General features: G+C 67.8%; 23 protein-coding genes and 2 pseudogenes. 13 read left to right on the forward strand and 12 right to left on the reverse strand.

Annotated elements, in window-relative coordinates; genetic code table 11:
• Positions 1 to 387 precede the first annotated feature (387 nt).
• A complete protein-coding gene (locus ACWGIF_RS26515) occupies positions 388 to 2820 on the reverse strand; it encodes a Helicase associated domain protein (protein WP_453501125.1) in 2433 nt (810 codons plus the stop codon).
• 367 nt (positions 2821 to 3187) lie between these two features.
• On the opposite strand from ACWGIF_RS26515, the gene ACWGIF_RS26520 reads away from it, so the two are divergent.
• The 5 genes and pseudogenes from ACWGIF_RS26520 to ACWGIF_RS26540 all read left to right on the forward strand — a co-directional run.
• Positions 3188 to 4969, forward strand: coding sequence for a hypothetical protein (locus tag ACWGIF_RS26520; RefSeq protein ID WP_453501127.1), 1782 nt, complete (start codon positions 3188 to 3190; stop codon positions 4967 to 4969).
• Between the two features lie 5 nt (positions 4970 to 4974).
• The gene (locus ACWGIF_RS26525; RefSeq protein WP_453501129.1) at positions 4975 to 5931 is read left to right on the forward strand and encodes a hypothetical protein; all 957 of its coding nucleotides are present in this window, start codon (positions 4975 to 4977) and stop codon (positions 5929 to 5931) included.
• Between the two features lie 692 nt (positions 5932 to 6623).
• Entirely contained in the window at positions 6624 to 7232 is a 609-nt protein-coding gene (locus tag ACWGIF_RS26530) for a hypothetical protein (RefSeq protein ID WP_453501131.1), read from the forward strand.
• A 66-nt stretch (positions 7233 to 7298) separates the two neighbouring features.
• Positions 7299 to 8387, forward strand: a complete 1089-nt coding sequence (locus tag ACWGIF_RS26535) for a helix-turn-helix domain-containing protein (protein WP_453501133.1) — start codon at positions 7299 to 7301, stop codon at positions 8385 to 8387.
• A 1080-nt stretch (positions 8388 to 9467) separates the two neighbouring features.
• A pseudogene (locus tag ACWGIF_RS26540) lies at positions 9468 to 9681 on the forward strand (SAM-dependent methyltransferase); the annotation flags it as partial.
• A 91-nt stretch (positions 9682 to 9772) separates the two neighbouring features.
• On the opposite strand, the gene ACWGIF_RS26545 reads toward ACWGIF_RS26540, so the two are convergent.
• From ACWGIF_RS26545 to ACWGIF_RS26565, 5 genes are all read right to left on the reverse strand, one after another.
• Positions 9773 to 10852 (reverse strand): NlpC/P60 family protein, encoded by a 1080-nt coding sequence (locus tag ACWGIF_RS26545; protein ID WP_453501135.1) that lies wholly within the window; start codon positions 10850 to 10852, stop codon positions 9773 to 9775.
• Positions 10853 to 10905: 53 nt separating this feature from the next.
• Complete coding sequence (locus ACWGIF_RS26550) at positions 10906 to 11388, reverse strand: poly-gamma-glutamate biosynthesis protein PgsC/CapC (RefSeq protein WP_453501137.1); 483 nt, start codon at positions 11386 to 11388, stop codon at positions 10906 to 10908.
• Complete coding sequence (pgsB, locus tag ACWGIF_RS26555; protein ID WP_453501139.1) at positions 11385 to 12986, reverse strand: poly-gamma-glutamate synthase PgsB; 1602 nt, start codon at positions 12984 to 12986, stop codon at positions 11385 to 11387. The genes ACWGIF_RS26550 and pgsB overlap by 4 nt, the downstream gene beginning before the upstream one ends.
• 6 nt (positions 12987 to 12992) lie before the next feature.
• On the reverse strand, positions 12993 to 15236 hold the full coding sequence (locus tag ACWGIF_RS26560; RefSeq protein ID WP_453501164.1) for a HAMP domain-containing protein: 2244 nt from the start codon (positions 15234 to 15236) through the stop codon (positions 12993 to 12995).
• A 119-nt stretch (positions 15237 to 15355) separates the two neighbouring features.
• Entirely contained in the window at positions 15356 to 16609 is a 1254-nt protein-coding gene (locus tag ACWGIF_RS26565) for a CapA family protein (RefSeq protein WP_453501166.1), read from the reverse strand.
• Positions 16610 to 16767: 158 nt separating this feature from the next.
• Here ACWGIF_RS26565 and ACWGIF_RS26570 point away from each other — a divergent pair, with 158 nt between their 5' ends.
• The 3 genes and pseudogenes from ACWGIF_RS26570 (at position 16768) to ACWGIF_RS26580 (ending at position 19569) form a co-directional block, all read left to right on the forward strand.
• Positions 16768 to 17658, forward strand: a complete 891-nt coding sequence (locus ACWGIF_RS26570) for a hypothetical protein (protein ID WP_453501141.1) — start codon at positions 16768 to 16770, stop codon at positions 17656 to 17658.
• Positions 17659 to 18243: 585 nt separating this feature from the next.
• Entirely contained in the window at positions 18244 to 18441 is a 198-nt protein-coding gene (locus tag ACWGIF_RS26575) for a hypothetical protein (RefSeq protein ID WP_453501143.1), read from the forward strand.
• Positions 18442 to 18499: 58 nt separating this feature from the next.
• Positions 18500 to 19569, forward strand: a pseudogene (locus ACWGIF_RS26580) (IS630 family transposase).
• Between the two features lie 683 nt (positions 19570 to 20252).
• On the opposite strand, the gene ACWGIF_RS26585 reads toward ACWGIF_RS26580, so the two are convergent.
• Both ACWGIF_RS26585 and ACWGIF_RS26590 read right to left on the reverse strand, forming a co-directional pair.
• A complete protein-coding gene (locus ACWGIF_RS26585) occupies positions 20253 to 20708 on the reverse strand; it encodes a HEAT repeat domain-containing protein (RefSeq protein ID WP_453501145.1) in 456 nt (151 codons plus the stop codon).
• A gap of 1614 nt (positions 20709 to 22322) precedes the next feature.
• Positions 22323 to 25406 carry a DNRLRE domain-containing protein gene (locus ACWGIF_RS26590; RefSeq protein WP_453501147.1) on the reverse strand — a complete coding sequence of 1028 codons (3084 nt, stop codon included), beginning with the start codon at positions 25404 to 25406 and terminating at the stop codon, positions 22323 to 22325.
• 502 nt (positions 25407 to 25908) lie between these two features.
• Here ACWGIF_RS26590 and ACWGIF_RS26595 point away from each other — a divergent pair.
• From ACWGIF_RS26595 to ACWGIF_RS26615, 5 genes are all read left to right on the forward strand, one after another.
• The gene (locus tag ACWGIF_RS26595; protein ID WP_453501149.1) at positions 25909 to 33390 is read left to right on the forward strand and encodes a polymorphic toxin-type HINT domain-containing protein; all 7482 of its coding nucleotides are present in this window, start codon (positions 25909 to 25911) and stop codon (positions 33388 to 33390) included.
• Positions 33387 to 34238 (forward strand): hypothetical protein, encoded by an 852-nt coding sequence (locus tag ACWGIF_RS26600; RefSeq protein WP_453501151.1) that lies wholly within the window; start codon positions 33387 to 33389, stop codon positions 34236 to 34238. The genes ACWGIF_RS26595 and ACWGIF_RS26600 overlap by 4 nt, the downstream gene beginning before the upstream one ends.
• Positions 34239 to 34551: 313 nt before the next feature.
• Positions 34552 to 35639 (forward strand): IS630 family transposase gene (locus tag ACWGIF_RS26605; protein WP_453501153.1). Its coding sequence is split into 2 segments (ribosomal slippage): positions 34552 to 34998 and positions 35001 to 35639, totalling 1086 coding nucleotides; the frame shifts between segments, so codons are not numbered across the junction.
• Positions 35640 to 36792: 1153 nt separating this feature from the next.
• On the forward strand, positions 36793 to 37269 hold the full coding sequence (locus ACWGIF_RS26610) for a hypothetical protein (RefSeq protein ID WP_453501155.1): 477 nt from the start codon (positions 36793 to 36795) through the stop codon (positions 37267 to 37269).
• A 322-nt stretch (positions 37270 to 37591) separates the two neighbouring features.
• Positions 37592 to 38188: a hypothetical protein gene (locus tag ACWGIF_RS26615; protein ID WP_453501157.1), complete on the forward strand. Its 597-nt coding sequence runs from the start codon at positions 37592 to 37594 to the stop codon at positions 38186 to 38188.
• Positions 38189 to 38698: 510 nt separating this feature from the next.
• Here the strand turns inward: ACWGIF_RS26615 and ACWGIF_RS26620 are convergent.
• The 4 genes from ACWGIF_RS26620 to ACWGIF_RS26635 all read right to left on the reverse strand — a co-directional run bounded on the left by ACWGIF_RS26620 (position 38699) and on the right by ACWGIF_RS26635 (position 41439).
• Positions 38699 to 39067: a hypothetical protein gene (locus ACWGIF_RS26620; protein ID WP_257559891.1), complete on the reverse strand. Its 369-nt coding sequence runs from the start codon at positions 39065 to 39067 to the stop codon at positions 38699 to 38701.
• An 85-nt stretch (positions 39068 to 39152) separates the two neighbouring features.
• The gene (locus tag ACWGIF_RS26625) at positions 39153 to 40739 is read right to left on the reverse strand and encodes a hypothetical protein (RefSeq protein WP_453501160.1); all 1587 of its coding nucleotides are present in this window, start codon (positions 40737 to 40739) and stop codon (positions 39153 to 39155) included.
• Complete coding sequence (locus tag ACWGIF_RS26630; RefSeq protein WP_331761948.1) at positions 40736 to 41071, reverse strand: helix-turn-helix domain-containing protein; 336 nt, start codon at positions 41069 to 41071, stop codon at positions 40736 to 40738. Before ACWGIF_RS26630 ends, ACWGIF_RS26625 begins: the two co-directional genes overlap by 4 nt.
• Positions 41068 to 41439, reverse strand: coding sequence for a tyrosine-type recombinase/integrase (locus tag ACWGIF_RS26635; RefSeq protein ID WP_453501162.1), 372 nt, complete (start codon positions 41437 to 41439; stop codon positions 41068 to 41070). The genes ACWGIF_RS26630 and ACWGIF_RS26635 overlap by 4 nt, the downstream gene beginning before the upstream one ends.
• Between the last annotated feature and the right edge of the window lie 269 nt (positions 41440 to 41708).

Below are 41708 nucleotides of genomic sequence, written 5' to 3' on the forward strand. Positions count from 1 at the left end.
CCGGACCTCTTCAACCGCCTCGACCGAGACAGTCACGTCGCTCATCAGGTGCTACTTCCTTGATCGGGAGTTACACCGTTGACCGTACAGACCCGATAGCGGGGGCCGATTACGGCCGCTGACGCATCGTCCGGTGCCACGAAGAACTCGACGGTGATAGCCATGACGGGATCATGGCAGGCGTGAGCGTGAAGGCGTCGGGAGTGGCGATCGGCCTAACAGCGCGCCGCTTCGGACCGCTGCTTCCTTCCCTCAAAACTTTCTGGGAATCTGGATGTGGGGGTCGTGCCTCTTTGGGTGGCCGGTAAGGAGTGAAGCCTGGGGGTTTTGGGAGGGGCTTCCTGTTCATCATGGGGCCGCGTAGTCCGGACATTGCTATCGGCAGGGTCAGGTGAAGGCCGGGGCAGGGTCTTCGTCGGTCCAGTCGCTGTCGAAGAGCGCTGCGATGAGTTGGGCGTGTTTGGGGTCGAGTTGGCCGGCGCGCATCTTGGTGCGTGTCTTGGCGAACCATGGGCCGATCTTGACGGTGTCACCGTCGACGGTGATGGTTTCGCGGGCTGTGGGGGCGCGGTGTTCGCGGTGGAGGAACAGTTCGAGGAGCTGGACGGTCTGGGCGAAGGTGCGGCGGGCTGTCGGGCGGGGGGCCAGGCTGGCGGTGGCCGGGGTGAGGCCGAGGGCTTCCAGGAGCACGTGCTGGCCGGTCTCCAGGGTGGTCCAGTGGGTGAGCTGGCGGACGGCCCAGCCTCCGAGGCTGACGCTGCCGGCGGTGGTGTCGGCGGTGAGGGGGCGGCCGGTTTCGAGGTGGTGGCGCAGCAGGTGGTATTTGCGGTGCCAGTCGGGACCGTGCGGGAGTTGCCAGTGGGGGTCGAGTGCGGCCAGGTCGGCAGCCCGCTGCGGGGCGAGCTGGTCCTTGGCGGCGTGGGAGCGCTGCTCTGCGAGCCAGGCGCCGATCGGGGTGGTGGCGGGGGCGGCGAGGTGGCCGTGTGTCGCGTGGTAGTCGGCGGCTACCGTGAGGCGGGCGCGCCATGCGGCCTGGTGTTTGTCCCAGATCATGCCGAGCGCGTCGAGTTCGGCGATCCACTCCGGGTCGAGGCGGCCGGCTGCCCGGGCGTCGCGCATCGTGTTGATGAAGCGGCCCAGCTCGAAGCCGATCGGGTCGGCGGGGACGTCGAGGTGGCCGTAGTCGTCGTGGAAGGCCTGTGCGGCGGCGAGGCCCGCGCGGCGGGAGCGGCTCAGCGGGCCGCGGGGGTTGAACGCGATCAGGTCCATGGCGCGGGCGATGCGTTCGGGGTGGAGGGTGAAGTCGAAGTGCCAGCGCTTGGAGACCAGCGCGCTGGTCTCCTTGGGGAGCCGGTTCGCCTTGTCCGGGAGCCGTTCCACGATGCGGTGGTCGTGGCTCGCCAGTGCAGTGGTGATCGCCCACACGGGCTCGTAGGCGGTGCCGAGGATGTCTTCTGGGTCGGCGTCCGGCGGGAGGTAGGCGGGGACGATCAGGGAGGCGGTCTTGCCGGAGACGTCGAGTCTCAGGGCGCGGCCGAGGGCTTGGACGCAGCGGATGACGCTGCGGGTGGGGTCGGCGAAGACGATGGCGTCGACGCTGGGGATGTCGACGCCCTCCGAGATGAGTTTCGCGTTCGTCATGATCGCGCGGGGGGCGGCGGCGAAGGCGGTGAAGATGCCGGCTCGTTCGTCGGGGGTGTGGTCCCCGTGGACGAAGAACAGGGCCGGGTCGAGGTCGGGGCACAGGTGGGGGGCGTTGCGCCTGAGCAGGCGCAGGGAGTGGCCGAGCTCGTGGGTGAACCGTGTGGCGTCCTCGACGAGGTGGAAGTACACCAGCACCCTGCGCAGGCTGTGCTGGGTCATGGCCTTGAGGACGGCCAGGTGCAGCGCGGTGGTCCGCGCCGCGGCCTCCCCAGCCCCGCCATGGGCAGTCCCTCCGCCCGCGGCCGCGGTATCGGCGGTGCCGGGTGGGGGGACGTTGAGGAGGGCGCGGAGGTCTGCGTCGGTGATCGTGGGAACTACGATCCGGTAATCCGCGGCTCTGCCGTCCGCGATGGCAGTCGCGAGAGGGTATTCGAAGATCTTCCGGCCGTAGACGGCCTCGTTGTCCATCGAGTTGGCGGACGCGTCGGCCGGCTCGGCGGCGGGGCGGTGGCGGCGCGGGCGGATCAGGCTGGCGGAGTCCGACACCTCGGGGGCGGCGAAGCTGCGCGGGGTCGCGGTCATGTAGAGGCGGCGGTCCGCCCGGATGGCCGCGCCGTCGTTGATGACCGTCCACTTCTTGTCCGGACGGCCCGCGATCCGGTGCGCCTCGTCCATGATCGCCAAATCGAACGGCGGCACCGGACGGCCGCTGTGCTGGGCGTCGCGGATCTTGTCCAGGGAGTCGTAGGTGCACACCACGGTCAGGAACGGGATCTGGTCCGGCCCTGGGCCGACCACCGACAGCAGGGCGGCCAGCGCCGCCGGATCGCCGGTCGAGCCGACCTGCGCTGCCGCGAGCGCGCCGTGGCCGGCGGCGTCCATCGAGGACACGATGATCAGGTGGTGCGCGTAGCCGTCCGCCCGCCACGCCAACGCGGTCTGCGTGGCAAGGTCCAGCGTGGGTACCACCACGAGGATTAGGCGGGCGCGCAGCGCGAGCGCCGTCCGGATCCCGACGACCGTCTTGCCTGTTCCCGTCGCCGACACGTACAGCCCGCGGGTGCCCGGACGGTGCAGGTGTCTGACCACCGTGTCGAGCCCCCGGAGCTGATCGGGGAAGAGCGCACGCCCAGGTTCGTGGGAAACGCGCGAGTCGACGACGGTGGTGGTACTCACCGGCTCATCATCACCTACACCCGACCACACACGCAGCCGGATCCGCCTGGCAGTCGGCGTGAGAATGACCTGGCCAGTCGTCACTCGCGTCAGCGACAGGTGCGCGCTGACTGTCAGTGCCAACTACCAGGTCACTAGGGATGCGCCACTGACATTCAGATGGCGATGTTCCACTGACGCTCCCCCGCAGACCATCACCCCCAGCTGGGCGTCGATCCAGCGGGCGGCGGGGGTGCTCACCTCGCTTCCTTCGAGTCGCCCGAGCTACGCGTTCCTGGTGCGCTTCCGGAGTCGGCCAGGCAGCCGCTCACCCGAACGTGGGGAGTGGGCGGCCCGGCGAGGCGCGCCACGGGCAGGGGTGTCCCCGGTGCCGGGATGGTGGGTGGAGGCCCGTACGCGAACCGTGTTCCGAAGGGAGGTCATCCTGGACGGCCCTGGGCCGGACGCTCCGGACGAGAACCCCGCTGACCGTACACCGCAGGCGTCGGAGAGCGGTTCCGGCAACCCTCCGTGGGTACTGGGTCTGCTCGCGCTCGCCACCACGCTGCTCTCGGCGGCCCTGGGTCCGCTGCTGCAGTTGTTCGGCATCAAGTCCAGCCCCGTAGCCGCCGTTCTCCTCGTGTTCGCGGTCCTGGTCGGTGGGATCGTCGCCGTCAGGAAGGAGTTCAAGGACCGCCCCACGCTGTCCCGTCGTGCGCGCTGGTTCTTCGTCGCCGGCCTGGCGGGCTTCATGCTCACCTGCGCCGCCTTGGTGGTCGTCTTCCAGCCCCGTCCGCCCCCACCCGAGCTGGTCCGGCTGCCCGGTACGCAGGACGTGGCCGTGGTCGGCTTCGAGGGCGTCGGCGCGGGCCAGGACCAGCAGGTCCTGGACGACGTGTCGGAGGCCTTCACCGCGGCCCTGTCGAAGGATCAACTGCCGGAGGGAAGCACGGCACGCGACTACGCCCGGGTGACCTCGCCTCCGCTGAGCGTGCTCGGCAAGGCGGGGCAGGACCATCGGAAGCTGGACGACTGGACGGCTGGCTTCGTCGACCAGACCAACGCCGGGATCGTCATCGGCGGCCTCGTCACCACCGACGCCTCCGGGCAGATCGGCCTCCGGCCCGCCGTCTACGTACGGGCCGCGCAGGTGGTCCACGCACCCGAACTCGCTGGCTGGTACCTCGGCGGCCAGATCTGGCTCGACCAGGACTGGAACTCCGCCACGGGCCGCGGACACGTGATCACCGAACTGGCCCGCCGGACGCACGGACTGGCCGGATTCACCCACGCCCTCGACCTCTGGCGGAGCGGCAGGGTCGCTGACGCGCGCAGTGCGCTGGACCGGCTGCTGCCGTCGGGCGTGGGCGGAACCCGGGACGACGGCGCCGAATTCGTGACGGCCGACCTGGTCCGCCTCTTCCGCGGACACTCCCTCGAGCAGGTTGCCGTCGGCCTCCCGGCCGCCGGGCGCAAGCCCTACTTCGAAGCGGCCCGCGCCGACTACCAGGCCATCGACCCGAACGGCCCGATCGCGCTGCGCGCCCGCCTCAGCCTCGCGGGTTCGCGGTACCAGCTGGCGCTCGGCCCGTCGCCGAGCTGCCACCCAGGCACGGTGGACGCCGAGGCTCTGGCCGCCTCCTCGGCAGAGCTCCGGCGGCTCGCGGCCGACAACGCCTTCTCCGAAGTCGGCCGGCTGCGGGCTTCCGTGAACCTGGCCCAGGTGGAGCAGTGCAGGGTGACGGCGCGGCTCGTCCCCGATGACGGGACAATCGGCCGGGCCCTCCAGCGCGTCCGCTCCGCCGAGGGCGGCGACGCGGTCAAGGAGCTGCGGGTGCTGGCCATCTCCGTCGCGGCGGTGCACGCCTTTGGACGCGGAGACCTGGCCGGAGCCATCTCCACCATCAAGGAGGCGATCGCGAAGGAGCGCGGGTTCGCCCGGCGCGGGCTCTGGCAGGCGCTCGCGGCCTCCTGGGAGTTCCAGCGCGGAGAACTGGACGCGGGCTGCGCGGACCTTCGGGACGCGCTCGATCAGCTCCACAAGGCCGAGACCAATAGAGAGATCACCGCGCAGCGCCACGAGGAAGTCGCGAACGCCCTCCGGCAACAGGCCACGGCCGTCGGGGCCCGGTGCGCCGGGCCGAGCGGCCGACCGTCGAAAGGACCGTGATACACGTGAGGAAGAGAACGCTGCTCCCAGGCATCGTCGTTCTGGGATGGCTCGTCACCGGGTGCGGCTCCGGCTCCCCGTCGCCGTCCGGCCCCACGGGCCCTGCCACCGGCCCGCCGACCGCCACGGTCACCACGAGCCGCCCCACCAGCGCGCCGCCCACCTCCGGCGCCCCGCGCACCTCCTCCGGCACGACCACCGACCCGGCCACGGACCTCCTACTGGCACAGCAGATCACCGTCCTCGCGGCGGGCGACGGGGCCGCCCCGGACTGCGCCGCGGACCCGGGCAGGATCCCGGGCCTCGGTGACCCGCCCTCGGTCTGGATCGGGAACATCACGGGACGGGACCCGGTCCTCACCCCCAACGAGGTGGCGCTCTGTTTGAGCGGTTTCTCGCCCGACGAGCCGGTCCGGGTGACCGTCGACGCCGGCGGCCGCCAGTACACGACCACGGCCCGGCCCACCTCCTCCGCCCTCACCCACGCGAAGCTGGAACCGGCCGATTCGCTCTTCACCGGGCGGGAGCTCACGGTGCACGGGCAGGGCGACGGCGTACTGCAGAGCGAGAAATGGTGGTTCGTGCCGCCCGACACGGCGCGCGAAGCCCTCGCCGCCGCCGGCGAACTCACGATCGAGGCGACCCAGGGAGAACTCACGGCCCGGCACAGCCATCCTGTGGAACTCCCGGACAGGACCGACCGCATGGCCCTGGACCACGGCAGCCACCGCATCCTCGTCTACGGATTCCAGCCCGGAACGCGGCTGCCCGTGGGGCTCTACGCGATCGACCCCTCCTCGGACAAGGCCTCACTCGTCCGCCAGATCGGCACGGTCCTGATGCCCCCCTCGAAGACCGCCGTCTTCACCGTTCCCGATGCCGTCGTTGAAGAGACCCGCGGCCGGGGCCGGTACTGCGTCACCGTTCCCCTGCCCGAGCAGTACAACTGCCCTGAACCCTAGGAGGGGCGCCTTTCCGATCATCGGATCGTTGGTCCGGTCGTGAGGGAAGCCGAGTTGTCTGATGCCGCGTGGGCGGTGATCGCACCGTTGTTGCCGCCAGCGGGCCGGGCTCGTGGGCGGTGGCGTGATCACCGTCAGGTGCTGGAAGGCAGCACGACCGGATCACGAGGGACACCCAGGCGCGGAGCCTGGCCCGCCCAATCACGCCTTGCGCGGCGCCAGGCGGAAGAGACCGCTGTGTGGGGGCTGCGACGGAGCGAGGTGGCCACGGCAGTGCGCACCGGTGCGGTGCGCAGTGCACGATGCACCGCACTCCCCCACCGGATGGTGCGCACCCACGCTCATCTGTCTGCGGCATCGCAGGTCAGAGAAAGGCGCAGCGGTGGGCATTTTTCGCGCCTCTCAGACGGCTCGCGACGACCTGGGCCTGGACCCGGCTCTGACGGGACGTGAGCACTCCCAGGCCACGGCAGGCGTTGCAGTGCCCTCGCTCTGTTGAGACAACTCTCTTGCAGGTAGGTGAGTGTGCTGACATGCCAGCTTGCTCGTTCTTATAAATATGGGACCGCATCTGCGGTAGGGTTCTTATACGTTTCTGTCGACTCCCGGAGGCCTCATTGACCCTGCCCCTCGTAACGCCGCCCTCAGAACCCGATGATGTACGGGTGCAGCTGGGGGGCCTGGGGACCAGGTTGGAGTTCCTGCACCGCGTCTTGCGTGCAGGCGAGGCGGCGAGGCGAACCGCTGTCCCCAACGATCCGACGGGAACGGCAGGCCGGCGGGCCTACGAGGCGCAGGTCCGCACCCTACGCGAGTTGCATATCGAGCACGAGGGGTGGGCTCGGCTCGTACATGGCCGCCTTGAGCTGGTCTGCCGCGCCGACCGGTCGGTCGCGATCGGCGTGATGGCCGGTGATGCGGCCACGGGGCAGGCGAGCCTGGACCCGAAGAACGCGCGTCGACGCGGCCTGGCCACCGAGCAGGTCACCCGGGCCAATGCAGGCGAGGGTGCCCCACATATCCAGACAGCCCTGTTCGCGGCTGACGCCGGACCCAAGGGCGTGGCACTGAGCGAGGAGGAGGCCTTCGCGCTCAAGACGTGGTTCCTGGTTGCATTCCGCACGCAGGTTGGGGACGAAGTGCGGATCGACTGTGAGTTGTCGCAGCCTAAGCGGTTCGCGGATGGTTTCGTGATCGAATGGCGACGGCGGATTCCGCTCCCTCCGCTCCGGATGGACGGAATCGAACATTTGAACGATGATGGGCCTGAAGAGATCGACATCACCGTCGACTTCCGCTGAGCCCGTCGGTAGGGCGGCTGACCCCGTCGCCCTACCGTGCACCACCGATAGCTGAGGCAGCCTCCCATGGTGACCCCGTCCCGTATCGCACTGGCCCGCAGGCGCAGGGGCCTGACCCTCGCCGAACTGTCTGAACAAGCCGGGGTGTCGCTGCAGAGCCTTTCCAACTACGAGACCGGCCGCACCTCTCCGCGTCCTGACACTCTGGCCAAGATCACCTCAGCATTGGATTTTCCCGCCGTCTTCTTCGAAGGGCCGGGGCTGGACGAATTTCCTTCCGAAGGGATCTCCTGGAGGGCTCGCAGCAAGACCTCGGCACGGGTACTGGATGCCGCGCGGGCGTCCGGAACGCTAGCTGCGATGCTGTACGACTGGATCGACGGAAGGTTCCAGCTCCCAGCCGTAGACGTGCCCTCACTGGGCAAACCTGACCCGGAAACAGCCGCCGGCATGGTCCGCACCCGATGGGGTCTGGGCGATGCGCCGGCACCCAACATGGTCCACCTCTTGGAGGCCCATGGGGTGCGCGTGTTCTCCCTGGACCCCGACCACGCCGAGGTCGATGCCTTCGCGGTGTGGCGTGACGGCGTACCCTTCGTGTTCCTCAACACACTCAAGTCGGCCGAGCGAGGCCGCTTCGACGCTGCCCACGAACTCGGGCACCTCGTCATGCACGGTAGCGAGCACGCGTGCTCCGGCCCCGAAGCTGAACGACAGGCCAATGAGTTCGCCTCTGCGTTTCTGATGCCCAGGGCCAGCGTCCTCGGGCACATGCCCTCAGGCGCGCATGTCGACCAGATCATCCGGGGCAAGCGGATCTGGAACGTGTCCGCCATGGCCTTGACCTATCGCATGCACGACCTGAGCCTCCTCACGGACTGGCAGTACCGCTCGACGTGTGCGGAGCTGAGTCGATTGGGGTACCGGTCCGACGAGCCCGAGGGCATGGGGCAGCGAGAAACGTCGCAGGTGCTGACCAAGGTCTTCACTGCGCTTCGCACAAAACACATCAAGCCTGCCGATGTTGCAGCAGAACTGGGGCTGACCGGCGAGGAACTGAACAGACTTCTGTTCGGTCTCACCCTGACCCCCCTCTCCGGTGGCCGCCAGATGGACAACTTTGCCGCACAGCGAAATCTGTCACTGGTCCCCTGACCCCATCCGTATGTGGGGCCCTCCGTCACACGCAGGCATAGCAGGTCTCAGGCGGCACGAACGCGCTGCGTAAAACCATTGCTGGTCCGCCACAGACAACGAAGGCCGACAACGCTGCCGCTCGCAATGGAGGAGTGGGGCGGCATCAGGCCGGTCGTCGAGGAACTAAAGCCTTATAGGATCAACGGTTCGGTGGGCTGCGTACTAACAGGGCTCACAGCTCGTCGGCTCGCCTACGGCTGGCGGAAGGAGGCCTTGGATGAGTGCCGGACAGGACAATCGGGGTAGCGAGCGGGACTGGTCATTCAGACACAAAGACCCATACGGCGGGTTCAATCCCTACGGGTGGAACAACACCGATCAGACACGATTCACCACGGTGTGGACGGGTGACGGTGACGACTTGGTGGATACCCTGATTGAGGCATACGGGGCTATGTGGCCCTGGGTATGCCCGCGCCGACTCCTCACGCGCCTACCAGCACTTGCCGAAGGCGTGCACGATCTTGCTCGTCGAAGATTGATCGGGCTGGGACACACCTACCGGGACCAGCCTGACATCGTCTACGAGCACGCCGCCATGTACGGGCCGTTCCACTCAGCGCGCGCCCGCCGCTCCTGGCCGGACGCACAGCCGCTGACCTGCCCCCTGTGCAAGGTTCGCTGGGGCGCGGTCCAGAGCCCATCCGTCCGGCCCCGTGGCCGTAAGGACGTACTCCTCTTTCGGGCGACCGGGAATCGCCTCCTCCGCATCTGTCCTGGCAGAGCACCACGGCCGGACCACCCCGGCCCCTGCCTCCCCGGGCCGCGACCCGCCCTCCCCCGCCCCCGGCGAACTCCCACCCGTCCCGGCTCAGCTCCGCGGGTAGCCGTGGCCCGAGCGTGAGTAGGCCGACAGCGGCTCCGACACGGTTTTCACCGTCGCGGAGCGCTGGGGCAGGCGAGGTGCAGACCAGGCCCGGTTCCAGCGCCAGGAGGCCTACCGGTCAGCCTCCGCGAACGGCTCCCCGGCCCCGTCGGACGGGCCAACCGGGCGAGGGGCCTGGCGGTGGCGGTGGACTGGCCACACCCACGCCGGCGGTGCCGGACGGCAGCTGCGATGTCACCGCCCACGTGGCACTGGATTCCTGCGCGGGGCCGGGGTCGGCGCTGCTGAGCCAGCGCGACGCCCTGACTGCTCTCGGGGTCTCCGGCGCCCGGCCGCCAGTGGCGTTGGCCTCTGCCCATCCGGCTGCGTAGGTCGGCGCTGGCCTCGGCCGGCGAGGCGGCCGAGCTCACGTCCCGCTCCGGCCTGGTGGCTGGTCCAGCCGGTCGGTCGGCATCCCGCCGTGGCCGCGGGGTGGGGACGGCGGGAGCTGGCCCCCGCCGGATACCGCACCCACCATCTAGAGCCGCTTCGCGCTGCGCAGGGTCGTCGCGTAGTAGCCGTTGCCGTCGAGGCGCGAGGTACCGCCCTTGTCACCGATGGTCGGGCCGTTGGCCTCTTCCCGGCTGGAGATGAAGATCTTGTGGCCGTCGGTGTCGGTGCCCAGGTAGATGCCCGTGTGGTCGAGACGGTCCTTGGTGCGCGCGTCGAGCTTGAAGAACAGCAGGTCGCCCGGCTGGATCACGTCGATGTTGACGGGCCGGTCCTGCGGGCCGACGCCCTTGAGGGGGAGGACGTCTGTGCCCAGGGCGGCGCGGGCCATGCCGTTCGCGGTCCGCAGCAGGCCGGAGCCGGGCTTGTCATCGGGCAGGAGCGGGTAGCGGGCCCGGTAGCCGAAGACGGTGCGGATGAAGCCGGAGCAGTCCATGGATCGGTACCGGGCCGTCTGGGCCTGCTTCTTGGTTCCGTTGCGGAAGGTGTACGGGGTGCCCAGGTAGTCGTAGAAGTCGGACTGCTCCAGGCGCAGGTCGTTGCCGGCCGAGCCGGTGGGGTTGAGCGGGCCGAAGGAGGCGTCACCCGCGTACGAGGTGCCCTGCGCGTCCTTCTTCACCGGAGCTTGGTCGCCGTATTGGAAGGCCATCGCGAAGATGTCGTCCTCCTGGCTCCCGAAGTACTTTTTGAACCACTCCCCGAACCACTGCTGGTTCTCCGCGCCCGGCTTCCACGGCTCCGGCATGAGGCGGACCCAGTTTTCGGTCACGACCCTGGTCGTGGTGTTGGCTGGCTCGGTGAACGTGCGGCTTGGCCCGGTGAGGGTGGCCGTGCGGGCGCCGTCGGTGAAGGTGGCCAGCACCTGCCCGGTGCCGTCGCGCATCACCGACCGGTCGGGGCTCTGGAGCCGTTCCCACTTCTGGGCGCCCGCCTCGCCCGCGTCGGCGCCGGCCGCGATGTTCTTGTCGTCGACGACCTGGACGGCGGGCGCCTTGGCCTGCTCCTCAGCGCGCAGTTCGTACGTGAGGTAGGCGCTGCCGGCCAGCAGCGCGAGCACGAGGGCCGCGTGCAGTGCGGAACGTGTGCGGCTCTTCGACTTGGCGGTCATGCGGGGGGCTCCGGAGCGATTGAGGACGGGCGCGGGCGCGGGTTTTTCGGGGGCTACGCGGCCGGCATGACGCCGAGCAGGATGCCGGCGGTCAGCACGACGTACGTCATGAGCGTGGTGCTGCCGGTGGCGAGCAGGGTGGCCCCCTTCGGCTGGCGGACCAGCTGGTAGCCGATCAGGCCCGGCACGATGAAGCCGAGCGTCTGGTTCGTGTAGAGGAGCGGGAATTCCATCTGGAGCACGATCACCACGGTGGCCTGGATGAGGACGCCGAGCAGCACGACGGCCGCGAACAGCCGCTTGCCGTAGAGGATCACGAAGCGCTGCACGACCAGCGTCAGCACGTAGGTCGTGACGGTCACGCCGACCACGAGGGCGGCTCGCTGGAGGTCCTCCAGGAGGGTCAGCGCCAGCCAACCGGGGGTGATCATTCCGCCGGGAGAGAGGTTGGTCGTGAGGTAGCAGACGAGCGAGAACAGCAGACCCAGGGCAATGCCGATCGCGGCGATCTCCGGGGTGAGGACGGCGGGGATCAACGAGTTTCTCCTGGCTTCTGCCACTGCCCCGGCGGGGGGCTCGGGTGGATCTGCTGCGGCTGCGACTGATGCTGCGGCCAGGCCGGTACGGGCTTGGCAGCGCCGATGCCGTAGGGGTCGGGTGCGTGGACGTGTGGCGGGGCCGCCTGCGGGGCCTGTGCGAACGGGAGCGGCACCCGCGGGGCCGGAACGTAGGAGTCGTGGCCGTTCGGGACCTGGCCTGGGACCTGCGCGTACGAGCGGCCGCCGTTCGAGACCTGCGGGTTCGTTACCTGCGCGTACGGGTCCTGCCTGTACAGGTCCTGGCCGTACGGGTCCTGGCCGTACGGGGCGTCCGCGTACGGGTCGAGGGGGCGGGTGAACTGCCCCGTCGGCTCCTCGTGCGGTACCTGGTCCCAGTCCTCGGAGTCGTCCGCGTCGTCCGCCGGCAGCTCCGCGAGGTGCTCCAGCAGTACCTCGCCCTGCCCGTGGATGTTGCCGATGGCGACGAGCGAGGAGCTGGGGCCGAGGTGCCCCAGCAGTTCCTGCATGAACTCGTCGCCGTCACGGTGGTCGCCGCCCAGGTCGACGGCGCGGTCGCGCCACTCTGCCGGGATCGCGTCGATGGCGCTCTTTGCGGGGTGGCCGATCACGAAGACCTTGTCCGGCCGCAGTTCGGGGATGATCGAACCCATCTGGCCGTTGCGCTCGACCCGGTCGGGCCGGCAGTTGATCACCACGCTCAGGGGGCGGTCCACCGCACCCAGGTCCAGCAGCTGGTTGATGTTCATCAGCGTCGACTCGGGGTCGTTCGCCGCGAAGACGTTGGCGAACCGCAGCCGCTTCCCGCCGGGGGCCAGGTACCGCTCGACCGAGAGCACACCCGGGTCCGGCGGGGCCTCGTACATCCCCTGCAGGGCGGTGTCCCGGTCGACGCCGAGGAGCTCGGCGACGAGGAGCGCGATGGCAACGTTCTCCTTGAAGGTGAACCAGCTGAAGCCGCGCAGCTCCTCGTCGCTGACCGTGTCGGGGTCGGCGTACAGCAGCCGGCAGTCGCGGGCGTCGGCCTCCTCCTGGAGGACGTCGAAGCGCTCCTTCTCGGCGGTGACGCAGATCCCGCCGTACGGCATCGACCGGGACAGGGAACGCGCGATGTCGTCGAGGGTCGGGCCCATCTCGGCGACGTGGTCCTCGCGGACGTTGCACAGGACGCCGATGGTCGACTGGATCAGCTTGGACTGGTTGATCTCCTGCAGCGCCGGCATGACCGCCATGCACTCCATGACCAGTGCGTCCGGACGGTAGGCGGAGGCGCGCCGCACGATACCGATCTGCTCCACGACGTTGGCGATGCCGAACTTGCGGTAGACGGGTTCCTCGGTGGCGTCCGGGTGGATGAACCGGGCCGCCGTGCCGGTGGTCTTGGCGACCGTGGTCAGACCGCCGCCGCGCAGCGCCCCCGCACACAGCCGGGTGATGGAACTCTTGCCGCGGATGCCGTTGACCAGCACCCGGTTCGGTATCCGGTGCAGGCTGGCGAAGTGCCGCCGCTGCTCCACGATGCCCGCGACGAGCATGATCGCGCAGCAGACGAGCAGCACGCAGTAGAGGAAGAGCACGGGAGATCAGTTCCTTCCGGCCGGGGCGGACGGCCGCCCGGCGGCCTGCTTGCGCTGCTGCTGTCGCTGCAGGAGCTGCTGGCGGATGATCTCCAGGCTGCGCGTCACGGCACCCACCTCGTCGTGGTGGCGGGGGTACAGCACCGTGCGCCTGTCGCCGTCGGCGAGGGCCTCGGCGCGCCGGGCGAGTTCGCGCAGCGGGACGACCACGATGATCCGGAGCCAGCCCAGGCAGGCCGCGCCGACCGCGAAGCCGAGCAGGCCAGCGAGGACGGTGCGGTTCTGCAGGCTGTACTCGTGGATGGCCAGGCCCTTGGCGGATTGCCAGCTGACCACGGTCCAGTCCATGGGCTTGGCGGCGCCGCCGCCCACGAACGGCGCGGCGGCCGCGATGACGTGGTCGCCGCCGCTGCGGTAGAGGATGCTGCCGGGCCGCGGGGACATGCCGACCTTGAGGGCGGAGCCTGCGACGAGGGCGTCGAGCCGCTCGTCGTCGAGCTTCTCGAAGGCGCGGTAGCCGCTGTTGGAGGCGATGATCCGGTGCTGGGAGTCGACCACCCGGATCTCTCCCAGACCCGGCCGTCTGAGCAGCGAGTTGAGGAAGTCGATGCGCAGCTCGCCGACCACCGCCGCGCCGCCTCGGCCCGGGATCAGGGCGGTCGCGACGACGACGGGTTCCTTGCCGCCGTCGTGGAGGGCGATCTGCTCCTTGCGGGGTCCCTTGCCGCTGGTGGCCTGCGGTGCGCCGCCCGCGCGGGCGAGAACCTCGCCGGTGCCGTCAAGCACGTACAGGGACGCGTAGCGCAGGTGTTCCCGGGCGGTGTGCTCCAGGACGGTGGTCATGTGCTGCGGGCTCGTGTCGTCGCCCATCAGCGAGGCGACGGACAGCAGGTCAGCCTGGCCCTCGTTGAGGGCGCGCCGGATCCGGTCGTTGAGGGTGTCGGTGCGCTCCCGCTGGTCGTTGACCAGCTGCTGCGGTACGACGACGTCTTCGTCGGCCCGGTTGACCAGCAGGCCCAGCGGCACGCACCAGGCCAGGAGCCGGACCCCGCACAGCGCGAGGAGCACGCGGGCGCCCGTACGGCGCTTTTGCCTGCCGCCGGAGACGGGCGCCGGGGCCGCGTCGTCCAGCAGTTGGCCGCGCAACTGCTCCAGGGCGGTCGCGATCCGGGCTGCCTCACTGCCGCGGGGGACGGACACCGGGCGGGTCAGGTCACCGCGGGTCAGGCGCCGGCTCTCCAGGAACAGGGCGATCAGCGGGCGCTGCACGGTGCCGAGGAGCAGGGCGACGACCAGGGCGCCGACCAGCAGCAGGGCGCCGGCCAGGACCAGCCCGGCGAAGGCGTCGGAGGTGCGCGCGGGGTTCTGCGCGACGTTGACCATGGCGACGACGGTCAGCTCCAGGCTGGTGGCGCTGGTGCCGACGCCCGGTTCGGGACCGGCGAGGCGCGCGTAGCCAGCGGCGGCGCGTTCACCGCCCCATTCGCCTCCCATCAGGCTGCCGCTGACGCCGAGAAAGCCGCCGGAGCCGGGTTCCTTCGCGGTCAGGGGGTTGGCCTTTGTTCGCTTGGCCGCCGTCTTGGCGAAGGAGTCGAGCTGCTTGATGTCGCGTTTGACGTCGGCGCGCTGGAGATCGGTGAGGACCATCTCGGGCTCGGGAATGCCGTCGTTGCTGAGTACCGTGCCGTCGGCGCCGACGACGGCGATGGCCCGGAAGTTGCCGAGGCTGATGCCGGGAAAGCGCAGGCTGCTGGAGGCGACCAGCAGCTGCTGGGGCTGGCCCTTCCAGGACAGCAGGGAGAGGGTGAGCAGCCGGGTCTCGCCGTTGGCGAGTTTGACCATACGGGGGGCCAGGCCGCTCTCGCCGGAGAGCCGGGTGCGGTCGATCGCGGTCAGGGGGAGGTTCTCGCCGCGGGCGGCCAGCAGCCGGCCCGAGCTGATCTCGACGACCGCGGTGCCGCGCCACTTCTGGTAGACGCTGCCTATCTTGTCGAGCACGGCGTCAGGGGCGACGGGCTTCCCGGTGGAGAACAGGGTCGCGGCCCGGTCGAGGTCGGTGACGCTCTCGTCCAGCGAGGCGCGCAGGGCGATCGCGCCGTCCTCGGCGAAGTGCTGCTGGGAGGTGAGCACGGCTGCGGGCAGCCGGTCCTCGCGGACGCTGCCCAGGCTCAGCGCCGTGAACCCCGCCAGGGCGAGCAGCAGCACCGACAGCACGGTGATCGGCGGCCTGATGCCGCCGATCAGTGACATGTCGGCCCTGCGGCCGGCCTTGCGCCGCCGCTTGTTGCGGGTTGCGGCCACGGCGGGGTGTCCTTCCTGGACTGAAGAGCGGGAGGTCGTACGTACGAGGGCTGGTGCGCGGGGTGGGGTCACCCGGGCAGGTCCCGCAGGGGTCGCAGTCCGTCCTTGCCGGCGCCGCGGTTGAGCATGGTGCCCTGGGTGCGCTCGAAGGCCAGGCGGTAGCGGGCGCGCTGTTCCGGCAGCAGGTTCTTGTCATTCTGGAGGGCCTCAACGACATCGACCAGGCGGTGGTCGCGTACCGGCTCGGTGTTCGTTCCGGGCAGGTCCGACCCCGGGGTGCTCTCGGGGTCCGGCGGGATGTCAGTGAAGGTGGGCACGAAACGGGCCGCGACGTCCCACGTGCCGTTCTTCTCGCTGAACTCGAACCAGCCGATGGCGCCCTCCTCGGTCAGACCGCTGGGCACATCGTGGCGGGCGAGCTGGTTGCCGAGCCCGTACGCGACCCACATGCCGTCGACCTTCTCCATCGGCTGCACGACGTGGGCGTGGTGGCCGATGACCAGGTTGATCCCGGTCTCCTTGGCGATCCGGCGAGACAGTTCCAGCTGCGGGTTGCTCGCGTTCGGCTGGTGCTCGCGGCCCCAGTGGATGGAGAGGATCACCACCTCGGCGCCGGCCGCGCGGGCCTTCTTCTCGGCCGCGGCGATGGCCTTGAAGCTGGTGAGGTTGGCCAGCCAGGGCTTGTCCTTGGGAACCTCGCGCCCGTTGAAGCCGAAGGAGAAGGAGATCTGCCCGACCTTGACACCCTTGACGTCCAGGATCAGAGGCTTGTCGTCCTCTTCCTTGCTCCGGGCGGAGCCGGTGTGCTTGAGGCCCTCCCGGTCCAGGGTGTCCAGGGTGCGAAACACGCCCTCCGGGCCGTGGTCGAGGGTGTGGTTCGAGGCCGTCGAACAGGTGTCGTACCCGATGCTCTTGATCGTCTTGGCGATCTGCGGCGGGACAAGGAAGTCGGGGTAGGTCTGGAAGGGGCCGTTCGCCCGGCCCAGGACCGGCTCCATGTGGCAGATGCCGAGGTCGGCCTTGCTGATGACCGGCTTGACCCCCGCCATGATCCGGTCGAAGTCGTACCCCGTGTGCCCGGCCGCCTTGGCGTCCCGCGCCGCCTGGTCGGTCAGCTGCGGGTGGATGAGGATGTCGCCCGCGGCGGCGACAGTGAAGGCCCGGCCCGTGCTCCCGGCGCTTCCGTCCGCCGCTTCGCCCGCCGTCGTCCCCGGCTTCTCCTGCAGGCCGCCGAGCGGGCCGCACCCCGCGAGCGAGAGGCTCAGCGGGAGGATGAGGAGCGCGGCGCGGGTCGGGATGGAGACCGGACGGGTAGGGGCGATTTTCACTCAGCTATTTTCAGCCAGTGAAGACTGTGAAGTTCACAAAGGACGTAACGATTGGCGCGATCATCTGCGGTGTGATCATGTCGCTGGTGGTTTACGCCGCTTTTGATCCGACCAATTCGACTGAAAAGGGAGCAGCGCCCTCTGCGTCACCTGTGGCGGAGGACATAGACCTGCTCGGCCGGGTCACCCGCTTCGCCGCGGAATTCGGCGCCACGGGTGGCTATCGCGCGCCCACGCAGGCCGAGAAGGCGATCATCGTCGAGGGTGTTTCTTCCCTGTTCGAGGGGAATGTCGACTCGGCGCGCACTCGGCTGGCCGAGGTGGACTACAGGCTCGACACGTTCACCGACACGGCCGGCGGACGCCGCTTCGCGGAGGTCTCCGACGCGGCGGGCCGGTCCGGCTCCGCCAACCGGGGCTGGGGTCGCGTCTACGTCGACCTCGGCGCGCGCCCGCGCTGGTCGGTCCAGGTCCCCCACCCGGTCGCCGACCAGGGCACCGAGCGGCTCGGGGTCAGGGTCCTGCGTGGCGCCCCCGGTGGGGTCATGGTCATGGCGGGGGCCCACCGTACGGCGGGGATGGGCACGGGCACCGGCGAGGCCGGAGCGGGTGACGAGGCGGACGACGGGGGCAAGGGGAACCCGGCCGACATGGCGCACCGCACCGACTCGGTCTTCCATGCCGTGATCGCCGAGCTCACCCGGCGCGGCCTGCCGGGCATCCAACTGCACGGCTTCGCCGACGACTCCATCCCCGGGACCGACTCCGTCGTCTCCACCGGCGCGGGGAGGCGGGCGGTCGAAGACGCCGAACGGCTCGCCAAGAAGCTGGACGGCCGGGGCGTCGAGGTGTGCCGAGCGTGGTCCGCCACCTGCAAGCTGTCGGGCCGGACCAATGAGCAGGGCCGGCTCGCCGCCGAGCAAGGGACCCGCTTCCTGCATGTGGAACTGAGCAGGTCCGTCCGCTCCGGGTCCCGCCGGCTGGACGAGGCTGCCCAGGCGATCGCGTACGTCACCACGAGGTGGTCGCGGGGCAACCCGTAGGAGACGGCGAAGGGGCCGGAACCCCGTGAGGATCCCTGCCCCTTCGGCGTAGGGTGCGTGACTACTGCACGACCTCCTGGCCGTGGCCCTCGTGCAGCGCGGACACCGCAACCCCGATTGGCAACACCTGCGGCACACCGCGGCCCGAGCCGGAGCGGCGGATTCTCCGGCCGCATGCGCGGCCGCGGGCAGAGACAAGGTCAGAGCAAAGCGGTGAGCGCAGCTTCGGCGCGGGCCCGCGTCTCGGCCGGAAACCTGTCGCCAGCCTCCACCAACACCTGCCGCGCGCTGTCGACCAGGCCCGGGACCGCGGCCCCTGACGGAGGCGCCTGCTGGCCCGTCTGGTATCGGCCCTCTGCCGCGGCACGTCGTGCGGGTGGCTTGCGTTTCTGGAAAGCCGCAGGTCCTCATGTCGTCAGCTGCCGGCCTCCGTGTGGAGAGCCCGTGCCATGGGAGAGGTTCCGTAAGTGACGAAGGAACGGATCTGTGTCAGGTAGACGTCCCGATCGATACGGCCGTCACCGTCCTCGTCCAGCGCGTTGAACGCAGCACCGGCGTTGGCGGCGGAGTTGCGTTGCGTAGGGCGTGGCGCAGCCGGGTGAACTCCGCCCGGTCGAGGTGACCGTCATCCGGGAGGGGATCTGGCCGGCCGACCTCCCCAAGCTCCTCTCCCCGACCGCGGCCGGCTCCGAGGGCTGGAGCAAGACCCACGCCTACACCCTCCCCCCCAGGCGGCCACCGCCCGCGCATAGCAGCCCGTCGCCGCCCTCGGCCAACTACTGAGGTTTTCGGGTTGTCGTCGGGTAGTGACGGTTGATGATCCCTGCGGTATGCCGGTGGGGTGAGGTATCCGGAGGGTGGGGGCCTGACCGCTGAGCGTCGGGCGTTTCGTGAGGGGATCCGGCTTCAGGCCGGCGAGAGGTTCGCGGCGGGTGAGAAGACCGCGGTGGTGGCGAAAGAGCTGCGGGTGAGTGTCCGGTCGGCGAAACGGGGGCGTCGTGCCTGGCGCAAGGGCGGCATGGAGGCCTTGCGCTCGGCGGGTCCGGCGAACTCCCCGACCGTCACCGATGCCCAGTTCGCTGTGCTCGAGGAAGAACTCGGCAAGGGCCCGTCGGCGAACGGCTTCGATGACGAACGCTGGACTCTGGCCCGGGTTCAGGCGGTGATCCGCCGGCGTCTGCGGGTGAGCCTGTCGGTGGTGACGGTATGACGGCTGCTGAAACGGCACGGCTGGTCCTGGCAGGCACCCGCCCGCAGAGCCCTCGAGCGTGAAGAGCACGCGGTGGAGCTGTGGAAGAAGGAGGTGTGGCCACGGGTAAAAGCCTCGCGGCGGCATGGGGGGCCTGGATCGTCTTCGAGGACGAAGCCGGATTCTCGATGACACCGCCGGTCGCCCGCACCTGGGGCCGGCGCGGACACACCCCTGTCATCCGCGTCCGTGGCAGGTCCCGCCGCCGGACCTCGGTCGCCGCGCTGTGCTGCTACAAACCCGGTGAGCAGAGCCGTCTCATCCACCGGCCCCGCACCCATCTCCTGCTCAAGGGCGCACGCAAGAGCTTCTCCTGGAAGGACTACCGCGACCTGCTGGTTCGGGCACACATCCAGCTCGACGGCCCCATCGTGGTGGTCTGGGACAACCTCAACACCCACCTGGCCGCCGGGCTGAAACGGTACGAGGCCGAGCACGACTGGCTCACCACCATCCGGCTGCCGCCGTATGCGCCCGACCTGAACCCCGTCGAGGCAGTCTGGTCACTCGTGCGCAGAGCGATGGCCAACACCGCCTTCGCCACACCTGACAACCTCGACCGCAAGCTCCGCCGCGAGTTACGCAGACGAAGATTACGTCAGGCCAGCAAGGACGAGAACAAGTCCGGTGCCCGAGGGAAGTGGAGTCAACGCCTTCCCTAGTACCGAACCAAATGAAGCTTCACGATCAACCGCTACCATCGCATGCCCAGGGGTCGATGATGTGGTGAGCAGATCACCGACTTTAATCGGCCGGCAGGAGCCATCCGCCCGGCACCAGACCTTGCCCGTGGCTGCTACGGCTCGGCGCCGACCTTGATCACCGTCCTCGTATTTCTGGCCGTCAAGGGTGAGAGCTGGGATACGGTCACCCGCCCCCGAGACCACGCCTACGACAGAAGCCGCATACGGCTGGGTGCACGGTGCTAGCGCGCCTTGGTCGTCGAGTACGACAACCGTGCCCGGCACGACTGCAGTGTCGTCCACTTGGTCGGACACCTCGAATTGCTCGGCAACATCCGCCCCAGTCAGCACCAAGTCGCCAGTGATCTGCACATCGCCGCTGAACCGAGCGGCTAGGCTGACTCCGGCCGGAGCTGTCGCGTCCACAAAATTGCATTGAACGGAAGGCGCCTCCACGCCGCCAAACTTGCTGCTAATGGCACCGTTTACCTCGATGTTGTCAGACGTCAGCAGGCCCGGTCTACCCCCCTTCCCCTTAACATCGAGCACACCCCTCACGACAACAGGGCCCTCGAATTCTTCAGCCATTCCCTTCACACCTTCACTCTCTCGAGGCTTCGAGGTTTCTGTTCGCGGCCACTCCCCCGGCACGAACGTGTGGTTCAAGAAGGGAGGTGCCGGGCGACCTCACGAGCGAGTTCCCGCAGGAACGGAACCTGCTCCGTTACGGCCAACCCTTCCACCTGGTCCCGGTATCCCATCGGCATGACGGTTTGAAGCGACCTTAGGGTCCACTTCCGAACGCCGACGTCCGAGTCCCTCAATAGCTGCCTTGTCAGTTCTTCCGCTAGCTTCGGGTGGCGCTGAAGAGATGCTGCGGCTGCCACTCGAACCACCGGATCATGATGCGCGGCCGCGCGCTGCAGTATGGCTCGGGCCGAATCCGTAGGGAGGAAGCTGGCCATCGAGGCAGCCTTGGAGGCGAGACCGATCTCGTTGGATTCGGCAAGGTCTGCCAAAACCGGGGCTGCTTCTGGGCCCAAAAATTGGGCGGCCGCCTCATAGTTCGGTTCATCGGGCAGCAACGCACTGATGATGTCGTCGCGTGCGATCGGCATGACGTTGCCTCTAGGGAGTTAGTGAGCTTGAGCGCATGACGTTGATCTCACTGGCAATGAGGTCAGGCGGCGGATTTGTAATCGCGTTGGTTCCGCGGCCAGTCATCAGTCGATCCAGCAGTGCTGCAGGTGCGCTCGGGTTTGGAGGTGCTGGGTCATCGACGTGATTGAGGCCCAGCACGTGCCCAATCTCGTGTGCCAAAGTCCAGCGGCTAGCGACTCTTGCGATAACCGCACCTGGTCGCCCGGACGGGTGTTGGGAACAGCCGAAGACCGCCGGAGTCGCGGAGCGGATGAAATAGGCCACAACATCACCTGCGCCGACGTTGCGGCGGTTATTGAATAGCTGTATCTGCTCAGCGGTAGGGGTGCCGGTGTCTCTCGCTGGGCAGGAGCCGATATCCAGGTCCAACAAGGATGCGAATGCTGGGCCTGTAAGATCTTCGCGGCTTCCGACCCTCACCCCTATGCGAGCTGTGTTGTATACGGCGCGCATAGAAACGAGCATGGTCGAGACAGGGACATTGGGATTGTCGAGTATCTTCAAGTGAAGCGTCACGCAACCGCCGACAAATGGGCAGGGTGCGTTGAGGAATGCTCGGAGAGATAGGGGAAATTGCATACCCGCCTCAGTGGCTACTTGGCGCAGGCTAAGCGGGAGGTGGTCAATCAGGCAAGAATCGGAAAGATGCGGCATCGGAGAACTCATCCCTGGACTTACGAGTCGGGAATGTGAAAAACTCAAGCCGACGGGGCGTGCACCATTCAGGCAACCGCAGTTCATTCTATGTCGACCTGCCCCTGATCGCATTTGACGGGTCGGCGAAGCACTCCTCACCACGGGGGCTGTGTTGGCCGTACTGGCCGCGCTGACCGTAGTCGTCGTGGTGCTGCCGGGGCGACGCTCCTGCAGGCGGCTGGTGACGCTGTCGTCTCCTCTTCGGGGCGTACGCCACGTGGCGGCAGTTGAGGATTAGCCAGGAGGGATTGAACGCTACCCGAGAAGGGCACATCAGTGACCGCTTCAGCCGGGCAGTCGACCAGCTCGGCAGCGAGAACAGCTCCGGCCCCACCTGATCGACGGCTGCCTCACCGCCACCGGCCTGACCCTCGCACCACCGACCCCACCCTGAAAACCTCAGTAACCGCTCTCTTCGAACAGCTCGGCCGCGACGGAGACACCGCCCTCGAACGCGCCCGCGAGCTGCTCCGCACGTACACCGCCGAAGTCGTCGGCCTGCTGCGCGCCCACGGCCGCCCCCAGGCCGCGACGCTCCTCAGCGACACCAGGGTCGACGCCCAGGTCCCGGAGGGAAACGGCTGATCCCGGGCGCTCGCCGAAGGCCAGGCCGACGCCGGGGCGGGCGTAAGGGCACGGCCACGGCCGACCCGCCCGGGCGGATCGTCCATCCGAGGGTGCGGCGGGGCCTGTGGGGTGCGGTTGGGTGTGTGCGGCACGGTGGAGGTCACGCCGCTGATGGAGGCGCTCGACCCACTCGCGCGCCGGGGGACGGCGGCGTGCACCAGGTGCGAGTCCGATATGGCTGCGCCCTGCCGGGAGGGGTCTCCCGGCAGAGCGCACCGTTGGGTTGTGCTGTGCTTGCGTGGTGGGGGTTATCCGATGGTGAGGAACTCGTTCCACTTGTCTTCGTCCACGCCGGATGCGGGGCCGATTGCGCCGGTTCTGCCCTGGTAGAGCCATTGCTTTCCGGCGGTGTCCACGGCCCAGATGTCGGGGATGCCGTCGCCGGTGGCGTCGGGTGTGCCGAGGATCTTGGGGAAGGTGGTCTTGCCCCAGCCGGTGGTGGCGTAGGTGATGTCCAGGCCGCCGTTGGACGCTGCCTGCGAGGTCAGGGAGGTGAGGTCGACTCCGCCGTTGACGCCCGCTTTGCCCTTGCGCAGGGCGAGGCCCCGGTTGGCGTCGGCGTTGTCCCGGAAGAGCAGGTCGGGAATCTTGTCTCCGGAGACGTCCCGGACGCCGACGATGTCGCGGGTTGCCCAGCCGGTGGCCATCTGCTTGTAGGAGGCGAAGCTGGATCCGGTGTAGCCGGAGAACGCCCAAAAGCCGTCGGCGTCCAGAGCGAACATGTCGGCAAGTCCGTCGCCGTCGACGTCCTCGGTGACGACGATCTGCCGGAAGGTGGCCGGGTCGGGTGCGCCCTCAGGCAGGAAAATCTCCATGCGGCGCCCGACGTCGAACTGGCCGGTGCCGATGCCCGGATAGACATACAGCTTGCCGTCGGGCATCCGCGCGATGACGTCGGTCCAACCATCACCCGGGAACCAGTCGGTGGAGTGGCCGATGAGCGCGGGCGGCTTGCCGCCGGCGGGCGTCTGCCAGTAACCGGTGACGAGCTGACCGTTGTCGAAAGTGCCGAGGAGATAGGCGTCGGTGTCGCCGTTCGCGTCGCCGCCATAGACGCGGAGATCTCCCGCCCCGTCGATGGCAAGGATGTCGGGGCGGCCGTCGCCGGTGACGTCGCCGGGCTTGTCCTGAGCGGCGTTGGGCTTGACAAGGAAGAGGTATTGCTGCGCGGGTGAGATGTTGCCGGACTTGGTGACGGTGCGGACGTAGAGGACGTTCGGGCCGGCGGTGTCGACCTTCACCGGGGCGGAAGCCTTGTCTGCGTCGTACGTCCAGGCCTTCTGGTCGAAGGTGGGCCGGTTCAGGCTCCACTGATACTCGCGGATGTCCTCAGCCTTGGTGCCGCTGCCGTAGAAGTCCACGTACTGGTTGATCGTGCCGGCCGGCTCCCGGCTCCACTCCGTGTGGTTGTCGCCGGGTGCGGGGAAGTGCCATGAGCTGACGGTAGGGGCGGGCGGGACGGTGTGGCTGACGGTGAAGGTGCACCAGCCGCCGCCGCCGGAGTCGGCCGGCCCGCTGCCGGGCGACCACGCGCCGTCCCAGTCCCTGGCGCGGGAGAGCCAGTAGTACTTCTGACCGTGATCGAAGGAGGTCAAGGGCACCTCCGCGGCGACGACGCCATCGCTGTTGACCGGCAGCCAGTCGTTGTAGACCTGCGCTCCGGTGGCGGCGTTCCACACCTCGATCTGGACCTCGTGGAGGTTCTGCTGGTCGGGCCTGTCGTCGCGGTCGGTGCCCTTGACCTGGAAGGTCACGTTCGTCTTGCCGATCGCGGTACCGGCGCCGCTGGTCAGGCACGGGCCGCCAGGGGAGGTCTGCATGTTCGCCGCGATGGGGACGTTGGGCGGGGTGTTGAAGACGATCTCGATGTACGGGGCGGTCTCGCCGTTGGCGAGGAACTTCTTCCAATAATACGAATCAGACTCGTTCGGGGCGGCGAACCCGAGAGACAGTGCCCCCCAGCCGGCATTGGCCGCCTCGGTGACGAGACCCCGGATGTCGGGTGCGATCCAGTTGTCCGGGCACGAACTGTTGTAGCCGTAGCCGGAGTACTCGCTGGCGACCTTCTTCGTCCAGTAGCCGGTCGTGTTGTTCCACGTACTCGACGACGTGATGTACGGGGTCGAGTAGATGTCCATCTGCTTCTGGCTGCAGGACCATGAGTACGTCTGCAATGCCCGGACACGGGCCGAGGTGATGCCGGCGCCGTGGAGCTGGCTGCCGAAGTCGAAGTTGAAGATGGAGCGGGACGTGCCGCCGGTGGTGGACTCGTATCCGACGCGGGCTTCGTTCGTGCCGCTCGCGTTGTAGTTCTGGCCGTTGTAGAAGCTCGAGCTGCCGGCCGTCTTGTAGAGGAGGGTCCAGGCGTGCTTGTGCCCCTTGAATGAGGGGTCGATGAACACCGGATAGACCGTCTCGGCGCCTGTCAGCAGGGACGTGTCGGGTGTGAGGGAAAGCGTGCTGTCGGCGAGGGCTGCGGTGGCGGGCTTCAGGCGTGCGCCTTCTGCGCCGGCGAGTCCGGCCAGCGCGAGCGTCGGGTGCTGCTGCGCGACGTCGGTGGGCTTCCAGGCCGGTTCGTTGTCGGTGGTGGCGACCTTGCCGCTGGAGTCCCACATCATGGGGGTCGGGGAGCCGGCGACTTCCTCGCCCTGGGCGTTGCGGGCGCTGACCGCGTGTGACTCGCCGTCCAGGTGGAACGTCAGGTCAGGCGAGGTGAGGCGGTACTTCAGCTGGCCGAGCAGGGGATCGGCTGCGGCCTGCTTGTCCTTGATGACGAGCAGGTGTGAGTAGCCGCCGTCCTGTGCGGTCATCACCAGGTCGATGCCGGGGCGCACGTTTTCGTACAGTGCGCGAGGGCCGTCGATGACGGGTTCGGGCAGGGCGCCGGGCCAGCCGACCACCATGTCGTGGCCATCGGTGTTCAAACGGACCAGGTCAGTCCATACCTCGCCCGGTGTGTCCTGCTTGAGCGACACCCGGCTCACGCCTCGTGAGGAACGCTCCCCGCCGACGGGCTTGGACCCTGCGCTGAAGACGACACGCCCGTTGACCGCTTTGGCCGCATACCCACCCTCCACGCGCTCCAGGGTGGTGTCGATCGGCTTCCACCGACCGCCCACCTTGGCACGCAGGGCAGAGCTGTGAACCTGCTTGCGGAACTGGCCGTCGGGCCGCGCCCACGTGGTGGTGTTCGCGCTGCGCTCCGCGGTGACCTCGACCTCTTTGCCGGTCTCCTGTGCCTGACGTCGCGCTTCCGGCGCGGCGACAGGCGCGTCCTCACCCGGCCGGCTCTGCGGCTTCCCGCTCCCGGCGACGTGGACACCGACCGGCACCGCGACCGCTACCGCCAGGAGAACGGCGAGGCCTCCCAGCGTTTTACGGCGCCCGAACCAGCGACGCGCCGGCGCGGCAACGTCCTTTACCGCAGGATCTGTTGGCGGACTATCGTCCACGGATTCACTGACAGACACAGGTGTACTTCTCCCCCCTCGGGCACACTTCCGCGACCCTCGGTACGCACAAAAATAATTTCGACCACCGACCTGAAAACGCGAAAGGTCCGCTCCCCGCCCACGTTTCATGCAATGGAGTCACGAGCCGACCATTAACCGTTCATGCGACATCTTCACTCACTGCACCGACTACCCAACCAACCTTTTGAGGCCGATTTACATCGATTGCCCCGAGGTATGCAGGTGGTTAAGTGATAAAGGTCACTCCGGATATCGGAACCGTGGCTTTTCTGATCCACTGGCCGCAGACTCAGCTGGCTAATTGTCAGTTTCCTGCCGGTCGTGTGCCATCGCTGCGCCGGCAGAGGCATGGGGGGTCCACATGTCGCCGTTCTCGGCGCATCATTTCCGCCTGCCCGGAAACAGAAAGGCACGCGCTACGCGCGCGCGCCTTGCCGGGCGCACCGGCATCACGCTGTCTGTGATGCTGGTTGCATCTCTCCTACCCGCCCAGGCCTGGGCGGCGCCACCGGGCGACCGCACCGGTGTTGCACTGCCAGGCCTCCAGACGGACGCCAAAGCCATACCCGGCATCTCCGCACAGTTCGACGCGTGGGGTGGTGAGCCGCCGCCTTCGCTCGAGGCGTACAAGCCGACGGCGGTGACGCCGCCGGCGGAAGATTCGGACAGTGTGCCTCTGACGCCTGAGTCTGCTGCCGATTTCGTTCAGGTCGGCTCGCTCCCGGTCAGCATCGGCAAGGTTCCTGGGACCGGTACGGCACCGTCGGGCACCTGGTCGGCGGCTGTCGACGGCCGCGTGAAGACCGACGCCGCCGGTGTCGATGGTGCCATCATCAAGATCACGCCGCCGGCCGACGCGGTGAATCCGGTCGACGTCGCCCTGGACTACTCGAAGTTCGAGGACCTGTACGGCACCGAGTGGGCCTCACGCCTGAAGCTGCGACAGTTCCCCGCATGCTTCCTCGACACCCCCGATGTGCCGAGTTGCTCAGACCCCACGGACATTCCCAGCTCGAACCTACCCGCCGACAAGAAGGTCATCGCGACCGTCGACCCGACCACGGCTGCTGCGCCCGCTCAGGGCATGCAGACGATGACCGGTGGCGGCGGGTCCGTAATCCTGGTCGCCTCCGACGGAGGATCGGGCGCAGGCGGCTCGTACAAGGCCACCTCGCTCTCGCCTTCGGGCTCATGGACGGCGGGCGGCAGCGGAGGCGGTTTCTCCTGGACCTACCCGCTGACGGTGCCGCCGGCCCCGGCCGGCCCCACCCCCTCCATCGCGTTCTCGTACTCCTCGCAGGCGGTGGACGGCAAGACGTCCGTGACCAACGGGCAGGCGTCCTGGATCGGTGACGGCTGGGACTACCATCCCGGCTTCGTCGAGCGACGCTACCGCTCCTGTTCCGAGGACCTGAAGCCCACGTCCAGCAAGCCGAACAATGACAACGACGCGGACAAGAAGAAGGCCGACCTGTGCTGGGCCGGCGACAACGTCGTCCTGTCCCTCGGCGGCACCACGACCGAACTCGTCCACGATGGCGGGAGGTGGGTTCCCGCCACCGACGACGGCTCCAGGGTCGAACTCAAGACCGGCGGCCCCGCCAACGGTGCCAAGGACGGCGAGTACTGGGTCGTTACCACCCGCGATGGCACCCGCTACCACTTCGGCCTCCACAACGTCGGCGCCCACGGCGACATCACGCCGAAGACGGTCACCGAGTCCGTATTCACGGTCCCGGTCTTTGGCAACCACTTCGGCGAGCCTTGCCATGCGACGGCCTACGCGGATTCCTCCTGCAACCAGGCCTGGCGGTGGAACCTCGACTACGTCGAGGACGTCTACGGCAACGCCATGGTCATCGACTGGGCGAAGGAGCACAACCGCTACGCCAAGAACGAGAAGGGCACCGAGAAGGAGTCGGACGAGGTCGGATACGTCCGCGGCGGCTATCCGACCCGCATCCTCTACGGACTGCGTGCCGACAACCTCGCCGGCGCCCCCGCAGGCCGAGTCGACTTCGGGGTAGAGCAGCGATGCTTCCCCAATGCGGAACAAGGCATCTCTTGCGATGACGCCCTGTTCGGCTCCAAAGCCGCAGTCGGATGGTGGGACACCCCCACGTCCCTGAACTGCAAGATGGACGCGGCGTCCTGCTACAACTCCTCCCCGACGTTCTGGTCGCGCATGCGCCTGCACACAGTCACGACGCACGCCCAGCGCACCGAGGGCTCCACGAATCTCACCAAGGTGGACCAGTGGGCTCTCACGCAGTCTCTGCCCAAGCACCGCACCGACACCAGTCCGCCCTTGTGGCTGGAATCCATCAGGCGCACCGGCTACGGCCCCAAGGACAGCGCCAGCGGCGTACCACTGCCGCCGGTGTCCTTCAAGGCCAACGCCGTAGACATGCCCAACCGCGTCGCCAAGGCCGACGTCAACGGGAGGCCGGATCCGACGCCGGACTTCGATCGGCTGCGTGTGGAGACCATCCTCACCGAGACCGGTGGTCAGATCCAGGTCAACTACTCCGCCCCGTGCACCAAGGGCACCACCGTCCCCGATCCGGCAAAAAACACAACCCGCTGCTTCCCCGTGCACTGGTCCGCCGACTCGGGACTGGGACCGGACAAGATTCCACCGCTGGAAGTGTTCAACAAGTACGTCGTCCTGAGCGTGGTAGAGAAGGACCGCGTCGCTCTCCGGCCTAACGTCACCACCTCCTACGACTACGAGGAAGGTGCGGCCTGGGCCAAGGACGATGACGAATTCACGAAGCCCGAGCTTCGTACTTATAGCCAATGGCGCGGCTACACCAGCGTGCTCACCACCACCGGTGAGACAGAGAACGAAGGCACGGCCACCGCAACCGAGAAGTCCCAGACCCGCACCCGCTTCTTCCGCGGCATGTCCTTGTCGACCCCCACGGGCACCATCACCGTCAAGGACTCCACCGGAACCGAAACCCTCGGCGAGGACCTGCCCCTGTACCAGGGCCGGACCGCCGAGACCATCACGTACACGAAGGCCGGCCCCGGCGGCAGCGTCGAAACCCGCCACCTGACAGAGCCCTGGCGGAGCGAGAGGATCGCCTTCCGAGCCCGACCCGACAACACGCCCTTGGAGGCATACCGCCAAGGCACTGCGCGCACTGACGAGATCAAGTCCGTCAGCGGCGGCAAGTCGCGGATGGTGCGCACCCAAAACACCTATGAGCAGGCGGCCACGTCATACGGCCTGCTTCTCTCCACGCATACCGACGTCAGGGAAAACAAGGGCACCGGCTGGACCTCGGTCAAGCAAACCTGCCGCAAGCCCTCCTACGTCCACAACCCCGCGAGCCACCTGATCGGTCTGCCTTCGGAAGTCTGGGAGACGACCGGTGACTGCACCGCAGCCGCCATCGCCGCCGGCACCGCCCTCGGCGCCGCCCGTACGTCCTACGACGCGGTGAACGCCTTCGGTACTGCGCCCACCAAGGGTCGGCCCTACCAGGTCGACAGCCTCGACGCGGCAGGCACTGGCTGGACCACTTCCGGCCGGACCGAATACGACACGCTCGGCCGTGCCATCAAGACGTACGACGCTATGGGCAACCCGTCGACCACGACGTTCAGCCCCGCGACCGGGCCGGCGTTCGCCGTCACGGCGACCAATGCCCTCGGACACACGGTGACCACCAAGGTGGACCCCGCCCGCGGCAGCGTCCTGGAAGTGACCGACGCGAACGGTCGCAAGGTCACCACTGCCCACGACGCACTCGGGCGTAGCACCGAGGTCCGTACACCCTCGCAAAAGCCGGCCGACCAGCCCGCCTACAAGTTCGAGTACCAGATCGAGGAGAACAAGACTCCGGCCGTCACCACCCGCACGCTGAAGGACAACGGCACCTACAGCACCTCCATTGCGATCTACGACGGGCTGCTGCGCCCCCTCCAGACGAAGACCGAGGGCCCGGGCGGCGCGGTTCTGATCACCGACACCGTGCACAGCGCGAACGGAACGGTCAGCCAGACCAACAACGCCTACCTCGCCGAAGGAGAGCTGAACACGAAGCCGTTCGTCCCCAAGTCGATCACCGAGGTACCCAACTCGACACAGATCGCCTACGACGGCCTCGGCCGACCTGTGCGCGCCACCACCCTGGAGAAGGGCGTACCCAAGCAGTCCGCCATCACCCAGTACGGCGGCGACTGGACCCTGACCCGCAGCGCCATGTCCCCCACCGGGGCGACCCCGCTGTCCGGCAGCCGTTCCGTCAAGACCACGACCGACGCCCTGGGACGCACCGCAGAACTCGAGCACTTCACCACCACCGACCTCAGCCCCACCAATACGAACATCACGTCGAACAAGACCAGCTACAGCTACGACGTACGCGGCAACCTCGCCAAGGTCACCGACCCGGCGCACAACGAGTGGACTTACACCTACGACGTCCGTGGACGGATGACCTCATCCGAGGACCCCGACATGGGCACGTCGACGTTCACCTACAACACTCTCGACCAGCAGGTCTCGGCGGCCAACCCGTACGGCACCCAGCACACGACGTATGACGTGCTGGGCCGCAAGACCGCACTGCGCGACGACGCGGAATCCGACCCCATTGCCACCTGGACCTACGACACTCTCCCCGGTGCCAAGGGCCAGCCCGTCGCCTCCACCCGCCGGTGGGGCAGCGGCTCGTACAAGACGGAAGTCACCGGCTACGACAGTGAGTACCGGCCCACCGGATCGAAGATCACGATCCCGAACATGACCGGCACCGCAGGCCTGGCTGGCACCTACGCGTACAGCACCACCTACACCCCCACTGGCAAGGTCCAGTCGACGACCCTCCCGGCCACCATCGGCGGACTCGCCGCCGAGAAGCTGATCACCCGGTACAACGCTGACGGCATGGTGCAGACCATGTCAGGCCTGTCCTGGTACACCGCCGACACCATCTACAGCCCCTTCGGCGAAGTCCTGCGCACCGCCTCCGGCAAGGCGCCCCACCGCGTGTGGACCACAAACGTCCACGATCCCCACACCGGACGCGTCACCCAAGCCATCAGCCACCGCGAGACCAAGGATCCCGGCTCCACCTCCAACCTCCTCTCCGCCCTCACCTACGCCTATGACACGGCCGGCAACCCGACCTCCATCACCGATACCCAGCCCGGCCCCACTAAGGAATCCGCTCCGCTCGTCGACCGCCAGTGCTTCACCTACGACGCCCTGGGTCAGCTCACCCGAGCCTGGACCGGGAAGACCGGAGGCTGCCCCACGAGCGCGGCAGGCCCAGCCCTGACCGAGGTGGGATCCGGCACCCCGGGTGACGCCTACTGGCAGGACTACGAGTTCGACGCGATCGGCAACCGCACCAAGCTCACCGACCACGACCTCACCGACAGCGCCCTCGACGACGTAACGAGCTACGCCTACGGGGTGGACATCGGCGGGCCGCAACCCTCCCTCAAGAAGCAGCCCCACGCCCTCACCAAGGTCAACAAGACCACCAAGACTCCCGGCTCGGTCGTGGACTCGCTGTCCACCTACACCTACGACGGAGCCGGCAACACCACATCCCGCACCATCGCCGGCGACCGCCAGGATCTGACCTGGGACCACCGCAACAAGCTCGAGTCCGCCACCAGCCCCGGTATCGGCTCCGTCGCCGTCACCGGCCTGTCCGGCAAATGCCTCGACGTCGACAGCAACGCCACGCCCGACGCCGGAGGCGGCTTGCCCGTCCAACTGCTGACCTGCAACGAGGCCAAACCCCAGCAGTGGCGCTTCACCGGCAACACCGTCCAGGCCCTCGGTAAATGCCTCACCGCCGAATATGGCAAGGCCCGGCTGAAGGCCTGCAAGGCCGGGGACGCGAACCAGAAGTTCACCTACACGGCCGCCAACAAGGGCCTCTACACCGGCACCAACCAGTGCCTCACCGTCCCCAACGACAACGCCGCCGAAGGCAACGACCTCGACCTCTACACCTGCGCCAGCCCCGCCCCGACCCCGGCCCAGCAGTGGAGCTTCGGCAACCTCACCAGCTACCTCTACGACGCCTCCGGCAACCGAGTCATCCAGGAAACCGGCAGCTCCCGCACCCTGTATCTCGGTGAAACCGAGATCACCGTCAACAAGGCCGGCCAGGCCATCGACGCCTTCCGCTACTACAGCAGCCCCGGCGCCCCTACCACCGTCCGCCGCACCAACGGCAAAACCACCGGCCACACCCTGTCGCAGCTACTCACCGACCACCACAACACAGCCATCACCAGCGTCGAGCAGAAGGACGGCCAGCCGGTCACACGCCGCAAGTCCGACCCCTACGGCAACCCCCGCGGCGCCCAGCCGTCCAGCTGGCCCGGCAACCACACCTTCCTCGGCGTCGGCACAGACGACAACACCACCGGCCTCACCCACATCGGCGCCCGCGAATACGAACCCGGCACCGGCCGCTTCATCTCCGTCGACCCCATCATCGACATCACCAACCCACTCCAGATGAACGGCTACACCTACGCCAACGGCAACCCCCTCACCAACTCCGACCCGACCGGACTAAGGCTTTACGAAGGAGACAATGACGGCGGATTCGACAGCGGCGGGTGTGGTGGCTGCAGTAGATACGACGATGTTCCCACCCCGGAAAAAGATTCCAGCTACGACGACCACGTCCCGATCACACTCAAACTCGGCGACACCACTGTAGTTTTCCAGGATGCCGAGGCGTTCCGAGCGGCCACCAAGGCCCTCTATAAGAGCGACCCGAGCATTAAGAAGCACTACAACATCTACGGCGACTGCATTGACCTTGACGGGACGGGATGCCACAAGCCTGTTCCGGGATCCATGGCAACCTACGGTGTCACGAACTTTCTGTGTGGACAGGAAGGCGTGTCGTGTAAAAACCAGCCCAATATCGGCCAGGAAGCGGCCAAGGTTGCCCTGACGGCGGCTGCGGTCGAAGGACTTCTGTTCCGGCTCCTGAGAGGCCCGATCGCACTGACGGGCACTAAAGCTGTGCCGCCGCCATGCAGCCGAAACAGTTTCGTCGCCGGCACGGAGGTCCTCCTCGCCGATGGGACCAGCAAGCCCATCGAAGAACTGCGTTCGGGCGATGAAGTTGTAGCCACGGATCCCGAAACAGACGAGACCGGGGCCAAGGCGGTCACCGCTACCATCTACACCGAGGATGACAAGAAGTATGTCGACCTCAGCATCCAAACGGCCGACGGCATCAAGACCATCACGACAACGGCTCATCACCCGTTCTGGTCAGAATCGGATCAGGTCTGGAAGGATGCCGGAGACCTCAAGCCAGGCGTGAGCCTCCGCACCGACGAGGGGACATCCGCCTCCGTCGCCACAATCCGCGTCTATCAGGCCGTCAACGAAACCTACAACCTCACCGTAGCCGACCTCCACACGTACTATGTGTTGGCGGGGCAAACTCCGGTTCTCGTCCACAATGCGGGTGGGGCAGAGTTTGATCTCGACAAGATGGACCGCCCCGGGTACAGCAACTACGTACTGGTGGATAAGACCAACACGATCTACTACTCCGGAATGTTCGGACCCGATCAAACTGAAGCCTCCGTCAAGCGACGACACTCCAAAACTTTCAACAGATTTGACCCCGCTAACGGTGACCGTCTGATCCCCTACCCGGGCACCAGGACCTACGGCCAAGCTCGCCTTCTGGAACAGCGAATGTCTGACACCTTCGGCTCCTTCATCGGAAAAGATGGAAATAATTACCGCGGTAACCGCCAGCAGCCTATGGATGGGGACAAGAAGGCAGATGGCTACCTCGCGTACGAGAAATTCAAGAATGGCGGCTGCCCGTGAATCACCATGCGAAATTCAGCGCCGACCTGACCGCAGTCCTACTCGAGCTCTCCGAGCAAATTGACAGCCCTCCGTCACTGAGCGAATTCCTTGAGCTCCTGGAATGGTCTTCGGATGACATCTATTCAGGACCTCTGCAATTCGAGGCCACTCTGGCAGGCCGAATCATCACTTCCGAATCAAATCAGTCCCGCGTTCCCGAACTGGGCGATTCGCTCTTTTCAGACGTGGCGTCAATTCTCTCCGGCCTGATCAAGGGATCCGAGCGCCACATCACCCCTACGGAACTTGCCAACATTCTCTTGATTTTCATTAACGATCAAGCGGATCACCTGATGGACGTAACGAGTGGGGATGTTACGTCGCTCTCAGTAGTACCAGCAGAGAGTGCTGCAGAGGTGACAGTCGGAGATGTCCTAGGAATCCCCGCCGCAGATGGTGGCTGGTACGCCACGATCGCGGTGGCACGCAATAGGTTTGGGCTCGCACTTGGACTATTCCAAGGAAGGTTCGAATCACGACCCTCCATGCACCCCGAGGATTTCACCCCTTATAGATTTCCGATCTACACTGATGACGCGATGGTGTCAAACGGCTCATGGTACGTGGTAGGGCATGACGACGCTTTGCTTTCCCACTTCCCGCCTGAGCCGGAAATCTACCATTCCCCAGGCTTCTGGCCAGGCATTGACTTTGGAGAATTTGGTGCCGCCGAAGATCCCTCAGGAGGCATCAGATTGATCGGAGGCGAGGAAGCGCGCGCCGTGGGCCTTACGGACGGAACCTACCAACATTCATACATGAGCGAGTTTCTGAGTCAGTCATTGAGCGAACTTCTGAGCCGCTGAGGAAAGCGGATCCTAAAAGACGGATACAGAAGGAATTCTAATAGTTAAGGAATGGCCCCCAGTCGCAGATTGATTGTTCGGCGTTTTGCACCGATGCCCCGCCAGGTACGATCGGCGGGGCATCGGTGGCGTCGTCTCCTTTCCGCGCATGCGGGGAGCCCTCCGGCGTCTTGAGCGTCGCCACCAGATCGTCCGGCAATGCGAGGTCCGCGCGGCGGGCGGCCCCACGACCGTGGCGTGCAGCCGCTGATTACTGACCTTGAAGTCGTCTTGTCGTAAGGGCTGACGGTTGGTGGTTGTCGCGGTATGCCGGGTGTATGAGGTATCGCAGGGTGGGGGTCTGACCGCGGAGAGGCAAGCGTTCCGCGAGCGGATCCGGATGGAAGCAGTTGCGATGTTCGCCCAGGGGCGGGGCAGCACGGACATCGCGAAGGAGTTACGGGTCAGCGTCCGGTCCGTCCAGCGGTGGCGGCGGGCCTGGCGGGAGGCCGGCCAGGACGCGGTCCGTTCCCGCGGCCCGGTGTCCCGTCCGAAGCTGAATGACCGGCTGTTCGCGGTACTCGAGGAGGAGTTGGCCAAGGGCCCCGTTGCTCACGGCTGGCCGGACCAACGGTGGACGCTGGCCAGGATCAAGACGCTGATCGGCCGGCGGTTCCACAAGAGCATGACGTTGTCGGGGATCTCCCAGATGCTGCGGCGGCACGGCTGGAGCCACCAGGTTCCGGCCCGTCGTGCCGTCGAGCGCGACGAGGCAGCCGTCGCCGGCTGGGTGAAGGAGGTGTGGCCGCACCTGGAACCACCGCGGCGGCACTCGGGGCCTGGATCGTCTTCGAAGACGAGGCCGGATTCTCGATGACGCCGCCGACCTCCCGCACGTGGGGCAGGCGCGGATCCACCCCGATCATCCGGGTGAGAGGCCGATCCCAGCGCCGCTTCTCGATCGCGGCCTTGTGCTGCTACAAACCCGGTGAACGCTCGCGCCTGATCTACCGGCCCAAACGACACACTGATCACAAGGCCGGGGGCCGCAGGAGCTTCGCCTGGACCGAGTACCGCGACCTCCTCATCGCCGCCCACCAGCAGCTCGATGGCCCGATCGTCCTCGTATGGGACAACTTGAACGTCCACAAGGACCGCAGGATGAGGGCCTTCATCGACGCGCACGACTGGATCACCGCCTACCACCTGCCGCCCTACGCACCCGACCTCAACCCCGTGGAAGGCATCTGGTCGATCCTCCGCCGCACCAGCCAGGCCAACACCGCCTTCACCGACCCCGAACACCTCATCCACCGGCTACGACACGGCCTCCGCCAGATCCACTACCGCAGCGACATCATCGACGGATGCCTCACCGCGACCGGACTCACACCGACGACACCACGCCTACAACCTCAGTAGCGGTCGGCGGACGCTCGGGTGCGCAGCTCGGTCACGGCGCTATCGATCGCGGCATGCGGGTCGGGTAGGGAGCTCTAGAACTGCGTCAACGGCCTCGGCGGGTGCCTTGGGGTCGGCTTGCACGGCAGCTAAGGCTTCCAGTGCGGTGAGCGGGGTCAGGTGTTCTGCCGTGAGCAGCTCCAGTGGCGTGAGAGGCGGCCAGTCGTTGGGGGCGGCCGGCTGGAACGAGTAGCCAGGACAGTCCGCACTTGTCGACGAGGCCGACGGTGCGGTGGGTCCAGTACTCCGGTACTGGACCCACCGCACCGTTCCGAGGGGACCCCCTCACGCTGAAAGCGCAGGTGGGAGCCGCAACCACGGTGTAGCCGCAGGGGGACGGACGAGCGGAGCAACGCAGGGGCGCGTTGTGCGGGCGCGAGGGCCTGTTAGGGGTCAGTGGAGAGGGGCGCGGGGCCCGTCACCAGCTCGGGTCAGGGCCGGGGGACGGCTGACCGCGTCGTCGTGGCCGGGGTAATGACGGGCCCCGCGCCGTGGGGGCTGACCTCAGTGGTCACGTGCGGGTCAGGAGAGCGGACGCGCTCCGCGCGGCGACTGGAAGGGCAAGGCTGCGCGTCCGTAGATCGCCTTCTGGCGGTCGTTCGTGGGCTCGGGGTGCGACGGGTGGCCCCATGGCGTGATCGACGCTCTCCGGGGCATACAGGGGTGTTCCTGGGGCTCTCCCGGCCCACGGGCCGTTCGGGAGGATCCGAACAGTAGCGACTCTCTATGAGCTCGGCGTCGGGGATCAATCGAACCGTGGATATCGGTGAGATCGATCATGGCCGGGCGCTCTATCACGGAATGGATCTTCCGTGCAGGGGTTCGAGTGACGGCTCACGACCTGGCACCTGCACCCCGCGATCCGTGAAGGCCGAGACCGCCGCATTCTGACGGGCAACCGGAAGCCGACCACGCTTTCCCTCCGGCCGAGCCGGGGCCACGGCCGCACGCCGCGTCACTGTCAGAGACGACCGTTTGTGACGACGAACGACGTGAACTCCATCGCCGAGCAGATCGCCTCCGGCGAAGCCCTCGCCGTGGTCTGCACGTTGACCTGAGTCCGCCGCCAGCCCCGTACGCTGGCCACCCCCGCCCCGACCGTCGCAGAGGCCCGATGAACGCGTACCGAACCGCCGCGCCGCACCGTCCGGCCGAGGACTCCGACCGGATCTTCGACGGGCGGCGCGTCGTCCACTGCCCTGACTGTCACTGGGCCCAAGGCCTGAACAAGTACCTGTACCAGGGGCCGTGGGCCCTGATCTACTGGCACAGAGACCACCCGACCGACGCGGTCGACCACCTCGCAGAGTTGCCGGACCGCCTGGCCATCCCCGCTTACGTGGAGTGGGGGTGGCAGGGCCCCTTGCTGGCCGTCAATGACACGCGTACCGAGGAGGGGTTCGTGCTGTTGGGCCACGAGGACTTGGAGGTCTTCTGCTCGGTCCGGGCCGACGGCAGCCTCGACCAGGCGGTGCTTGCGAACACCCGTCGGCGGTCCGTCTTCCCGTCCGCGGCCCGCGCTGAGATTGAAGCCGCCGCCTCTGATCTGTTCCGCACAGGGCTGCTCCGTCCGACACCCGGTCCTCGATAGACGACCGGCCCGGGTTGCCGAGGGCGGTTCTCCCGCTCTCGGCCCCCGCGGGAACCGGCGTCGGTCTCGCCGTTGGTCAGCGCCGGGGCGCCAGCGGGTGAACATGCACTGGTCGTGGCTGGCGCCGAGGCGGAACGGCAGAGCGACGGGGTCGAGTACGAAGGGTTCACCGGGTGCGTGCGCGGTCCAGCCGCACCGGTTGCAGCGTTCTCTTATTCGTTGAGCTGAACGAGTGGCTGCGAGGGTTCAGGGAACGCAGCCGCCCCCGATAGGGTCGTCCCGGCTGGCCCGCACGCGGCTGGCACTGGGAGGGGAACCCGCCGTGATCGACCCTGCCACCGCTGCAGCTGCCGCCGCCGGCCGGGCCGCCGCGAACGCGGCCGTCTCCAAGGCCACCGGCCCGCTCATCACCGTGCGCGCCGGGAGCCGCGAGGACGTCCACGTCCGCTGCGACGCCTTCGAGGACGCGCTGTTCGCGTACTTCTACCACCCCACCGCCGAACACGAGGTCGCGCTGCGCCAGGCCCACCTCAAGCTGGCCCGGCGTTGCACCGACGACCCCACCCGCACCGCCGCCTGGGATCTCACCTTCCGCGTCATCAACTCCCGCGACCCGTCGATCAGCATGGCCGACAGCGATGCGTTGATAGAAGAGTACGACCATGCGGACCACTACGAGTGGACGCACCACACAGCCCGCCGCAGGAGCGGCATCACCATGGACGACGAGGCCACGCTCTACGTGTGGATCGAGGAGTTCCACGAGGTCGTGCGCCGCGGCCGCCTCGTACGAGGCCTGGAGACCATCGCCCGCTGGCTGCGCGCGGCCAACCCCGCCCGCCTCATCCGCCGCCGGAATACTCCCGTCGCCCAGCCAGCTGCAATGCGGCTGAACGAGGGCAGTGAGGGGGACTCGTGAACGACGCCCCCCGTGCCACCGGGACGACTTTCGCGTACCTGGGCGTGCGTGAGACCCAGCGGCCTGGTTGAGGCAGCACCCGGGCAGGTTGCTGTAGGCGGGGGCGCCGTCGGGAAACCGGTTCCGGCCGGGGCGCCCGCCGCCTATACCGGCCTTGGTACTGGTGGGCTCTCGTATTCAACTGTCGCCAGTTCTCCGTGGAACCCAGCCTGCCGGTGACCGTGTGTGATCTCCAGGGGCGTATCGGCTCCAGGTTCTGCCGGTCTCGTTGAGCAGGCGGGTGGTGGTCTTGTTGTGGTAGCCGAGAGCGTCCGCGACGACGGGAGCGGGCATCTCAAGGAGTTGTTGTCGGATGGCGGCGCCGCGGGCGGCGGCCACAGGGACGCCGATCTCGTTGAGGAGTGCGGACAGGCGGTCGGGACGGAAGGGCTGCCCCGCCCGGCGTCCGGGGAACAGCCGGCCGACCGCCTGCTCCGCGAACTCCACGACCGCGGCGTCGGGGCGGACGGGTCAGGAGACGCGCTTGAGCGTCCAGGCGTTGTTGTTGAAGCTGGGGACCGAGGAGGAGACACAGCTGCCGCTGTAGTACGAGGCGGTCTGAACCCAGCCGAAGGGCTGGTAGGTGGAATTGCAGGCCTGGACCACGGTGCCGACGGGCAGCCCGGTGAGCTGCTTTATCTGCTTGATGTTCGGGCTGAAGCTCTGCGTGCCGCAGCTGCTGCTGTACCCCCAGCTGACGTCGACGAAGCCGCTCGGGGTGAGGACGCTCGAACAGGAGGTGGTCACGTCGCCGGGGGCGGCGTGCGCGGGCGCGGCGGTCAGGGCGAACAGCGCCGCGGTGCCGGTGAGGGCCATGCACAGGGTGCGAAAGCGAGTCATGGGTGATGGCTCCTTGAGATCGTGGACGGCCGGTGGGCCGCGAAGCCAGTACTACGGGTCGCCGACCGGTTTCAGATAGACGTTTTCAGGCCCAATGATCAACATGTAATCCGCCGGGGACGGGTGGCGGCGGATCACCCGTGTGCCCGGCATGGGTTGTGGGCGTTCGGCCCGGTTCGTGATCTCCTGGTGCGTATCGGCTCCATGTCCCGCCGGTCTCGTTGCGGAGCCGGCTGGTGGTCTTGTCGTGGTAGCCGAGAGCGTCCGCGACGACGGGTGCAGGAAGTTCGAGGAGTTGCTGCCGGATCGCGGCGCCGCGGGCTGCCGCGGTCGGGACCCCGACTTCGTTCAAGAGCGCGGACAGGTGGTCGGGGCGGGTCGGCTGCCCCGCCCGGCGGCCCGGGAAAAGCCAGCGGGACGCGGGGTTGGTAGCGGTGTTCATGTTGTCGCGGTTCGCGATGTGCTCCAGCAGCAGGGCGGCGACCGGATCAGGGACGGGCGAGGCCGGCTCACCGAGCCGCAGCAGCACGGTGTCGCCGTCGCGGATGACGTCGTCAACGCCGAGCCTGACGATGCGGCTCGCGGGCTGCGCGTAGAGGAGCACGATGACTCCGGCGACACGGAGTCGCATCGGTATCTCGGTATCGGTCAGCAGCCGGCCAAGGGTATCGAGGCGCTCGTCTTCGCTCAGTGCGGCCCGGCGGGAGACCTTCATCTTGGGGATGGACAGGGAGCGTCGGCAGCGTCGGCTCTGCATGGCCCAGTTGAGGAAGGCTCTCACGCAGGTGCGGGCGTGTTCGGTGTTCTCGGCGAACCAGGCGTCGACGTCGATCTGGCCGCATGACGCGAGGGTGCTGTTTCGCTCGCCGAGCCATTGCAGGAACGCGGTCGCGTGCTTGACCTGTTCGGCGGCGAACCGGCGGATGCTGGGTGTGATGTGGCTCCTCTCGGCGCGGGTCCGCAGCCGGGGAAGGATGTGCCAGGTCGCGAAGAGCCGGATCGTCTTGGCGTGCTCGGGGTCGGCGATGCCGGTCAGGTGGCCGGGAAGCCAGCGCTGGAAGGAGCAGAGGTACTTGTCGACCGAGGGCAGGGCTCCGCACGTCATCAGGAGTTCTTCCAGGTGAGCGGCGGCCCGCCAGGGCTGGAGCTCGTGTAAGGCGTCGTGGGTCAGTGGGATCTCGCCGAGGCCGAGCCGCCGCAGTAGCTGCGAGGCGCTGCCCGGCTGGTCGCGGCGCATCTCCAGCCAGGCCAGGCCGCTTCTGGGCTTGTCCATTGCCACCAGCAGGTCGAACAGCGGGACCAGTGTGGGTCGGATGCGGCTGTCTCCGTCGTCCAGGAGTGCGGTGAGGCGGTCGGTGAGGGTGCAGCGTTCACACAGCCGTCCGCCCAGGAGCTTGCCCTCGAAGCCGCAGCGTGAGCAGTCGAAGGTCTGCGAGAAGCCGGCGCAGGTGGTGCAGATCGCGGCCCCGTCACCGGGGCGGAGTCCGGGGAGGGCACGGTCCTGGCCGCATCCCGGGCAGGTGCCCCGTGTCCGGACGGCGCGGTCGGAACAGGTCCGGCAGACGTATCCGTCCGGCCACGTGCCAGCCTTGTGTCTGCGGCGGCCGCAGCGGCAGCACTCGGCCATGTACCAGCGTTCGTACTGTTCGTCGGTGGCGTAGGGGCGGGTCATGCGTCGGGCAGGATCCGGGCGGCGCGGGGCCGCAGCTTCGCCACGTTCGCGAGCGGGGTGGGCAGGTCGCCGGTGGCGGTCTTGCGGACGCCGGCGTTCTCTGCGGTGGTGGCCACCAGATCGGCCGGGGTACAGGACAGGATGTCGCAAAGCGCGGCCATGACCTGCAACGACAGGCGTTCCGGAGTGCCGGAGACCAAGCGGTGGACCTGGGAGGCGGACAGGTCGATGCCGCGTTCGTGCAGCAGCGGCACCAGTTCGGTGGCTGTGAAGATCCGGTGCTGGGCCATGACCTCGCGCAGCCGCCAGGTGTAGCCGACCTTGCGTTTCATGCCTGCCTCCCGGGCTGGGTCTGGAGGGCGGCAGCGATGGTGGAGTCCAGATGCCGCCGCAGGGTGCGGGTGCGGAAGTCCGAGGACACGCAGGTGTAGAGCGAGGTGGTGCTGGCGTGCTCGTGGCCGACCTGCTCCTGGACGAAGCGCGGGTCCCAGCCGTCCTCGATCAAGTGGGTGACGTAGGACCTGCGGAAGGAGTGGAAGTCGAGTCCGTCGTCCAGGCCGAGGGCCTTGCGGTAGGCGATGAAGCGGGAGTTGAGCCGCTGGCAGCCGATCCGCAGGCCCCGTTCGGAGGGCCAGGCCGCCGGGTTGTTGTCGGTGCCGAACAGCACTTTCGGCGCGGCCCACCCCACACACCCGGTCACGCAGCGTGCTCTGCCACCACGCTTGGCCCATATGGGACAACAGAAGCGATCACCTGAGGTCATTGTGCAGTGACGCGGTGTCAGACCTGGATGCTTTCATGGACACGCTGTGCGGGGAGCGCAGCGCAGCCTGAGTGGGAGGGGCCCCTGAATGCCGTTTGTCCGGGAGCACTTAGTGGTTGTTTTTGAAGGCTGCCCTGCTGTTCCTCGTAGCCCACTGCGCTCCGTCGTCGTCGGCGCGCCTAGGCTCACCGCATGGACGATTCGAT

It is taken from the genome of Streptomyces sp. NPDC054849 (assembly GCF_053610945.1).

Coding starts and splice junctions, on each gene's coding strand:
- ACWGIF_RS26535 (WP_453501133.1), top strand. CDS start 7,299: ATGGTGACCCCGTCCCGTATCGCACTGGCCCGCAGGCGCAGGGGCCTG.
- ACWGIF_RS26545 (WP_453501135.1), bottom strand. CDS start 10,852: ATGACCGCCAAGTCGAAGAGCCGCACACGTTCCGCACTGCACGCGGCC.
- ACWGIF_RS26560 (WP_453501164.1), bottom strand. CDS start 15,236: ATGTCACTGATCGGCGGCATCAGGCCGCCGATCACCGTGCTGTCGGTG.
- ACWGIF_RS26585 (WP_453501145.1), bottom strand. CDS start 20,708: ATGCCGATCGCACGCGACGACATCATCAGTGCGTTGCTGCCCGATGAA.
- ACWGIF_RS26595 (WP_453501149.1), top strand. CDS start 25,909: ATGTCGCCGTTCTCGGCGCATCATTTCCGCCTGCCCGGAAACAGAAAG.
- ACWGIF_RS26610 (WP_453501155.1), top strand. CDS start 36,793: ATGAACGCGTACCGAACCGCCGCGCCGCACCGTCCGGCCGAGGACTCC.
- ACWGIF_RS26620 (WP_257559891.1), bottom strand. CDS start 39,067: ATGACTCGCTTTCGCACCCTGTGCATGGCCCTCACCGGCACCGCGGCG.
- ACWGIF_RS26625 (WP_453501160.1), bottom strand. CDS start 40,739: ATGACCCGCCCCTACGCCACCGACGAACAGTACGAACGCTGGTACATG.
- ACWGIF_RS26630 (WP_331761948.1), bottom strand. CDS start 41,071: ATGAAACGCAAGGTCGGCTACACCTGGCGGCTGCGCGAGGTCATGGCC.